General features: G+C 70.4%; 56 protein-coding genes (2 of these 56 running past the window's edge). 38 read left to right on the forward strand and 18 right to left on the reverse strand.

What is annotated here, in order from left to right; translation table 11 throughout:
• From L942_RS40525 to L942_RS40535, 3 genes are all read left to right on the forward strand, one after another.
• Positions 1-862: the 3' portion of a LysR family transcriptional regulator gene (locus L942_RS40525; RefSeq protein ID WP_037370650.1), read on the forward strand. It extends 53 nt beyond the left edge of the window; only the last 862 of its 915 coding nucleotides appear in the window; its start codon lies off the left edge, out of view; its stop codon occupies positions 860-862.
• 67 nt (positions 863-929) lie between these two features.
• Entirely contained in the window at positions 930-1,862 is a 933-nt protein-coding gene (locus L942_RS40530; protein WP_037370652.1) for a nucleoside hydrolase, read from the forward strand.
• An 11-nt stretch (positions 1,863-1,873) separates the two neighbouring features.
• Positions 1,874-2,137 carry a hypothetical protein gene (locus L942_RS40535; protein ID WP_037370654.1) on the forward strand — a complete coding sequence of 88 codons (264 nt, stop codon included), beginning with the start codon at positions 1,874-1,876 and terminating at the stop codon, positions 2,135-2,137.
• 5 nt (positions 2,138-2,142) lie between these two features.
• Here L942_RS40535 and L942_RS40540 read toward each other — a convergent pair whose 3' ends face one another.
• Positions 2,143-3,045, reverse strand: coding sequence for a LysR family transcriptional regulator (locus L942_RS40540; protein ID WP_037370890.1), 903 nt, complete (start codon positions 3,043-3,045; stop codon positions 2,143-2,145).
• A 114-nt stretch (positions 3,046-3,159) separates the two neighbouring features.
• Between L942_RS40540 and L942_RS40545 the strand changes: the two genes are divergently transcribed.
• The 3 genes from L942_RS40545 to L942_RS40555 are packed head-to-tail and all read left to right on the forward strand — an operon-like array spanning position 3,160 to position 6,807.
• On the forward strand, positions 3,160-3,927 hold the full coding sequence (locus L942_RS40545) for an enoyl-CoA hydratase/isomerase family protein (protein WP_037370655.1): 768 nt from the start codon (positions 3,160-3,162) through the stop codon (positions 3,925-3,927).
• A gap of 10 nt (positions 3,928-3,937) precedes the next feature.
• On the forward strand, positions 3,938-5,491 hold the full coding sequence (locus L942_RS40550; protein ID WP_037370656.1) for an acyl-CoA synthetase: 1,554 nt from the start codon (positions 3,938-3,940) through the stop codon (positions 5,489-5,491).
• A gap of 14 nt (positions 5,492-5,505) precedes the next feature.
• On the forward strand, positions 5,506-6,807 hold the full coding sequence (locus L942_RS40555) for an MFS transporter (RefSeq protein WP_051166578.1): 1,302 nt from the start codon (positions 5,506-5,508) through the stop codon (positions 6,805-6,807).
• Positions 6,808-6,901: 94 nt separating this feature from the next.
• On the opposite strand, the gene L942_RS40560 is transcribed toward L942_RS40555, so the two are convergent.
• Both L942_RS40560 and L942_RS40565 read right to left on the reverse strand, forming a co-directional pair.
• Positions 6,902-9,199, reverse strand: coding sequence for a beta-glucosidase family protein (locus tag L942_RS40560; RefSeq protein WP_037370657.1), 2,298 nt, complete (start codon positions 9,197-9,199; stop codon positions 6,902-6,904).
• Positions 9,196-10,239 carry a LacI family DNA-binding transcriptional regulator gene (locus L942_RS40565; protein ID WP_037370658.1) on the reverse strand — a complete coding sequence of 348 codons (1,044 nt, stop codon included), beginning with the start codon at positions 10,237-10,239 and terminating at the stop codon, positions 9,196-9,198. Before L942_RS40565 ends, L942_RS40560 begins: the two co-directional genes overlap by 4 nt.
• A 150-nt stretch (positions 10,240-10,389) precedes the next feature.
• Here L942_RS40565 and L942_RS40570 point away from each other — a divergent pair, with 150 nt between their 5' ends.
• The 3 genes from L942_RS40570 to L942_RS40580 are packed head-to-tail and all read left to right on the forward strand — an operon-like array spanning position 10,390 to position 13,444.
• Positions 10,390-11,691 carry an extracellular solute-binding protein gene (locus tag L942_RS40570; RefSeq protein WP_037370660.1) on the forward strand — a complete coding sequence of 434 codons (1,302 nt, stop codon included), beginning with the start codon at positions 10,390-10,392 and terminating at the stop codon, positions 11,689-11,691.
• Positions 11,688-12,623, forward strand: a complete 936-nt coding sequence (locus L942_RS40575; RefSeq protein WP_440201369.1) for a carbohydrate ABC transporter permease — start codon at positions 11,688-11,690, stop codon at positions 12,621-12,623. The genes L942_RS40570 and L942_RS40575 overlap by 4 nt, the downstream gene beginning before the upstream one ends.
• Positions 12,623-13,444 carry a carbohydrate ABC transporter permease gene (locus L942_RS40580; RefSeq protein WP_037370661.1) on the forward strand — a complete coding sequence of 274 codons (822 nt, stop codon included), beginning with the start codon at positions 12,623-12,625 and terminating at the stop codon, positions 13,442-13,444. Before L942_RS40575 ends, L942_RS40580 begins: the two co-directional genes overlap by 1 nt.
• 1 nt (position 13,445) lies before the next feature.
• Here the strand turns inward: L942_RS40580 and L942_RS40585 are convergent, their stop codons facing one another.
• The 3 genes from L942_RS40585 to nac form a co-directional block, all read right to left on the reverse strand.
• On the reverse strand, positions 13,446-14,216 hold the full coding sequence (locus L942_RS40585; protein WP_037370662.1) for an SDR family oxidoreductase: 771 nt from the start codon (positions 14,214-14,216) through the stop codon (positions 13,446-13,448).
• The gene (locus L942_RS40590) at positions 14,213-15,193 is read right to left on the reverse strand and encodes a 2-hydroxyacid dehydrogenase (protein WP_037370663.1); all 981 of its coding nucleotides are present in this window, start codon (positions 15,191-15,193) and stop codon (positions 14,213-14,215) included. The genes L942_RS40585 and L942_RS40590 overlap by 4 nt, the downstream gene beginning before the upstream one ends.
• A 107-nt stretch (positions 15,194-15,300) precedes the next feature.
• Positions 15,301-16,206: a nitrogen assimilation transcriptional regulator NAC gene (gene nac / locus L942_RS40595; RefSeq protein ID WP_037370664.1), complete on the reverse strand. Its 906-nt coding sequence runs from the start codon at positions 16,204-16,206 to the stop codon at positions 15,301-15,303.
• Positions 16,207-16,427: 221 nt separating this feature from the next.
• Between nac and L942_RS40600 the strand changes: the two genes are divergently transcribed.
• The 10 genes from L942_RS40600 (at position 16,428) to L942_RS40645 (ending at position 26,178) form a co-directional block, all read left to right on the forward strand.
• Positions 16,428-17,204: a LamB/YcsF family protein gene (locus tag L942_RS40600; protein WP_037370666.1), complete on the forward strand. Its 777-nt coding sequence runs from the start codon at positions 16,428-16,430 to the stop codon at positions 17,202-17,204.
• Positions 17,201-17,914: a 5-oxoprolinase subunit B family protein gene (locus tag L942_RS40605; RefSeq protein WP_037370667.1), complete on the forward strand. Its 714-nt coding sequence runs from the start codon at positions 17,201-17,203 to the stop codon at positions 17,912-17,914. The genes L942_RS40600 and L942_RS40605 overlap by 4 nt, the downstream gene beginning before the upstream one ends.
• A complete protein-coding gene (locus L942_RS40610) occupies positions 17,907-18,908 on the forward strand; it encodes a biotin-dependent carboxyltransferase family protein (protein WP_037370669.1) in 1,002 nt (333 codons plus the stop codon). Before L942_RS40605 ends, L942_RS40610 begins: the two co-directional genes overlap by 8 nt.
• Positions 18,905-20,212, forward strand: coding sequence for an MFS transporter (locus tag L942_RS40615; protein WP_037370670.1), 1,308 nt, complete (start codon positions 18,905-18,907; stop codon positions 20,210-20,212). The genes L942_RS40610 and L942_RS40615 overlap by 4 nt, the downstream gene beginning before the upstream one ends.
• Positions 20,213-20,271: 59 nt before the next feature.
• Positions 20,272-21,015, forward strand: coding sequence for an SDR family oxidoreductase (locus L942_RS40620; protein WP_037370672.1), 744 nt, complete (start codon positions 20,272-20,274; stop codon positions 21,013-21,015).
• Between the two features lies 1 nt (position 21,016).
• Positions 21,017-22,231, forward strand: coding sequence for an aspartate transaminase (locus L942_RS40625; protein WP_037370673.1), 1,215 nt, complete (start codon positions 21,017-21,019; stop codon positions 22,229-22,231).
• Positions 22,228-23,268: a zinc-binding dehydrogenase gene (locus L942_RS40630; RefSeq protein WP_037370674.1), complete on the forward strand. Its 1,041-nt coding sequence runs from the start codon at positions 22,228-22,230 to the stop codon at positions 23,266-23,268. The genes L942_RS40625 and L942_RS40630 overlap by 4 nt, the downstream gene beginning before the upstream one ends.
• A gap of 22 nt (positions 23,269-23,290) precedes the next feature.
• Positions 23,291-23,971 carry a 4-carboxy-4-hydroxy-2-oxoadipate aldolase/oxaloacetate decarboxylase gene (locus L942_RS40635; protein WP_235079671.1) on the forward strand — a complete coding sequence of 227 codons (681 nt, stop codon included), beginning with the start codon at positions 23,291-23,293 and terminating at the stop codon, positions 23,969-23,971.
• Positions 23,972-24,103: 132 nt separating this feature from the next.
• Positions 24,104-24,796, forward strand: a complete 693-nt coding sequence (locus L942_RS40640; RefSeq protein ID WP_037370677.1) for a helix-turn-helix transcriptional regulator — start codon at positions 24,104-24,106, stop codon at positions 24,794-24,796.
• A 68-nt stretch (positions 24,797-24,864) separates the two neighbouring features.
• The gene (locus L942_RS40645) at positions 24,865-26,178 is read left to right on the forward strand and encodes an amidase family protein (protein WP_051166579.1); all 1,314 of its coding nucleotides are present in this window, start codon (positions 24,865-24,867) and stop codon (positions 26,176-26,178) included.
• Here L942_RS40645 and L942_RS40650 read toward each other — a convergent pair.
• Complete coding sequence (locus L942_RS40650; RefSeq protein ID WP_037370678.1) at positions 26,175-27,173, reverse strand: serine hydrolase domain-containing protein; 999 nt, start codon at positions 27,171-27,173, stop codon at positions 26,175-26,177. The two genes, L942_RS40645 and L942_RS40650, sit on opposite strands and share 4 nt — an antisense overlap.
• Complete coding sequence (locus L942_RS40655; protein WP_037370680.1) at positions 27,163-27,972, reverse strand: IclR family transcriptional regulator; 810 nt, start codon at positions 27,970-27,972, stop codon at positions 27,163-27,165. The genes L942_RS40650 and L942_RS40655 overlap by 11 nt, the downstream gene beginning before the upstream one ends.
• A 70-nt stretch (positions 27,973-28,042) precedes the next feature.
• Here L942_RS40655 and L942_RS40660 point away from each other — a divergent pair, with 70 nt between their 5' ends.
• Genes L942_RS40660 through L942_RS40680 form a run of 5 tightly spaced genes read left to right on the forward strand, consistent with a single transcriptional unit; the run spans position 28,043 to position 33,024 of the window.
• Positions 28,043-29,587: an ABC transporter substrate-binding protein gene (locus L942_RS40660; RefSeq protein ID WP_106965213.1), complete on the forward strand. Its 1,545-nt coding sequence runs from the start codon at positions 28,043-28,045 to the stop codon at positions 29,585-29,587.
• Positions 29,584-30,555, forward strand: a complete 972-nt coding sequence (locus L942_RS40665) for an ABC transporter permease (protein WP_037370681.1) — start codon at positions 29,584-29,586, stop codon at positions 30,553-30,555. Before L942_RS40660 ends, L942_RS40665 begins: the two co-directional genes overlap by 4 nt.
• Positions 30,552-31,436, forward strand: coding sequence for an ABC transporter permease (locus L942_RS40670; protein ID WP_051166580.1), 885 nt, complete (start codon positions 30,552-30,554; stop codon positions 31,434-31,436). Before L942_RS40665 ends, L942_RS40670 begins: the two co-directional genes overlap by 4 nt.
• Entirely contained in the window at positions 31,433-32,230 is a 798-nt protein-coding gene (locus L942_RS40675) for an ATP-binding cassette domain-containing protein (protein WP_037370896.1), read from the forward strand. The genes L942_RS40670 and L942_RS40675 overlap by 4 nt, the downstream gene beginning before the upstream one ends.
• A complete protein-coding gene (locus L942_RS40680; protein ID WP_037370682.1) occupies positions 32,227-33,024 on the forward strand; it encodes an ATP-binding cassette domain-containing protein in 798 nt (265 codons plus the stop codon). Before L942_RS40675 ends, L942_RS40680 begins: the two co-directional genes overlap by 4 nt.
• A gap of 2 nt (positions 33,025-33,026) precedes the next feature.
• Here the strand turns inward: L942_RS40680 and L942_RS40685 are convergent, their stop codons facing one another.
• Complete coding sequence (locus L942_RS40685) at positions 33,027-33,956, reverse strand: ROK family protein (RefSeq protein WP_051166581.1); 930 nt, start codon at positions 33,954-33,956, stop codon at positions 33,027-33,029.
• Between the two features lie 41 nt (positions 33,957-33,997).
• Between L942_RS40685 and L942_RS40690 the strand changes: the two genes are divergently transcribed.
• From L942_RS40690 to L942_RS44740, 3 genes are read left to right on the forward strand one after another with little or no spacing between them, the layout of a single operon-like run.
• Entirely contained in the window at positions 33,998-34,750 is a 753-nt protein-coding gene (locus L942_RS40690; protein WP_037370684.1) for a creatininase family protein, read from the forward strand.
• Positions 34,747-35,874, forward strand: coding sequence for a mandelate racemase/muconate lactonizing enzyme family protein (locus tag L942_RS40695; protein ID WP_037370686.1), 1,128 nt, complete (start codon positions 34,747-34,749; stop codon positions 35,872-35,874). Before L942_RS40690 ends, L942_RS40695 begins: the two co-directional genes overlap by 4 nt.
• Before the next feature lie 55 nt (positions 35,875-35,929).
• Positions 35,930-36,070 (forward strand): hypothetical protein, encoded by a 141-nt coding sequence (locus L942_RS44740; protein ID WP_158684611.1) that lies wholly within the window; start codon positions 35,930-35,932, stop codon positions 36,068-36,070.
• Positions 36,071-36,237: 167 nt separating this feature from the next.
• On the opposite strand, the gene L942_RS40700 is transcribed toward L942_RS44740, so the two are convergent.
• The 3 genes from L942_RS40700 to L942_RS44745 all read right to left on the reverse strand — a co-directional run bounded on the left by L942_RS40700 (position 36,238) and on the right by L942_RS44745 (position 37,633).
• Positions 36,238-36,525 (reverse strand): colicin immunity domain-containing protein, encoded by a 288-nt coding sequence (locus L942_RS40700; RefSeq protein ID WP_158684612.1) that lies wholly within the window; start codon positions 36,523-36,525, stop codon positions 36,238-36,240.
• Positions 36,526-36,909: 384 nt separating this feature from the next.
• Positions 36,910-37,383, reverse strand: coding sequence for a SitI3 family protein (locus L942_RS40705; protein WP_037370691.1), 474 nt, complete (start codon positions 37,381-37,383; stop codon positions 36,910-36,912).
• Between the two features lie 16 nt (positions 37,384-37,399).
• Positions 37,400-37,633 carry a hypothetical protein gene (locus L942_RS44745; RefSeq protein ID WP_158684613.1) on the reverse strand — a complete coding sequence of 78 codons (234 nt, stop codon included), beginning with the start codon at positions 37,631-37,633 and terminating at the stop codon, positions 37,400-37,402.
• A 232-nt stretch (positions 37,634-37,865) separates the two neighbouring features.
• Here L942_RS44745 and L942_RS40710 point away from each other — a divergent pair, with 232 nt between their 5' ends.
• The 4 genes from L942_RS40710 to L942_RS40725 all read left to right on the forward strand — a co-directional run bounded on the left by L942_RS40710 (position 37,866) and on the right by L942_RS40725 (position 41,021).
• The gene (locus L942_RS40710; protein ID WP_037370692.1) at positions 37,866-38,417 is read left to right on the forward strand and encodes a TetR/AcrR family transcriptional regulator; all 552 of its coding nucleotides are present in this window, start codon (positions 37,866-37,868) and stop codon (positions 38,415-38,417) included.
• 112 nt (positions 38,418-38,529) lie between these two features.
• Positions 38,530-39,264, forward strand: a complete 735-nt coding sequence (locus tag L942_RS40715; RefSeq protein WP_037370693.1) for an SDR family NAD(P)-dependent oxidoreductase — start codon at positions 38,530-38,532, stop codon at positions 39,262-39,264.
• Positions 39,265-39,396: 132 nt separating this feature from the next.
• Positions 39,397-39,705 (forward strand): hypothetical protein, encoded by a 309-nt coding sequence (locus L942_RS40720; protein ID WP_037370694.1) that lies wholly within the window; start codon positions 39,397-39,399, stop codon positions 39,703-39,705.
• Entirely contained in the window at positions 39,702-41,021 is a 1,320-nt protein-coding gene (locus L942_RS40725) for a DUF4474 domain-containing protein (RefSeq protein WP_037370697.1), read from the forward strand. The genes L942_RS40720 and L942_RS40725 overlap by 4 nt, the downstream gene beginning before the upstream one ends.
• 7 nt (positions 41,022-41,028) lie before the next feature.
• On the opposite strand, the gene L942_RS40730 is transcribed toward L942_RS40725, so the two are convergent.
• Entirely contained in the window at positions 41,029-41,268 is a 240-nt protein-coding gene (locus L942_RS40730; RefSeq protein ID WP_037370698.1) for a hypothetical protein, read from the reverse strand.
• A gap of 247 nt (positions 41,269-41,515) precedes the next feature.
• Positions 41,516-42,466, reverse strand: coding sequence for an aldo/keto reductase (locus tag L942_RS40735; RefSeq protein WP_037370899.1), 951 nt, complete (start codon positions 42,464-42,466; stop codon positions 41,516-41,518).
• Between the two features lie 102 nt (positions 42,467-42,568).
• On the opposite strand from L942_RS40735, the gene L942_RS40740 reads away from it, so the two are divergent.
• From L942_RS40740 to L942_RS40755, 4 genes are all read left to right on the forward strand, one after another.
• Complete coding sequence (locus tag L942_RS40740; protein ID WP_037370700.1) at positions 42,569-43,480, forward strand: helix-turn-helix transcriptional regulator; 912 nt, start codon at positions 42,569-42,571, stop codon at positions 43,478-43,480.
• A 475-nt stretch (positions 43,481-43,955) separates the two neighbouring features.
• Positions 43,956-44,261, forward strand: a complete 306-nt coding sequence (locus L942_RS40745; RefSeq protein ID WP_200863081.1) for a hypothetical protein — start codon at positions 43,956-43,958, stop codon at positions 44,259-44,261.
• A complete protein-coding gene (locus L942_RS40750) occupies positions 44,258-45,259 on the forward strand; it encodes a CobW family GTP-binding protein (protein WP_037370702.1) in 1,002 nt (333 codons plus the stop codon). Before L942_RS40745 ends, L942_RS40750 begins: the two co-directional genes overlap by 4 nt.
• Entirely contained in the window at positions 45,256-46,299 is a 1,044-nt protein-coding gene (locus L942_RS40755) for a WD40 repeat domain-containing protein (RefSeq protein ID WP_051166582.1), read from the forward strand. The genes L942_RS40750 and L942_RS40755 overlap by 4 nt, the downstream gene beginning before the upstream one ends.
• A 267-nt stretch (positions 46,300-46,566) precedes the next feature.
• Here L942_RS40755 and L942_RS40760 read toward each other — a convergent pair whose 3' ends face one another.
• From L942_RS40760 to L942_RS40775, 4 genes are read right to left on the reverse strand one after another with little or no spacing between them, the layout of a single operon-like run.
• Positions 46,567-47,808 carry a hypothetical protein gene (locus L942_RS40760; protein WP_037370704.1) on the reverse strand — a complete coding sequence of 414 codons (1,242 nt, stop codon included), beginning with the start codon at positions 47,806-47,808 and terminating at the stop codon, positions 46,567-46,569.
• On the reverse strand, positions 47,805-48,050 hold the full coding sequence (locus tag L942_RS40765) for a hypothetical protein (RefSeq protein ID WP_037370706.1): 246 nt from the start codon (positions 48,048-48,050) through the stop codon (positions 47,805-47,807). The genes L942_RS40760 and L942_RS40765 overlap by 4 nt, the downstream gene beginning before the upstream one ends.
• Complete coding sequence (locus tag L942_RS40770; protein ID WP_037370707.1) at positions 48,047-48,691, reverse strand: VOC family protein; 645 nt, start codon at positions 48,689-48,691, stop codon at positions 48,047-48,049. The genes L942_RS40765 and L942_RS40770 overlap by 4 nt, the downstream gene beginning before the upstream one ends.
• A 23-nt stretch (positions 48,692-48,714) precedes the next feature.
• Entirely contained in the window at positions 48,715-49,461 is a 747-nt protein-coding gene (locus L942_RS40775; RefSeq protein ID WP_037370708.1) for a maleate cis-trans isomerase family protein, read from the reverse strand.
• A gap of 194 nt (positions 49,462-49,655) precedes the next feature.
• Here L942_RS40775 and L942_RS40780 point away from each other — a divergent pair, with 194 nt between their 5' ends.
• The 3 genes in view from L942_RS40780 to L942_RS40790 are tightly spaced (at most 20 nt apart) and all read left to right on the forward strand, a layout consistent with a single transcriptional unit that may run on beyond the window.
• Positions 49,656-51,764, forward strand: a complete 2,109-nt coding sequence (locus L942_RS40780; protein ID WP_037370709.1) for a hydantoinase/oxoprolinase family protein — start codon at positions 49,656-49,658, stop codon at positions 51,762-51,764.
• Between the two features lie 20 nt (positions 51,765-51,784).
• On the forward strand, positions 51,785-54,106 hold the full coding sequence (locus tag L942_RS40785; RefSeq protein ID WP_037370710.1) for a hydantoinase B/oxoprolinase family protein: 2,322 nt from the start codon (positions 51,785-51,787) through the stop codon (positions 54,104-54,106).
• Positions 54,107-54,116: 10 nt separating this feature from the next.
• A protein-coding gene (locus tag L942_RS40790) for a (2,3-dihydroxybenzoyl)adenylate synthase (protein WP_037370711.1) crosses the window boundary here: on the forward strand, positions 54,117-55,444 show its 5' portion. The gene runs 355 nt beyond the window's last position; only the first 1,328 of its 1,683 coding nucleotides appear in the window; its start codon is at positions 54,117-54,119; its stop codon lies beyond the right edge, outside the window.

Consider the following 55,444-nt stretch of genomic DNA (forward strand, 5'->3'; position numbering starts at 1 on the left):
CTCGCTGACCGCGGCGGCGGAGAACCTCAGCTACACGGTTTCCGCGGTCTCCCAGCAGATCGGCCAGCTGGAGGACGAGGCAGGCCAGCCGCTGATCGAGCGCCGGCCGCGCGGCGTGACGCTCACCGAGGCCGGCCGCGCCGTGGTGCGCCACGCCGAAAAGATCGAGCGGATCGTGTCCGCGGCGCACGAGGAACTGCGCGATCTCGCCGGCCTCAACACCGGAACGCTGCGGCTCGGCACGGTGCCGACGGTGACGGAGTCGTTCCTGCCGACGGCGATTTCCGCGTTCCGCGGGCAGCATCCGGGTGTCGACTTGCGGATCCACAGCGCCCAGCTGTCCGGTCTCGAACATCTCCTCGAATCGCGCGAGATCGAACTGGCCATCACCTGGGACCGCGAGCGGCCCGAAGACAGTCCGGAGAAAAGCCTTGCCAGCGAACTGATCTTCCGCGATCCGAGCGTGCTGCTGGTGCCCTCCAGCCACCATCTGGCCGCGCGGTCGTCGGTCCGCATGGAGGAGCTGCGGCACGAACCGTGGATCATCCGCACTTCGCCCAACGTCCTGGCGCTGCTCAACGCCGCCTGCGAAGCGGCGGGCTTCGAACCGATCGTCACCTTCGAAGCGCGCAGCTACCAGGAAGCGCAAGCGATGGTCGCCGTCGGCATGGGCATCGCCCTGGTGCCGAAGCTGTCGCTGTACAGCCTCCGCGACGACATCCGCGTTCTGTCCTCGGTGTCGCCCCGCCCGCCGAGCCGCCGCATCGTGCTCGCCCACCGTCGCGGGGAGCGGCTTTCCCCCGCCGGGGCGGCAATGCGGAAACTGCTGATCGAGACGGGGCGCAAGTGGGCGCCCGCGTAGGCGTCGACGCCGAGGATGATGCCGTTACTGCGTTCGTGCGGAAGCGATGCGGAATCAGGAGGCACCGATGCCCGTCCCGGTCATCATCGACTGCGACCCCGGCCACGACGACGTCTTCGCCCTCTGGCTCGCCGCCGGGAACCCGGCGATCGATCTCCTCGGCGTCACGACGGTCGGCGGGAACGGCCGGCTGGAGCACACGACGCACAACGCCCGCGTCGCGCTCACCGTCGCCGGCGTCGAAGGAGTGCCGGTCGCCGCCGGGGCGGACAAGCCGCTGCGGCGGGAACTCACGCCAGCGACCTGGATCCACGGCGAAAACGCCCTTGGCGGTCCGGTGCTGCCCGCGCCGACCGTTCCGCTGGACTCGCGAAGCCCGCTCGAGCTGATCACCGACCTGCTCGAAGAAGCGGCGGAGCCGGTCACGCTGATCCCGACCGGACCGCTCACCAATATCGCGATGCTGCTGGAACAGCGGCCCGCCCTCCGGGAAAAGATCAAGGAAATCATCTGGATGGGAGGCTCGACCGGCCGCGGGAATGTCGGCGCCTATGCGGAATTCAACGCCTGGTCCGACCCGGAAGCGGCCGCCCTCGTCGTGAAAGCGGGCCTGCCGTTCACGATGGTGGGGCTGAACATTTCGCACCAGGCACTGGTCACCGAAGAAGTGCTCGGATCGATCGAAGCGATCGGAAACGAGACGAGCGCGTTCGGGGTCGAATTGCTCCGGTTTTTCTGCAGCACCTACGCCGCGGCCGAAGGCATGCCGGAAGCGCCGCTGCACGATCCCATCACGGTGGCGATCGCGATCGACCGGAGCGTCGCGACCGTCCAGCACAGCCGCCTCGACGTCGAAACGAAGGGCGAATTCACGTCCGGCGCCACTGCGGTGGATCTGCACGGCATGCTCGGCAAGGAACCGAACGCGGATATCGCGATCACGTTGGACGTACCTAAGTTCTGGCACCTGATCCGCGATGCTGTCGCGAACCTGAAGTAGTGCCAGGTCCGGTGTATGAGGAGAGCGCGCTCCTCCGGCAGGGATTTTTCAGCGCCCTGCTGATCAGTACGGCCTTGACCGCGCTCGCGGTGCTGGGGCTGTTCGCCCGGCCGCATTGGTTGTGGGCAGCGCCGATCGTCTGCTCGGTGCTCAGCTTGATTTTCGCGCTGCGGCTCCGGCGCGCCAGGACCCGCGGCGCGGTCGCCATCCTGAGCGGGACCATTCTGGCCCTCGTCGTCGCAGCCGGGTGCCTCGCCGCGCGGGCCGCGATGTAGCCCGATCAGTCCACAATAGACAGAGAGTGCCCAGCGGCCAGCAGCGCTTCCTCGGCCACCGCGGCGAATCCGGCGATGACCTCGTTCGCTCGCGTCGGCACCCATACGACCGAGCTGGACCAGCGCAGCCGGTCCTCGTCGAGGGGGCGCCAGGCCAGCCCGGCGGGCAGCGCATGTTCTTCGTTGAAGTGGACGCCCATCCCGGCGAGCACGAGGCCGTGGGTGAAGTTCGGGTTGCGCGCGTGCCGGATCGCGCCGGGAAGGAAGCCGTTGTCGCGGCAGATCGCGAGAATGTGATCGTAGAGCCGCGGCGCCATTTCGCGCCGGAAGATGACGAGCGGGACGCCGTGAAGATCGCGCAACCGCACCACGTCCGAGCCGGCGAGCCGGTGTCCGGCCGGCAGCACCACTCCGAGCCGCCGCGACAGCACGGGGCCTGATTCCAGCCCGACGGTGTCGGACGGATGCCGCACGATCCCGACGTCGAGCGTGCCCTCCCGCAGGTGCGCGATCTGCTCGTCGGTACTGACTTCGTGCAGTTCCAGCAGCACGTCCGGAGCCTGTTCGGCGAAGCGGGCGGCGATCGCGCGCAGGACCTCCGGCGCGGTGTCCGGCGGGATTCCCGCGCGCAGCGTGCCCGCGGTGCCGGGGAGGATCCGGCGCATCGCCTCGCGCGCCCGGTCGACGCCGTCGAGCACCGGGCGCGTGTGTTCGAGCAGCAGCGCGCCCGCTTCGGTGAGCCGCACTCCGCCGCGCCCGCGGTGGAACAGTTCGACGCCCAGCTCCCGCTCCAGATCGCGGATGCGTTGGGACAGCGGCGGTTGCGCCATGTGCAGCCTGGCGGCGGCCCGGCCGAAGTGGAGTTCCTCGCTCAGGACGACGAAGTACCGCAGATGCCGCAGCTCCATCCGCGGCACCATATCAACCCGATATCACGGGAGGTCGTACTTGGTGTTGGCCAGCGCGGTCCGCGGCCTGGTCTTCTTGTCCGCGACGGGGCGACGAACGGAGGCACGCCGGACATGACCGAAACCGTATTGCTCGAGCGCAGGGACGAGATCGCGGTCCTGACGCTGAACCGGCCGGAGAAACTCAACGCGTGGACCCACGCGATGCGGGAGCGGCTCATCGAGCTGCTGCGCGAGGCGGACCGGGACCCGGACTGCCGCGGGGTGGTGCTGACCGGGGCCGGACGGGCGTTCTGCGCGGGGCAGGACCTGGAGGAGACCGCCGCGATCGACCCCGGCGACCACGCCGCCGCGGAGGCCTGGATCGACGACTTCGACCGGTTGTTCCGCACTGTGCGGGAGCTGCGGAAGCCGACCGTCGCCGCGGTCAACGGGGTCGTGGCCGGGTCCGGGTTCCAGTACGCGCTGCTCGCCGACCTGCGCATCGGGCACCCCGGGGTCACCATGGGGCAGCCCGAGGTCGCGTCCGGGATCCCCAGCATCACCGGGATCTGGGCGATGTGGGGGATCCTGGGCCGGGCGAAGACGACTGAACTCGTTCTGACCGCCCGGCTCGTCGACGCGGAAGAGGCGCAGCGCCTCGGCCTGCTGACCCGGCTGGTCCCCGAGGACCAGGTCCTCGACGCGGCGGTCGCCCAGGCGCGCGCGATCGCCGAGCTGCCGCCGGGCGCGGTCGCTCTGACGAAGGCGCGGCTTCGCGAGCTGGACGACGACGCGCTGGCGGAGGCGGTGGTCGCGGCGAAGAAGATCCACGCGGACGCCTACGCGACGGGGGAGCCGCAGCGCGAGATGGCGCGGTTCCTGTCCGGCAAGCGACGCTGAAGGAGGCGGGATGAGCTACGAGGAGCTGCTCGACGGGCACCGCTGGGAAGTCCCAGACCGCTACAACATGGCCGCGGACGTGGCCGACCGGCACGATCGCGGCTCCGTGGCGCTGATTTTCGAAGACCACGCCGGCACGCACCGCGAGGTGGCGTGGGGCGAGGTGCAGGACCGTTCGCGCCGGATCGCCGCGCACCTGCGGAATCTCGGAGTCCGCCCCGGCGACCGGGTCGCGGTCCTGCTCCCGCAGCGTCCGGACACCCCGGCCGCCTACCTGGGCGTGCTGCGCACCGGCGCGATCCTGGTGACCATGTCCCTGCTGTGGGCGGACGAGCCGATCCGCTACCGGCTGGCCGATTCGGGCTCGGCCGTGCTGATCGCCGAGCGCTCCGCGCTGAGCCGGGCGGGCGAGTTCGCCGGGCAGGTCGTGGACGTCGACGATCCGGCGATCGACGCGCTGCCGCCGGTCTTCGCCACGGCGGACACGGCGGCCGACGACCCGGCGCTGATCTTCTACACCTCGGGCACCACCGGACAGGCCAAGGGGATCGTGCACGCGCACCGGACCTTGCTGGGGCACAACGAGTTCCGGTACTGCCACGACCTGCGTGCCGGCGACGTCTTCTACGGGGCGGGCGATTGGGCGTGGTCGATGGCGAAACTGCTCGGCCCGCTGCGGGCGGGGGCGACGCATCTGGTCTACCGTCCGGCGAGCGGGTTCGACGCCGCCGGCCTGCTGGACGCCATGTCCCGCAACGGGGTCACGACGGCGCTGGTGAATCCCACGCTGCTGCGCAAGATGGCCGCCGACGTGCCGGACGCGGGCCTGCGCTACCCGCAGAAGCTGCGGGTGGTGTGCTCGTCGAACGAACCGCTGACGGCGGATCTCCTCGCGTGGTTCGCCGAGCAGTTCGGCGTTCCGCTGCTGGACTACTACGGCTCGACCGAGTCGTATCCGCTGGTGGGCAATTTCCCCGGGGTGGCGGTGAAACCGGGTTCGATGGGCCGTCCGCTGCCGGGCTGGGACGTCGCCGTGCTCGACGCGGACGAACAGCCGGTGCCCGCGGGCGAGGCCGGCGAGATCTGCCTGCGCGCGCGGTCGAACCCGCAGTATCCGCTGGGGTACTGGAACCGGCCGGAGGACTCCGCGGCGGTGTTCGGCGGCCGCTGGTACCACACCAGCGACCAGGCGTTCGTCGACGAGGACGGCTATTTCTGGTTCCTCGGCCGCACCGACGACGTGATCAAGACGTCCGGCTACCGGGTCAGCCCGTTCGAGGTGGAGCACGCGTTGCGGGCGCATCCGGCGGTGGCCGACGCCGGGGTGGTCGGCGTGCCGGACCCGGTGCGCGGCCAGGCCGTCAAGGCGTGGGTGCAGACCGCGCCCGGGCACGAGCCCGGCGACGCGCTCGCCGACGAACTCCGCGCCTTCGCCAAGGAACGCTATTCGCGGTTCGCCTACCCTCGCCACATCGAGTTCGTGGACGCGCTGCCCCGCTCCGCCACCGGCAAGATCCGCCGGGCCGACCTCCGGGGGCGCGACCGCGCTCCCGGCGCGCACTGAGTAAGGAGACGGCCATGACCGTCCGGACGGAACTGCCCGCGGCCGCTCGCGCCGGCAGGCGGAAGATCGTGCTCGCGTCGGCCATCGGCAATTTCACTGAATGGTTCGATTCCGCGGCCTACGCGACGATGTCGTCGACCATCGCCGCGGAGTTCTTCCCCCGGCACGACCAGACCGCGGCACTGCTGGCGACGTGGGCGATCTTCGCGGGCGGATTCGTGGCGCGCCCGCTCGGCGCGGCGTTTTTCGGGCACTACGGGGACCGGATCGGCCGCAATCGGATGCTCGCGCTGAGCGTGCTGGTGATGAGCGGTGCCACGTTCCTGATGGGCGTGCTGCCGACGTACTCCGCGATCGGGGTGGCCGCGCCGATTCTGCTGTTCGCGTTGCGGACGGCGCAGGGATTCTCCACCGGCGGCGAGTACACCGGCGCGTCGGCGTTCATCATGGAGCACGCTCCGGACGGCCGGCGCGCCCGGTTCGCCAGCGCGGTGCCCGCGACCGTCGGCCTGGCCAGCGTCGCCGGATCGGCCGTCGGCGTGCTGCTGACCTCGACGCTTTCGGCGGGCGCACTGCACACGTGGGGCTGGCGAGTGCCGTTTCTGCTGGCCGGCCCGCTCGGCTTGATCGGGCTGTACCTGCGACGGAGAGTCGAGGACAGCCCCGTGTTCCGGGCGCTGGTGCGGGAGGAATCCGTGCCGCGCAAGCCCGTGCGCGACGCGGTCCGGTCGCACAAGCGGCAGATCTGTACGCTCTTCGGTTACAGCATCACGAACGCGATCGCGTACTACCTGATGAGCAGCTACCTGATCAGCTACATGGCCGACGAATTGCGCTACTCGCGCACTCAGGCGCTGATCGCCAGCGTGGTGTCGATGCTGTGCTACAGCCTCGCCTGCCCGCTCATGGCGTCGGCGAGCGACCGGTTCGGACGCAAACGGATGCTGCTGGCGGCGTGCGTCGGGTTCGTGGTCTGCACCCTTCCCGCGTTCGTGCTGATGCGCACCGGATTCGCCGGAGCACTCGCGGGAACGGTGGTGCTGGCGGTGCTGGTCGCGGTGATCGGCACGTCGAACGTGCCGGCGATGGTGGAGATGTTCCCGGGCCCGGTCCGCGCGAGCGGCTCGACGATCGGCTACACGGCGGCGTACGTGCTCTTCGGCGGGACAGCCCCGTTCGCGGCCACCTGGCTGGTCTCGCTCACCGGCAGCTCGCTGGCACCGGGCTGCTATCTGATGGCGATCGCGGTGGTTTCCGCGCTGGTGGTCAGGTTCTCGTTCCAGGAGACGAAAAACCTGGACCTGGCGAGGAAGTAGGGCGGCATCGGCCACGGGCGGCCTGCGGTTGACGGCGGAGCATTGAACGGCCCGGCAGCCATCGTCCCCGCTGTTCCCCGGTGCGGCTTGCGGCTCACTCGAGCGGAACGATCGACACCGGAGTGTCCAGCACCCGGTCGTGGCCGGCTTCGCGGATCGGGCCGGTCAGCTCGAACGACCCCGTGCAGGGCAGGTCGGACGCGGACGGTCCAATGAGGACCTCGATCGTTCCGGGTTCGACGATCCGGCGCAGGTCGAGTCCGGTGAAGCTGGTGCGGTCGGCGTGCAGCGCGAACGTGATCCGGGCGGCGCGGCCGGGTTCGAGCGGCACTCGGGCGAAGCCGGCCAGCTGCTGGACCGGGCGGGTGACCTGGGCTTGCACGTCGTTCAGGTACAGCTGCACGATTTCGTCCGCCGCGCGTTCGCCGGTGTTGCGGACGGTGACCGAAATGGACAGTGCGCCGTCGGTGGGGATCTCGGGCGCGCTCAGCCGCAGGTCCGAGTACGCGAACGTGGTGTAGGAAAGGCCGTGGCCGAACGGGAACAGCGGGGTCGGGTCGAGGTTGCTGATGCCTTCGCTGTCGCGGCCAAGCGGCGGGGCCAGGTAGGTCCCGGGCGAGCCGCCGGGTGTGCGCGGGATCTGCACTGGCAGTTTTCCGGACGGGACGGTCCGGCCGGACAGGATCCCGGCGATGGCGCAGCCCCCTTCCTCGCCCGGCAGGAAGGCCTGGACCAGAGCGGCGGCGCGGCCGGCGTGGCGGCCGAGAGCGTACGGACGGCCCGACACCACCACGACCACGACCGGGATGCCGGTCGCCAGGAGGGCGTCGAGGAGTTCGTCTTGGACGCCGGGGAGACTCAGGTCGGGCGCGTCGCAGCCTTCGCCGGAGGTCCCGCTGCCGAACATGCCCGCGCGGTCGCCGACGACGGCGACGCACACGTCGGCGGCTTCCGCGGCGGCCGCGGCGGAAGCGATGCCGGACCGGTCCTCGTCGAGGATCGGACAGCCTTCGTGCAGCGAGATCTCGGCTGTCGGCAGTTCCAGCCGCAGTGCCTCGGTCAGGGACGGAACGCTTACGCCGAGGCCGAATTCGGGGTGGCGCGGCAGGACGTGGTTGGGATAGGAGTAGCAGCCGAGGAAGACCCGCGGATCGTCGGCGCAGGGCCCGACGACGGCGATTTTGCCGGCGGACAGCGGAAGCGTGCCGTCGTTGGCGAGCAGCACGACGGACTTCTCGGCGATTTCCCGGGCGAGGGCCCGGTTGCCCGGCGAATCCAGGTCGACCGGCGCGGCCCGCGGCGCCCAGTCCGCGTCGAGCAGGCCCAGTTCGGCCTTCTGCCGCAGGAGGCGGCGTGCGGACCGGTCGACGAGCTCCTCGGGGACCTCCCCGGAACGAACCAGTTCGGTCAGTTCCTTGCTGTAGCACAGGGTGTCCGGCAGTTCGACGTCGATCCCGGCGGCCAGCGCGAGCGCGCCCGCCTCGCCCGCGCTGGCGGCCACGCGGTGCATGCTCTTGAGGAACGAGACGGCCCAGTAGTCGGAGACCACGACTCCGTCGAAATCCCATTCGTCGCGCAGAATCCCGGTGAGCAGTGCCTTGCTGGCGGCGGCGGGCACCCCGTCTAGATCGGTGTAGGAGTTCATCACTGACCGGGCCCCGCCGTCGCGCACCGCCATCTCGAACGGCGGCAGGATGACGTCGCGCAACTCGCGCGGCCCGATCGAGACCGGCGCGTGGTTGCGGGCCGCCCGGGACGCGGAATAGCCGGCGAAATGCTTCAGGGTCGCGATGATCCCGGTCTTCTCCAGACCGCGGACGTACGCGGTGCCTAGCATGCCGACGAGGTACGGATCCTCGCCGAGGGTTTCTTCGGTGCGGCCCCAGCGGTAATCGCGGACGACGTCGAGCACGGGCGAAAGCCCTTGGTGCACGCCGACCGTGCGCAGGTCTTCCCCGATGACGGCGGCCATTCGCTCGACCAGATCGGGATCGAAGGTCGCCGCCCAGGCCAGCGCGGTCGGGTAGACCGTGGCGCCGAGGGTGGTGAAGCCGGTGAGGCACTCCTCGTGCACGATCGCCGGGATGCCGAGCCGGGTTTCGGAGACGATGTCGCTTTGCAGCGCGGTGACCTGGGCGACGCCCTCGGCCGCGCTCACCGGAGCGGTGCCGAACGGGCGGGTGAGGTGCCCGATCCCGTTCGCGCGGGCCTGGTCGAACGGGACCTCGCCGCGGGCGAAAACGTCCTGCATGGGCGCGACGTTCCCGCTGATCTCGTGATTGCCGGGCCACGCGCTGCCCAGCTGGGCGACCTTCTCTTCGAGAGTCATCTCGGCCAGCAGCGCGTCCGCGCGTTCGGCGGGGGAGAGGCTCCGGTCGTGCCAGCGGGTCATCGTGCTCCTCGGTCGGCGGCGGGGGCGGTCGACTCGCGCACGACGAGGTGGGTCGCGAGTTCGACGTGGTGGGAATCGAGCGTCTGCCCGGAAATCAGCTTGAGCAGGGTGCGCAGCGCGACGCGGCCCATGTCGTGCAGCGGCTGCCGGATCACGGTCAGCGGCGGGGTGGCGAGGCCGGCGAGCATGGTGTCGTCGAAACCGACGACGCTCAGCTCCTGCGGCACCCGCAATCCCCGCTGCCGGGCGGCTTCCAGCACGCCGAGCGCGGTGGCGTCGCTGGCGGCGAACACCGCGGTCGGCGGATTTTCCATGGCCAGCAAGCGGTTTCCGATCTCCAGCCCGGCCGGATGGCCGAAGTCGCCGTGGTGCACCAGTTCCGGGTCGAACGCGACGCCCGCGTTCTCGAGCGCGGCGCGGTACCCGTGCAGCCGGGCCTGGCTGCACGAGGCCCCGACCGGCCCGCCGGCGAAGGCGATGCGCCGGTGCCCGAGGCCGAGCAGGTGCTCGGCGGCGGCGATCCCGCCGGACCAGTTCGTCGCGCCGACGCTGGCGACCTCGGCCCTCGGCAGGTTGATCGGATCGATGACCACCAGCGGCAGCCCGGCGCGTTCGAAGCTTTCGACCTGGGCGAGCGAGAGTTCGGACGTCACGACGATCAGCCCGGCCCGGCCGTCGCTCTTGAGCCGGTGCGTCCACTGGTCTTCGGGGCTGAGCGGGCCGCCGGAGGCCGCTTCGGGCATCCGGCTCACCACGACGTCGGTGCCGAGTTCGGCGCCGGCGGTGGTGACGCCGCGCAGCACCTCGAGCGCATACGGGCTGACCAGGTCGTCGAACACGACGTCGACGATCCGGGTGGCGGGCGCGTTCCGGTTCCCGGTCCGCGGCACGTACCCGGCGTCCCGCAGCGCCTGTTCCACTCGGGTGCGGGTGCGCGCGGCCACGTCGGACCGCCCGTTGAGCACCTTCGAGACAGTCGGCAGCGAGACGCCGGCGGCTTCGGCGACCGCCGCGAGCGTCGCGCCGTTGCGGGGCGGCATCGGCTCTCCTTTGCGAAATGTTTCGAACAGCAGTTTTCCGGTGTTTGCAGGCAATTTAGCACTTGACTGGCCGGAACCACTACCCTAGATTTCGGCCAGCCCCCGAGAAGTTTTCGAAACTTTTCGAACCTTCGGAGCGGAAGGTGCATCATGAAACTGGGTACTCGCCGGACCATCCGTACGACGCTCGTGGCGCCCGGGCTCGCGGCTCTCCTGGCCTTCGCCGCGGCGTGCGGCACGAGCGGACCTTCGGCCGCCGGCGGCGGAAAAGCGACGGCGTGGGCGCTGACCGGCGGCGACGAGCAGGTGTTCCGCACCTCGTTCTCCAGCGGCGGCGTCGAGGGGCAGTTCTTCGGCAACGACGCGTACAAGCAGAAGATCCGCTCGGCCGTCGGCGCCGACCAGGCGCCCACCCTGGTGTTCAGCTGGGGCAACGGCGGCATGCTGAAATCCTGGGTCGCCGCGGGCAAGATCATGGACCTGACCCCGGAAGTGCGGAAGGACCCGGCGCTGACCGGCCGGTTCCTGCCCTCGGTGGCGAGGACCGGCGTGCTGGACGGGAAGACCTACGCCGTGCCGAACAACAGCATGCAGCCGGTTTTCCTGTTCTACAACAAGGATCTCTTCGCTCGGGTGGGCGCCGAGCCGCCGAAGACGTGGGACGAGCTGATGGCGCTGGTCCCGAAGTTCACCGCGGCCGGGATCGCTCCGTTCTCCCTCGGCGGGCAGAGCAAATGGCCGCAGCTGATGTGGGAGGAGTACCTCGTCGACCGGATCGGCGGGCCGGGCGTGTTCGCCGCGCTCGCCGCGAACAAACCGGGCGCCTGGTCCGATCCGGCGATCCTGGACGCGAACCGCAAGATCCAGCAGCTGGTGGACGCGGGCGGGTTCGTCAAGGGGTTCACTTCGATCAGCACCGACAGCAACGCCGACCTCGCCCTGCTCTACACCGGCAAGGCGGCGATGTACCTGATGGGCTCGTGGGCGTTCCCCACGGTCAAGGAGGCCGACCCCGGGTTCGCCGCGGGCAAGCTCGGCTACGTCGCCTTCCCGGCCGTGGCGGGAGGGAAAGGCGATCCGGCCGACATCGTCGGCAATCCGGCGAACTTCTGGTCGGTGTCCGCGCACGCTTCCGACGCGCAGAAGCAGGCCGCGGTGAAATACCTGCGCGAGGGCGTCATGAACGACACCTACGTCGACGGGCTGCTCGCCGGGGGCGCCGTGCCGCCGGTCAACGGGATCGAGGCCAAACTGGCCAAGGCCCCGGACTCGGCGTATCTGTCCTATGTGTACGGACTGGCGCGGAACGCGCCGAATTTCCAGTTGTCCTGGGACCAGGCCGTTTCGCCCGGCCAGGCGGACGCGTTGCTGAACAACCTGGACCAGCTGTTCCTCAAGCAGATCACGCCCGAGCAGTTCTCGGCGAACATGAACGCGACGATCGGAAAGTGACCGTGTCCGCTACCGTCCTCCCCGGGGCGCGGGCCGGGAAGCGGGCGCGCCCGGCCGCGACGCCCGGCCGCGCCGGACCGCATCCGCTGATGGCCGCCCCCGCACTGGCGTTCTTCTCGGTTTTCGCGTTGCTCCCGCTCGGCGGGGTCGCGGTGCTCAGCCTGATGAAATGGGACGGGATCGCCGATCCCGCCTGGACCGGGCTGGGCAACTGGGCGGCGGCGCTGGGCGATCCGGCCACCTATCACGCGCTGTGGCTCAGCGTGCAGGTGATGGCGGCGAGCTGGTTGTTCCAGACGCCGGTCTCGCTTCTGCTCGGCGTGCTCACGGCGGGGCGCGGCCGGTACCGGGCGGTGCTCGGGGTGCTGTATTTCCTCCCGCTGCTGCTGTCGTCGGCCGCCATCGCCATCGCGTTCAAAGCGCTGCTCGACCCGAACTTCGGGATGAGCCGCGCGTTCGGCGCCTCCTGGCTCGCCCAGGATTGGCTGGGCGATCCGACGCTGGCGCTGTACGTGGTGATCTTCGTGATCGGCTGGCAGTTCATGCCGTTCCACACGCTGCTGTACCAGGCGGGCGTGCGGCAGATCCCGGCGCAGCTGTACGAAGCCGCGCAGATCGACGGCGCGGGCCCGGTGCGGCAGTTCTTCCACATCACGCTGCCGCAGCTGCGCTACACGATCGTCACCTCCTCGACGCTGATGCTGGTCGGCTCGCTGACCTATTTCGACCTGGTCTTCGTGCTCACCGGCGGCGGCCCGGGCAACGCGACCCGGTTCCTGCCGCTGGACATGTACCTCAACGGTTTCTCCAACAACGACATGGGCCGCGCGAGCACGCTGGCGGTGCTGCTCGTGGTCGCCGGACTGGCGCTGTCGCTCGGCCTGGCCCGGTTCGCCCGCTTCTCCCGCGGCAGCCAGCAGGACGGTGCGTGATGGCCAGGAGCAGACCCAACGTGCTCGGCGGGCTCGCCGGATTCGCCTGGCTGTTCGTCGTGCTCGTGCCCGTGTACTACATCGTCGTGACGAGCCTGCGCCGGCAAAGCGGGTTCTTCGCGGCCAACCCGCTGTCGCTGCCCAGCGATCCCACTTTCGAGAGCTACCGGCTCGTCCTGGACAACGGCTTCCTGCGGTACCTGGTCAACAGCGCGATCGTCACGGCAGGCACCGTGGTCATCACCGTCGCGGTGTCGCTTTTGGCGGCGTACTACGTCGTGCGCGGGCGCACCCGGTTCTCCGCGGCGACCTACAAGATCTTCCTGCTGGGCCTGGCGATCCCGCTGCAGGCGACGATCATCCCGATCTACTACCTGATCACGCGCGCGCACCTCTACGACACCTTGCTGGCGATCGTGCTGCCGTCGGTCGCCTTCGCGATCCCGCTCTCCGTGGTCATCCTGGCCAATTTCCTGCGCGACGTGCCCGGCGAACTGTTCGAATCGATGCGCGTGGACGGCGCCGGGCACGGACGGATGCTGCTCAGCCTGGTGCTGCCGATGGTGAAACCCGCGATGGTGACCGTCGCGGTGTACGACGGCCTCAACGTGTGGAACGGGTTCCTGTTCCCGCTCATCCTCACCCAGAGCTCCGACCAGCGCGTGCTCCCCATGGCGCTGTGGGCTTTCCAAGGCCAGTTCCGGGTCGACATCCCCGCGGTCCTCGCCGCGGTCGTCCTGTCCACGTTGCCGGTCCTCGCGCTGTACATCCTCGGCCGCCGCTACCTGGTCACCGGCCTCACCGCGGGCTTCGGCAAGTGACTCACAGGACCGAGGTCATCCCGCCGTCCACGTAGACGATCTGGCCGTTCACGAAGTCCGAGGCGGGGGAGCAGAGGAACAGCAGCGTCCCGACGAGGTCTTCGACCTTGCCCCAGCGTCCGGCCGGGGTGCGGGTGCGGATCCAGTCGCTGAACTGTTCGTCGGCGACCAGCGCGGCGTTGAGTTCGGTGTCGAAGTAGCCCGGCGCGAGGCCGTTGACCTGGATTCCGGAAGGGCCCAGGTCGGCGCACATGCCCTTGGTGAGCATTTTGAGCCCGCCCTTGGTCGCGGTGTAGGGCGTGATGCCGGGGCGCGCGAGTGCGCTTTGCACCGAGCAGATGTTCACGATTTTCCCGCGCCCGCGCTCGGCCATCCGGCGGGCGGTTTCCCGGCCGACCAGGAACGCGCTGCTGAGGTTGGTTTCCAGGAGCCGGTTCCAGTCCTCGGTGCGGAACTCGGTGAACGGCGCCCGGTGCTGCATGCCGGCGTTGTTGACGAGGATGTCGAGTGGTCCGGCTTGGTCTTCGATGCGGGCGATGCCGGCGGCGACCGCGTCGGGGTCGGTGACGTCGAACGCTTCGGCGAGCACGGTGGCACCGGTCCGGTCGGCGATCGCGCGGCGGGTTTCGTCCATTGTGGCCGGATCGCGTCCATTGAGGACGACGACGCAGCCGGCTTCGGCCAGGCCGTGCGCGAGCGCTTTCCCGATACCGCGGCTGGAACCGGTGACCAGCGCGATTTTGCCGCGGATGTCGAAGACGGGGTGGCTCATCGCGGCACCGCCGGAGTGCCGGGCAGCGGGGTGTGCGCGGGTTCGCCGGCGAGCACGGCGAGGAGGTTGTCGACGGCCAGGTCCACCATGGCGGCGCGGGTGGCTTCGGTCGCGGACCCGACGTGCGGCAGCGCTACGAGCCGGCTTTCGGCGACGAGGTCGGCGACGTCGGTGCCGCGGGGTTCGCGTTCGAAGACGTCCAATCCGGCGGAGTGGATCGTCCCGTCGCGGAGGGCGGCCAGGAGCGCTTTCTCGTCGACGACGCCGCCGCGCGAGGTGTTGACCAGCGTCGCGGTCGGTTTCATCGCGCGCAGCTCGGCTTCGCCGATGAGGTGGCGAGTCGCGTCGGTGAGCGGCACGTGCAGCGAAATGATGTCCGCCTCGGCGAGCAGCGTGGGGAAGTCGACCGGCTGGGCCAGGCCGTCGTCGGGCGCGGAGTACGGGTCGTGACAGAGCACGCGCACGCCGAACCCGGCTGCGCGGCGGGCGACCGCGCGGCCGATCTGGCCGTAGCCGACGAGACCGAGCGTCGCTCCGTGCACGTCCAGGCCCAGGTTGCCGTCCATGTGGAACGCGGTCCACTCGCCGGCGTGCAACTGGTCGCGGGCAGCCCCGAGCCGGCGGCGCGCGGAGAGGATCAAGGACCACGCCAAGTCCGCCGTGGTCTCCGCGAGCACGCCCGGCGTGTGCGTGACGACGATCCCGCGTTCGGCGGCCGCGGCCTGGTCGACCGCGTCGAATCCCATGCTGGCGAGGCTGACGACTCGCAGCTGCGGGCCGGCCGCGTCGAGCAGGGCCGCGTCCACCCGGTCGTTGCCGAGGCAGAGGATGCCGGACGCGCCGGCGGCGAGCGCTTCGAGGTCCGCCGCGGCGGGTTTCGCCGAGTCCGGGCCCCGTACCAGTTCCGCCCGCGAGGCCAGCCGCTCCAGGCCGGCGCCCGGAAGCCGTCCGCGCGTACTCAGCACGCGATGTCCCATGCTCTGCTCCTTGTGCCGCCGAAACTTTCTCGCCCGGGACGCTATCCAGAGCGCGGAAGCGGCGGCAAATAGCAAATCCGTGTGACGCGATCGGAATTCCGGATGGTTCATTCCCCGAACGCGTTGACGAGCTCGTGGAACACGCCGTGCACCGCGAGCGCGGCCTCGGACAGCGGTTCGTGTTCCGAGGTGCACAGCGACAGTTTCACCTCGATCGTCGGGCGGACGATCCGGCGCACGGCCAGCTGTTCGAGATCGAGGATCGCCCGCGCCGCCGACCAAGGCAGCACGGTGGCTCCGAGACCCGCCCGGACGGCGCTGACCAGCGTCAGCACCGATTCGATTTCCCCGGTGACCGCCGGGGAAAGCTCGGCGCGGGCGAACGCCGCGTCGACGACCCGGCGAATGGTGTGGATCCGGCTGGGCAGCAGGAGCGGCACGTCGGCGAGCGCGGCCACCGGCACCTCGTCGCCGTCCGGAAGCGCACCGGGCAGCCCGGCTCCTGCGATCAAGTACAGCTCTTCGGTGCGCATCGGCTCGAACCGGACACCGCGCAGGGGGCCCGCGTCGTAGATGAACGCCATGTCCATGCGTCCGGTCATGATCGCCTCGCTGATCACGCCGCCGAAGTTCTCGTTGATGTGGAGCACGATGTTCGGGAACCGCTCGCGCACGGCTTGCAGCAGCGGCAGGGCGAGGGCGGCGCCGGTGCTGTAGGGCGCGATCCCGACGGACACCGCGCCGGCCGGCGCCTGCCCGGAGACGGCGACGGCGGCCTGCGCCTGTTCGATCTGGCGCAGGATCAGCTGGGCGTGCCGGTAGAGCGCGCGCCCGGCTTCGGTGGGGGCCACGCCGCGCTTGCTGCGCACCAGCAGCTGGTGGCCGAAATCGCGTTCCAGCTGGGACACGTGCTGGCTCAGCGCCGGCTGCGCGATGCGCAGGATGTCGGCGGCGCGGGTGATGCTGCCCGCGTCGACGATCTTGACGAACGAGTGGAGGCGCCTGGTGTCCATCTCGCCTCCTCCGGTGCGCCGCGGGCCTCGATCCTAATCGGCGGACGCGGGCCCGCGCCGGTCGCGCAGCCATAAGGAAACGCGATCGCACCAGGTCGAAACGGTATTTGTCGCCTCTCCGGCGGCCGCTTACGGTCAGGTCCAGTACTCGCCGGTCCGCCCTCCGCACTCGCGATCCCGGACGCGGCGCAGCGGATTCCCGAGACATTCCGGAGGACCTCATGGGACGCGAAGTCGATCTCGTCGCCGATCTCGGCGAAGGCTTCGGCGCGTACCGGATGGGCGACGACGAGGCACTGCTGGACATCGTCACCTCCGCCAACATCGCGTGCGGATTCCACGCCGGCGACCCGCGGATCATGGATGCGACGGTCGCGTCCTGCGCGGCGCGCGGCGTGTCGGTCGGCGCCCACCCGAGCTTCCCCGATTTGCCCGGCTTCGGCCGCCGCGCGATGGACCTCACCGCGGAAGAAGTGCGGACCGACGTCCTGTACCAGGTCGGTGCGCTGCAGGCGTTCGCCGCCGCGCACGGCACGCGCGTCCGGCATGTCGCGCCGCACGGCCGCTTGGGCAATCTCGTCGCCACCCGCGCGGATTACGCCCAGGCGGTCGCCGACGCGGTGGCCTCGGTGGACCCGGCAATGATCGTTTTGGCCCAGGACGGCGAACTCGCGGACGCGGCCCGGGCTCGCGGCCTCGTGGTCGCGATCGTCGGCATCGCGGACCGCGCATACCGGGCGGACGGGACGCTGGTGCCGCGTACGGAACCCGGTGCGGTGCTGCACGATCCGGGCGAGATCGCCGAGCGGACGGTCCAGATGGTGCTGGAGGGGGTCCTCGATTCGGCCGACGGAACCGACGTGCCCGTCGAATGCGACACGGTGCTGTTGCACGGCGACAGCCCGGGCGCGATCGCGACGGCCCGCCGGGTGCGCGCCGAGCTGATCCGCGCGGGCGTCGCCCTTCGCGCGCTGAGCGCCGAGAAGGTACGCGCATGACACCGCAGACAGTCATCAGCGACTGCGGCGACGCCGCGGTCGTGGTCCGTGCTCTCCACGCCGACGCGGCGGACCGCTGGCGGATGGTCCACGTCCTGGCTGACCTGGTGGAACAGGCTGATCTCGACGGCCTGTACGGCGTGGTCCCGACGTACGACTCGCTGCTGGTGGAGTTCGACGCGGACCGCGCCGACCACGAGACGGTGCGCCGCGTCCTCGACCAGGCGCTCCGCGGAATCCGGCCGGGCGAAAGCCTGCTCGCGCGGCCGAGGTTGTTCGTCGTGCCGGTCGTCTACGGCGGGGAATACGGCCCGGATCTGGACCTTGTCGCGAGCCAGCTGGGCATCACCGCCCGGCAGGTGATCGAGCTGCACACCGCGGCGCCGCTGACCGTTCGCTGCCTCGGCGCGCCGGTCGGCGCCCCGATGATGGACGGCCCCGCGTTCCCAGCGCCGGTGCCGCGCTTGCCGTCTCCGCGCGTGAGCGTGCCGCCGGGTTCGGTGGCGGTGGCCGGGCGCCAGGCGGTGATCTGCCCGATGCGCTCGCCCGGCGGCTGGCCGCTGCTGGGCCGCACGCCGCTGCGCGTGCTGGACCCCGCGTCGGATCCGCTGACCCCGTATCGCCCGGGAGACCGGCTGCGGTTCGTCCCGATCGAACCGCAGCAGTGGGACGAACACGACGGGGCCCTGCTGGCGGCGACTGATGGCTGAGACGTTGACTGTGCACCGCAGCGGGCACGCGACCGTGCAGGACCTCGGCCGCCCGGGTCGCGCGCGCACCGGACTGCCCGCGAACGGAGCGCTGGACGAATATTCGGCCCGGATGGCGAATGTGTTGTGCGGCAACGCGGATTCGGCCCCGCTGGTCGAGATCACGATGCTCGACTTCGCCTGCGAACCCTCCGCCGACCTGCTCGTCGCCGTCACGGGCGCCCCGGCCGACGTGACCGTGGACGGCGTTCCGCACCCGCAATGGGAACCGCTCGTGGTGCGCGCCGGGCAGGTCTTGGCCGTCACAGGGATCCGGCAGGGCGCCCGGGCCTACCTCGCGGCCTACGGGGCGTTCGACGCGGATTTTCTGCTCGGCAGCTGCGCGCCCGACACCATTCTCGGCTTCGGCCGGACCGTGCGAGCCGGCGAGCACCTCGCCCTCGGCGGCCACTGGCCGTCGCTCGTGCATCCGGTGTTCCGGCATCCGTTCTTCCGACTGCGTCCGCCGCGCCCGCGCTTCGGTTCGCCGTGGACGATCGACGTCACCGACGGCCCGGACCTGGCCGAATTCGGCGAATCCCACGCTGTCCTCTTCGCCGCGGAGTACGTCGTCACCCCTCGCAGCAACCACGTGGGCCTTCGGCTGCGAGGCGAGGTACCGCGCCGCGCAGTGCGCGGCGAGGTGCTCTCGCGCGGCGTTCCGATCGGCGCGATCGAGGTGCCGGCCGGCGACGAACTGCTGGTGCTGCACCGCGGCCGCGGCGTCACGGCCGGCTACCCGGTGCTCGCGGTGGTGACGTCGGCGAGCCTGTCGTCGCTCGGGCAGGCACGGCCGGGCGACACCGTGCGGTTCCGGCGGCGAACGGTGGCCGACGCGGTCGCCGCTTACCGCGGCGGGCGCGCGGCCGTCCGGGAGGTCCGCCGCCGGGTCCGGACCGCATTCGACGCTTTGGACATCCCCTCACCGTCCTGCTGCCAAAGGAGACAGCCATGAACACGGTCGCACCGCCGCAGTCCGGGGTCGTGGACCCGCGGACTGCCCGCCGGATCACCCTCGCCGGGTGCGTCGGCATCTTCGCCGAGCTCTACGACAACGGGATCTTCGGATTCATGGCCGGCACCCTGGCCACGGTCTTCTTCCCGGACTCGAAGAACGCGGTGCTGCTGGTGTTCGTCGGGTACGCGATTTCGTTCTTCTTCCGGCCGCTGGGCGCGATCGTCTGCGGGCAGCTGGGCGACCGCATCGGCAGGCAGCGCATGCTGGTGTTCGTCATCCTGCTGATCAGCGCCGCGACCGCGGCGATCGGCGTGCTGCCGCCCTACACCGCGGTCGGCGTCGCGGCGCCGATCCTGCTGATCCTGCTGCGGGTGCTGCAGGGATTCTCCGTCGGCGGCGAGGCCGCGGGCGCGATGACCTTCCTCGCCGAGCACGCCCCGGCGGGCAAACGCGGCCTCTACACCAGCTACGCGCAGATCGCGTCGTTCGTCTCGCTGCTGACCGGGACGCTCATCGCCGCCTGGATGAACGCCGGGCTCGGCGCGGCGCGCATGGAGGCGTTCGGCTGGCGCATCCCGTTCCTGCTGGCCGTGCCGCTGGGCATCACCGGCATCTACATCCGCAGGCGGATCAGCGACACCCCGAACTTCTCCCGGCTCCGTGCGGAAGGCGGCCTTTCCCGCAATCCGCTGAAGGAGGCGTTCTCCTCGCCCCGGCACCGCCGCGCGATCCTGCTGGCCCTGTTCATCCCGCTGCTCAACGGCGCCGGCTACTACGTGCTTTTCACCTACATGCCCACGTTCATGAGCAAGGTTTTGCACTTCAGCAGCGTCCAGGGGCTGCTGGTGACGGCCGTGGCCCTGGTGTCGATCTCGATCGCGATCCCGTTCGCCGGCGCGCTGTCCGACCGGATCGGCCGCAAGAGGGTCATCGCGGGCTCCGCCGCGGCGATGGCGGTGCTGGGCGTCCCGTGCTACCTGCTCATCGCCACCGGCAACGTCGGGCTGGCCATCCTCGGCGCGAGCGTCCTGGCGGTCGTCTTCGCCGGCCACACCGCGATCATCCACATCCTGCTCGTGGAACTCTTCCCGACCCGGGTCCGCTACTCCGCCTACGGCCTCGGCTACAACGTGTCGTCCGCCGTTTTCGGCGGCACCGCGCCGCTGCTGATGACCTTCCTCATCGGACAGACCGGCAACACGACCATCCCGGCGTTCTACGTCGTCCTCACCGCGCTCGGGACGCTGATCGCGGTTTCCCGGGTGACCGACCGGGCGCACGAACCCCTGCGGGACTCCTGAGCCGTCCCGGAAAACCTCGGAAAACTCCGGAAAAACCCCGGAAAGAAAGGACCCCGGAAATGCCCTTTTCCGACTACCGCACCGCGCTGGTGACCGGCGCCTCGACCGGCATCGGAGCGGTCATCGTCGAACGGCTCGCGAAGCAGGGGCTCGAGGTGCACGCGGTCGCCCGCAACGGCGAGCGGCTGGCCGAGCTCGCCCGGACCACCGGCTGCGTGCCGCACACCGTCGACGTCACCTCCACCGAGGCGCTCGCCGACCTGGTCCGCGGCCTCGAAATCGACGTGCTGGTCAACAACGCCGGAGTGTCGCGGACCGGGAACATCCTGACCGCGGACGAATTCGCGATCGACGAGCAGGTCGCGGTGAACCTCCAGGCCGTGCTGCACCTGGTCCGGCTGGTCATGCCGGGCATGGTGGAACGCGACCTCGGGCACATCGTCAACATCAGCTCGATCGCCGGCGTCTACAACTTCGGCGGGAACACGATCTACCACGCCACCAAGGCCGCCGTGCACACACTGTCGCGGCAGTTGCGCGTCGACGGCTACGGCAAGCGGATCCGGGTCACCGAGATCTGCCCCGGCCGGGTCGAGACGGAAATCTTCGGCCGCCTGCTCGGCGACATGGACAAGGCGCAGCGCGAGTACTACGACGGCTACGAATCCCTCAAGCCCGAGGACATCGCCAGCGCGATCGAATTCGCCATCGAATCGCCGCGGCACATGAACGTGGGCCACATCGAGATCCTGCCGACGTTCCAGGTGCCCGGCGGGCTGAACTTCGAACGGCGAGCCGACTGAAATGCAGACCGCACAACGGGTTTCCCGCATCAAACCGTCCCCGAGCACCGCCGCGGCCCAGCGCGTGCGCGAACTGAAAGCGACCGGCGCGCGGATCCTGGACCTCACCGTCGGGGAGCCGGACTTCGACACGCCCGACCACGTCAAACTCGCCGCGATCGACGCCATCGTCCGCGGCGAAACGAAATACACCCCGGTCAACGGCACCCGGCAGCTGCGCGAAGCGATCGCCGCGAAACTCCGGCAGCGCCACGGGCTGGAGATCCCGCTCGACCGGATCACCGTCGGCGGCGGGGCGAAGCAGGTCATCTACCTGGCGCTCGCGGCCACTGTGGACACTGGAACGGAGGTGATCGTGCCGGCGCCGTACTGGGTGTCCTATCCGGACATGGCGCTGGCCAACGACGGAACGCCGGTGGTCGTCGAATGCGCGGCCGAGAACGGTTTCAAGCTCACTCCCGGGCAACTGCGCGCGGCGATCACGCCCGCGACCCGGTGGCTGATCCTGAACACGCCGAGCAACCCGGCCGGGGTCTCCTACACCGCGGCCGAACTGCGCGCGCTCGCCGACGTCCTGCTGGAACACCCGCACGTCGCGGTGCTCACCGACGAGATCTACGACGAGATCTCCTACGAGCCGGACCCGATGCCGACCCTCCTGGCCGTCGAACCCCGGCTCGCCGACCGGGTTCTGCTGACCAACGGCGTCTCGAAGACCTACGCGATGACCGGCTGGCGGATCGGATACGGCGCCGGGCCGGCGGACCTGGTGGCGGCCATCGACAAACTGCAGTCGCAGAGTTCGTCCTGTCCGTCGTCGGTCAGCCAGGCCGCCGCCGTCGCCGCGCTCACCGGGGACCAGACCTTCGTCCGGGAAAGCGTCGCGGCTTACCGGGGGCGGCGAGACCGCGTCGTGAAGCTCGTCAACGACACGCCCGGCCTGCGTTGCCAGGCACCGCACGGCGGGTTCTACGTGTTCGTCGACTGCCGGGAACTGCTGGGCGCGACCACGCCCGCGGGCGCCGTCGTGGCCACCGACGAGGATTTCCTGGCGTACCTGCTGGAGACCCAGCAGGTCGCGGCGATCCACGGCACCGCCTACGGCACCCCCGGGTACTTCCGGATCTCGTTCGCCACCTCGACCGACGTCCTGGAGGAGGCGTGCGACCGGATCCGGCGCGCGTGCGAGGCGCTGGCCTCGGGGGAGGGCCGATGAAAGCCGTAGTCGTCCACGGAGCCAAAGACCTGCGCGTCGACGAGGTGCCCGCCGCCGCACTCGATCCGGACGGCGTGCTCGTGCGAGTGGTCTACGGGGGCATCTGCGGTTCCGACCTGCACTACGCCGCGGACGGCCGCAACGGCGCATACCCCGTCGAAGAACCGTTGACGCTCGGGCACGAGGTGGTCGGCGTCGTCGCCGCCATCGGGCACCGCGCGTCCGGAGCGCCGCCGATCGGCACGCGGGTCGCGATCCACCCGGCCGTCCCGTGCGCCCCGGCCGGTGCCGCCGAACCGACCGGCCTCCACCTGACACCCGGCGGCACCTACCTGGGCAGCGCTTCGACCCGTCCGCACACCCAGGGCGGTTTCGCGGAATTGCTCCCGGTCGGCGTTCCCCAATTGCGAGTGCTCCCCGACGATCTCCCGCTGCGGCGCGCGGTTCTCGCCGAGCCGTTGGCGGTCGCCCTGCACGGCTTGGCCCGCCTGGGCGACCGCGTCCGCGGCGCGCGGGTGCTCGTCAGCGGCGCGGGACCGATCGGCTCGCTGGCCGTCGCCGGGCTGAACCATCTCGGGGCGCACACCGTCGTCGCCGCGGACTTGCAGGAGTATCCACTGCAGGTCGCGAAATCCGTCGGAGCCGCCGAAACCGTCCGCTTGTCCGAGGGGGAGACCTGCGAGCCGAGTTCGTTCGACGTGGTCGTCGAGGCGGCCGGAGCCGCGGCCTCGCTGGCGTCCGCACTGGCCGCGGTCCGTCCCGGCGGCGCGGTGCTGCAGCTGGGCATGCTGCCCGGAGGCGGCGTGCCAGTGCCGATGGCCTCGCTGATCGCCAAGGAAATCGCGCTGTTCGGTTCGCAGCGCTTCGACACCGAACTCGACGCGGCGCTCGCGCTGCTCGCCGCCGAACCCGCCCTGGACGCGGTGGTCAGCCACGAATTCGACCTCGGCTCGACCGCCGAAGCATTCGCCTGCGCCGCCGATCCGTCCCGGTCCGCCAAGACGATCCTGCGCCTGTCCGCGGATCCCGATTCCTGAGGAGCTGTCCCCGTTGATCCACGTGCGCACCAAGGTCGACCGCCCGGCCCCGGAGCTCGTCGCCGGACTGGGCGAGTACTCGGCGGCCACCATCCACGAGGCGCAGGGCCGCAAAGGCGCCCTCTCCCACCGCCTCAAGCCGGTGGACCCCGCGATGTCTTTCTGCGGCCCGGCTTTCACGGTCTCCGCACAGGCCGGCGACAACATCATGGTCCAGGTCGCCATCGCCTACGCCCGGCCCGGCGACGTCATCGTCGTGGCCGGCGGCGAATTCCCCCAGGCAGGTTCGTTCGGCGACGTATTGGCGACCGCGTGCCACAGCAAGGGTCTCGCCGCCTTCGTCACCGACTCGGGCGTCCGCGACAGCGCGGAACTGCGCAAGCTGGGGTTTCCGGTGTTCTCCGGCTCGGTGTGCATCGAAGGCACGGTCAAGGAAACCCTGGGCCCGATCAACCAGCCGATCTCCGTCGGCGGCCAGATCGTGCGCCCGGGCGACATCCTGCGCGGCGACGCGGACGGCATCGTCGTCGTCGACCCGTCCGAAGCGAAGACGGTCGTCGAGGCCTGCCGGGAGCGCGAGGAACACGAAGCCTGGCTGCGGGCGCAGCACCGCCGGGGCGCGGCGACCTTGATCGAACTCCACGGGCTGGCGGAGAAACTCAAGGCCAAGGGGCTGGTGGTGGAAGAGGGCGCGGCGAGCTGAGGAGGCGCGGACCGTCCGACGTCGCGGCGAGGCGCGGCCGGCGAGGACAGCGGCTGCGACGGGCTGCCCCTTAGACTCTCGAGCGAGCAAGGGGGAGCCGACGAAGCTGAGCCAGCGTCGAAGCGAGGCGGTATGGGCCAGGAGTACGCACTGACGTGCGAAGCGATCGATATCGTCCTCTCGGACTCGCCGCCGAAGACGAAGCGCCTTCTGCTCGGCGATGTCCTCCGCCGGATGCTGAACGCGGACATCTTCGCCTCCTTTGTCTGCGATGCGTCCGGTCCCTACGCCGATCCGGTTCAGCTCGACCTCGGCGACGACGCGCTTCGTGCCTACCACCGGCATTTCCGGCACGTCGACGACCTGACCCCGCGGCTGTTCGCGCGGGGGAGCGCTTCGCGGGTCACTCCGGCGGCCGGGGTCTCCGCCGAGTTCGTCCAGGACTTCCTGCATCGCGGCGGCATGTACCACGGCATGAACTACTTCCCGGCCGGTGCCGGTCCCGGTTCGGTGGATCTGCGGCTCTGGCGCGGACGCGACGGTCGCGCGTTCACCGAGGCGGACGCACGGGTTTTCCGGTCTTTCGGGGACCTCGTCGCGCGGACCTGGCCCCGCGAGGCCCCGACCGGGCAGAAGGCGCTGTCCCGGCGCGAAGCGCAGGTGGCGGAGCTGGTCGCGGACGGGGACAGCGACAAGCAGATCGCCGCAGCCCTCGGCATCGCGCCGCCGACGTTGCGGACCCACCTGAGCAACGCGTTCGCCAAGACTGGCGCGCCCAACCGCGCTGCCTTGGCGGCGTATCACCTCCGCCATCGTCAAAACTGACGATGGCGCGAACCGGGCGGCATGCCGAGACTGCCGGATAAGCCTCATTCGCTGCAAAGGAGCCCCGGATGCCGCTTACCCCGGCGGATGCCACCGCCCACCCCGCTGTCCTGGACGCGGTCGAACGACCGGAACCCGGGGAGTGGACGCAACTCTGCACTGCTGACGAAATCGCGGCTCAAGTGCCGCTGGCGGGCGGGAAGCCGTATCCGCTCGCGGTGAAGGCGAACATCGCGGTGCGCGGACTGCGCCGATCCGCGGGCTGCGAGCTTCTGGACCTCGCGCCGGAGGAGGCCGACGCCCCGGTCGTCGCGCTGCTGCGCCGCTCCGGCGCGGTGGTCGTCGGCATGGCGAACATGCACGAACTCGCCTTCGGGATCACCTCGCAGAACACTTCCTATGGCGCGGTGCGCTTGCCCGGCCGCCCCGGTTATCTCGCCGGGGGTTCTTCGGGCGGCAGCGCCGCGGTCGTGGCACGCGGCCATGCCGAGGTCGCGCTGGGCACGGACACCGGGGGCTCGATCTCGATCCCGGCCAGTCTGTGCGGGGTCGCGGGCTTCCGTCCCAGCACCGGACGCTGGCCGACGGCGGGCATCGTCGGCCTGTCGTGGACGCGGGACGCCCCCGGGATCTTCGCACGATCGGTGCGGCGCCTCGCCGAGATCGACCTGACCATGCTCGGCGGGACCACGGCCGAGGACCTTCCGCGTCCCCGGGTCGGGCTGCCCGCCGAACTGTTCCACGAGTTGCACCCCAGTACGCAGGCAGCGGTCGATTCGGCTTTGGCCGTGCTCGCGGACATCGTCGAGCTGGTGCCGGTGCGGCTCGCGGAGGTGTGGGAGCTGACCCGTGCGGCGGCGATGCCGATTGTCTGCTGGGAAGCCCACCGGCTGCTCGGCGACGTCGCTGCTCGTGCCTTGGGCGTGAACGCGGAGCAGGGCTTCGCCCGGCTGGTCGCGGAGGTGCGCAGTCCGGACGTCCGGCAGATCCTGGAAGCGGAGGCGTCGTCCCCGGTGTCGCCCGACGCGTACGCGCTCGCCCAGCAGCAGACCGAGCAAGCGAGAGCGTGCTACGCGGACCTGCTGCGCCGGCATGCCCTCGACGCGCTCGCGTTCCCCGCCACGCCCGCACCGGCACCGCCCGCCGACTGCACCGGGACGGTGGAGCATCTGGGCCGCCGCGTCGACGCTTTCGAGCTCTACACTCAGAACACGACGCCAGGCGCGATGCTCGGGGCGCCCATGGTCACCTTCCCGCTGGCCACCCCGGCGGCAGGTCTTCCGGTCGGGCTGACCGTCCAAGGCGGACGGTTCGACGACCGCCGGGTCTTGCGCCTCGCCGAACGGATGGCGGACGCGCTGTCGAACGGGGTTCCGGCCTAAAGCCGCACCGCCGCGGAGTGGAAATCCCGGCGCACCGCTTCGATTCCGGTCGTCGCGCGGGTGGGGTGGACGCGGTTGGTGAGCAGGACGTAGTACCGGCCGCGGCCGGGTTCGAACCACACACTGGTCCCGGTGAATCCCGTGTGCCCGTACGAATCCGGTGCCAGCTCGGTGCCCACCGGGGAGCCGGGCACGTCCAGGCACTGCCAGGCGAGGCCCCGGCGCAGGTTCAGCCCGGAGGTCTGACAGGCGATCATCTCCGCGTGCGTGCCGGGCTTGAGCAGGGGAGCGGCGCCCCCGGCGAGAAGCTGTGCCCAGCGTTCCAGATCGGACAGGGTGGCAAACAGCCCGGCGTGGCCGCAGATTCCGCCCAGCACCACGGCGTTCTCGTCGTGCACCTCGCCGCGGACGACGTGCCCGCGCCACGGGCAGTCCTCGGTGGCGACGGCGTCCGGGACCGGCCCGAAGCCGGTCGCGGCGAGGCCGGCGGGCGTGCTGACCAGGTCGGTGACGAGCTGGTCCAGCGGGGCGCTTCCGGCCGCTTCGGCGACCAGGCCGAGCAGGATGAAGCCCTGCGACGAGTATTCGACCTGTCCGTCCGTGCGGCGCGGTCCGAGGCGGATGGCTTCGAGCAGGTCCACGCGGGTGGAATGGGTGCGCCACAACGGAGTTCCGCCCGGAAGGCCGGACGTGTGCGTCAGCAGCTGCCGGAGCGTGATCTCGGCGGGGTACGACGGCAGGTACCGGGAAACGGGGTCGTCGAAGGCCAGCGCGCCGCGGTCGGCGAGCGCGCCGACGACCATCCCGACGACCGGTTTGGTCACCGAAGCCAGATCCCACCGGCTGTTCTCGGCGACCGCGGGGCCGTCCCACCAGAGCGTGCCGAGCAGGCCCCGGTCGAGCACGCCGTCCGCGGTGCCGACCGACCACGCGGCGGCGGAATAGACGCGATTCTCCCGGCCGCGCGCCAGGATCTGCGCCGGCTCAGTCCTCATCGGGCACCAACCGGACCGGCGCACTGCTCAGCGCCGCCGAAATCCGGTTCGCCGCCTCGGCGACGAGCGGACCGAGCGTCGGGAAACTGTCGGGCGGCAAGGCGAACGTCAACCCGGCCACGCTGACCGCGCCCGCCACCTGCCCGTCCGCGGCCAGCACCGGAGCAGCGACACAACGGACGTGCTGCTCGTGCTGCTCGTCGTCGACGACGTACCCGAGAGTGTCCACAGTGGTCAGGGACGCCCGGATTTCCGCCGGGTCCGTGACTGTCTTCGGCGTGCGGGCGCGCAGCGGCGCGGCGTCGAGCACGGCCGCGACTTCCGGTGGTGACAGCCGGGAAAGGATCGCGCGGCCGACCCCGGTGCAGTAAAGCGGGACCTCGCCGCCGGGACGGGTGTTGAGCCGGTACGCCTGGTCCGGTTCGAGCTTGTCCACGTAGACCGCGCGGTCCGCGTGCCGCACCGCGTAGTGGACCGTGTGCCCGGTCCGCCGCCGCAGATCGGCGAGGATCGGCCGGATCGCCGGACGCGCCGCGAGCACCGCCGCCGACATCCCCAGCAGCCGCGGTCCGACGGTGTACCGGCCGCTGCCGAGCCCGACCGCGAACCCGGCCTCGGAGAACGTCTGCAGCATCCGGTGCGTGGTCGGTTTCGGCAGGTCGCAGGCCTCGGCGAGGTCGGCGAGCCGGTGCGGCCCGCCCGGTCGCGACAGTGCGGCGAGGACCTCGAGAGCCTTGTCGACGGCACCGCGGGGCTCGGCCCGTCCGGTGCCGGACGAACCGTTGACAGCGTTCTTCACGCCGCCTACCTTAGCGCAATCCCGTTCCATCTGACGGAATGAGATGTCACCCCACGGAAAGGAAGACCCCGTGGCCCCACCTCCCCGCCTGTCCCGCCGCACGGCGCTCCGGCTGGCCGGGCTGACGCTGCCGGCCCTCGCCCTGCCCGCCGCGCTCACCGCGTGCGGCACCGCGACGGGCAGCCCCGGCCGCGTGCTGCGCGTCGCCCAGACCGCCGACCCGAAGACCCTGGACCCGCAGAAACAGGGCGATCTGACCTCGATGAACGTCCTGATCAACCTGTTCGACACGCTCACCACGCGCGGGCCGGACAACCAGCTCGCCCCCGGCCTCGCGCTGTCCTGGTCCTCGCTCGACCGGCTGACCTGGCGGTTCCGGCTGCGGCCCGGCGTGCGCTTCCACAACGGGGAGCCCTGCGACGCGCACGCGGTCGCCTTCAGCGTGCAGCGGCTGCTGGACCCGGCGACGAAATCGCCGATCGTGGAGCTGCGCTACGTCAAGAAAGCGACGGTCGTCGACGAGCTGACCGTCGACCTGCACCTCAGCGAACCGGACCCGATCCTGCCGGCGAAGGTCTCGCTGTTCGGCGGGGTCGTGGTGCCCCCGGGCTACCTCCGGCAGGTCGGCAACGCCGGCTTCGCGAAGCATCCGGTCGGCACCGGGCCGTTCACGTTCGTCGAGTTCCAGCGCGACCACCAGACGCGGATGCGCGCGAACCCCGCGTACTGGGGCGGGAAACCGGCGTTCGACGAGCTGGTGTTCCTGCCGATGCCGGACCCGTCGTCGGCGCTGGCGTCGCTGCAGAGCGACCAGGTCGACATCGTCGCGAACCTGACCCCGGACGCCGCCCTGCAGATCCAGGGGTACCGCGGCGTCGAGATCCGGCACTACCCGGGCATCCGCACGTCGTACCTGTCGCTCGACACCACCGCGGGCCCGTTGCGCGACGTGCGCGTGCGCCGGGCGCTCAACCACGCCGTCGACGTGCCGCTGCTGATCAGAGCGGTGCTCGACGGTAAGGCCCGCGAGGTGCCGACGATGTTCCCGCGCGAAGCGTTCGGCTTCGACCCGTCGATCCGGCCGTACTCCCGCGACGTCGGCCTCGCGAAACGGCTCCTCGCCGAGGCCGGTTTCCCGAACGGCTTCGACACCACGCTCACCGCGCAGACCGCCGACGCCAACACCGCCGAGGCGATCTCCGGCCTGCTCGCCCGCGCCGGGGTGCGCGCCCGGGTGGAACTGGTCGACCCCGGCACCTACAGCAGCCGGCTGACCTCGAACAACCGCGGCGCGCTCGGCCCGATCTACCTCGCCGCCAGCACCGGCTGGACGCTCGACGCGGAAAGCCTCGTGCAGTCCAACGTCCGCCACGACCGCAGGCAGAGCCGGTGGCGCAACCCCGAAGCCGACCGGCTCGTGGACGTCGAGGAGCAGTCGCTCGTGCCCGCCGACCGGCAGCGCGCGTTCACCGACCTCCAGCATCTTCTGAACCAGGAGGCGCCGTTCGTGTTCCTCTACCAGATCGACAGCATCTACGCGGTCAACACGCGACCGCGCTGGCAGCCGGGCGTTGTCGGCCTGCTCGCCATGGCCCGGGCGCAGGTGGCGTCGTGACCGCCCCGGCCGTCCCCGTCTCCCGTCCGGCCGCGGCCGGGACCGGAGTGCTGCGCGCGGTGGCGACCAAGGTGGCGACCGCCGTCGTCGTGCTGTTTTTCGTGGCCACCGCGGCGTTTTTCCTCGTGCGGCTCTCCGGCGACCCGGTGAAGCTGATCCTGCCGCCGGACGCGACCGCGCACCAGGAGGCGACCCTGCGGGCGAGCCTCGGCCTGGACCGGCCGCTGCTCGCGCAGTACCTCGACTACCTCGGCGGGCTGCCGCGCCTGCGGCTGGGCACGTCGCTGGTCTACGACCAGCCGGTCTCGGAGGTGCTGTTCTCCCGCGTGCCGGCGACGCTCGAACTCGCCGGGGCCGCGCTGCTGGTCGCGCTGGCGATCGCCGTTCCGGCGGGCACCTACGCGGCGACGCGGCGGGGCCGCGCGGGTGATTCCGGCGTGCTGACGGGCGTCCTGATCGGACAGTCGACGCCCGCGTTCTGGGTCGGCATCCTGCTGATCCTGGTGTTCGCCGTGCAGTGGCAGGTGCTGCCCGCGTCCGGGTACGGCGGGCTGGAGCACCTGATCCTGCCCGCGGTCACGCTCGCGGTGTACTCGGTCGCGGTGATCGCCCGGCTGCTGCGGTCGTCGCTGATCGACGTGCTCGGTTCGGACTTCATCCGCACCGCCCGGGCGAAAGGCCTCGGCACCGCCGGAGTCGTGCTCTCGCACGGCCTGCGCAACGCCGCGCTGCCGGTGGTCACCGTGGTCGGGCTCGAGGTCGGCACCCTGCTCGGCGGCGCGATCCTCACCGAGCAGGTGTTCTCCTGGCCGGGGCTGGGCCGGTTGACCGTCGAGGCGATCCAGAACCGCGATTTCCCGCTCGTGCAAGCGGCCGTGCTGTTCTTCGCGGCCACGTTCGTCGTCGTGAACCTGCTCGTCGACCTGTCCTACACGCTGCTCGATCCGAGGGTGCGGGTGACCTCATGACCGCCGTGACCGTTGCCGTCCCGACCGCCCGGCCCAGCGTGGTGCGCGCGGTGCTGCGCAACAAGCTGGGAGTCGTCGCGATCACCGTCCTGGCGCTGATGGTGCTGGTCGCGGTCTTCGCGCCGCTGATCGCCCCGTACGACCCGGGCGCGCAAGACCTTCTGGTGCGGCTCCGTCCGCCGGCGTGGGCCCAGGGCGGCACCTCCGCGCATCTGCTCGGCACCGACCAGCTCGGCCGCGACATCCTGTCCCGGCTCTGCTACGGCGCCCGCGTATCGCTTCTGGTGGGCGCGTGCGCGGCGCTGCTGGCCGGGCTCGTCGGCGCGGCGATCGGGCTGGTCGCTGGGTATCTCGGCGGCTGGTTCGACCGGATCCTGATGCGGATCGCCGACATCCAGCTCGCGTTCCCGTCGATTCTGCTCGCGCTCGCCGTCGTCGGATTCCTCGGCTCCGGGTTGTGGCACGTCGTGCTCGTGCTCGGCTTCACCGGCTGGGTGTCCTACGCCCGGGTCATCCGGTCCGAGGTGCTTTCCTTGCGCACCAGGGAGTTCGTCACCGAGGCGCGGGCGATCGGCGTGCGCGGCGGGACGATCATGCTCCGGCACCTGCTGCCGAACGTGCTGGCTCCGCTCGCCACGATCGGCACGCTGCACGTCGCGGCGGCGATCGTGGCCGAGGCGTCGCTGAGCTACCTCGGCCTCGGCGTGCCGAAGCAGACCGTGACCTGGGGCGGGATGCTCAGCGACGGGCAGCTGTACCTCGGCACGTCGTGGTGGGTCGCGGTGTTCCCCGGGCTGGCGCTGATGCTCACCGCGCTCTCGGTCAACCTGACCGGCGACGTCCTGCGCGACGTCGCGGACCCGAAGGCGTACCGCTCATGAGCGCTCTGCTGGAGATCGAGGACCTGCGGATCGAATTCCGCCTCGCGACCGGGACCGTGGCGGCCGTCGACGGCGTGAGTTTCGCCGTGGAGGCCGGGGAAATCCTCGCGGTGGTGGGGGAATCGGGAAGCGGCAAGACCGCGACGGCGCTGTCGGTGCTGCGGCTCAACCCGGAACCGCCGTGCGTGTACGCCGGGGGAGAGGTGCGCCTCGACGGACGGGACGTGCTTCGCCTGCCGGAAAAGGAACTCCGGCGGATCCGCGGCAACGACGTGGCGATGGTGTTCCAGGACCCGATGACCAGCCTGAACCCGGTCAAGCGGGTCGGCGCGCAGGTGGCCGAGGTGCTGCGCCGGCATCAGGGCGCGACGCGGGCGCGAGCGCGCGCGGCGGCGGTGGAAGCGTTGCGGGAGGCCGGGATTCCCGACCCCGAGCGACGCGCCGGCCAGTACCCGCACCAGCTGTCGGGCGGGCTCCGGCAGCGCGTGATGATCGCGATGGCGCTCGTCGGACGGCCGCGGGTGCTGATCGCGGACGAACCGACGACGGCGCTGGACGTGACCGTCCAGGCGCGGGTTCTCGACCTGCTGGTGGACCTGCGGCGCAAGCACGGCATGGCGATCGTGCTCATCACGCACGATCTCGGCGTCGTCGCTGAGGTCGCCGACCGGGTCGTGGTGCTGCGGTCGGGACAGGTGGTGGAAACCGGCGACGTGGTCCCGGTTTTCGAGCAGCCGCGGGAGGACTACACGCGCGACTTGCTGCGCGCGACGCCGAAACTGGAGCGGGCATGACGAATCTCGTGGAGATGCGCGGGCTGCGCAAGCACTACGGCGCGCTGGCCGCGGTGGACGGCGTCGACCTCGACATGCGTGCCGGGGAAACCCTTGCCGTGGTGGGGGAATCGGGCTCCGGGAAGACGACGCTGACCCGGCTGCTGCTGCGGCTGGAGGAACCGAGCGCCGGTTCGGTGCGCTTCGCCGGCGCGGACCTGTTCGCGATGCCCGCCGCGCGGCTGCGGAAGGTGCGCCGGGAGATGCAGGTGGTGCTGCAGGATCCCTACTCCAGCATGAATCCGCGGTGGCGGATCACCGACGTGGTGGCCGAACCGCTGGTGACGCACGAACGCGGGATGCGCGGCCGGCGCGGCCGGGCGAAGCTGCGGGAGCGCGTCGGCGAACTGCTCGCCGCGGTCGGGCTTTCGCCGCAGATGCAGGACCGCTATCCGCACGAGTTCTCCGGCGGGCAGCGTCAGCGGATCTCGGTCGCGCGGGCGCTGGCGGTGCGGCCGCGGCTGGTGGTGCTGGACGAGCCGACGAGCGCGCTGGACGTCTCGGTGCAGGCGCAGGTTCTCGAACTGCTCGCGGACCTGCAGAGCCGGTTCGGGCTGACGTATCTGTTCGTGTCGCACAACCTGGCCGTGGTGCAGCAGATCGCGGACCGGGTGGCGGTGATGCGCGCCGGGCAGGTGGTCGAGCTGGCTCCGGCGGACCGGTTGTTCCGAGCACCGGAGCACGAGTACACGCGGACCCTGCTGGACGCGGTGCCGAACCCGGACCCGCGAGCCCGCCGGCGGGTGGCTTCGTGAACTCAGAGCTTCGACAGGACCAGACCGGCACCGCCGAGCAGGGCGACGTCGTCGGCCGGGCTCTCGTTGACGACCACTCGCGGCGGTTCGGCGCCGGTGGCCCACGACGAGTCCTCGCGCAGCCGCTGCTCGATGCGGGCGCGGAAAGGGTCGCCGCCCTCGGCCGCTTCGCCGTGCAGGACGAACAGACCCGGGGCGAAAAGCTGCTGGATGTTCACCAGTCCGAGCGCGATGTTGCCCGCGTACTCGTCCAGGAGCGGGTCGCCGGCGAGTTCGCGCACGCTCTGGGCGGCGAGGCCCCGCCGGTGAGCTTCGCCGCGCAGCCACGGCGTCGTCGCGACGGTTTTCCAGCAGCCGCGCGCCCCGCAGGTGCATTCGAGGCCGCTCGCGGCGACGGTCATGTGCGCGCCGCTGCGGCCGCCGGGCGGGGCGAGGACCTCGCCGTCGAACAGCAGGCCGACGCCGAGCACTTCGCCGGTCGAGACCGACGCGAACGTGCTGCGGCCCTGGCCCGGGCCGAACCAGCGATCGCCGAGAACCTGCAGGCGGGCGCGGTGCTCGACGTGGACCGGGACGCCGGTCAGGCCGCCGAGCACCTCGGCGATCGGGTAGCCGTGCAGCGCCGGCACCTCGTGCACCTCGATGATCGTCCCCGCCGCGGCGTCGACCAGTCCGGCGGAGGCGACGCCGATCGCGGCTGGCGCGGTGGGGAATCGAGCCACTTCGGCGAGCGCGGCCGCGATGCCCGCCGGGGCGGCGGTGCGCGCGTAGGTCGCTTCGGCCCGCCACCGCACCGCGCCGGCCAGATCCAGCAGCGCGGCGCGGATGCGGCCGGGGAGCAGTTCGACGGCGCCGAGCACCGGCCCGGCCGCGGACGGCGCCGCGACCGGCGCGGGAACCAGCCGCAGGGCCGGGCGTTCGCCGGAATTCATGCGGTCACGATGCCACGCGCCGCGCCGGGAAGGGAGGCCACATGTCCGAACTGACGCGAATGACCTGGCGGGAGGCGCGCGCCGCCGGGCGGTCCGCGATCGCGTTGCTGCCGATCGGCTCGCAGGAACAGCACGCCGGGCACCTGCCGATGGGCACCGACACGATGCTCGCCGAAGCGGTCGCCGACGCCGCGCTGGCCCGGCTCGGCGGCGACCCGGAGGTGGTGCGGCTGCCCGCGCTGCCGTTCGGCCACAGCCCGCACCACCTGTTCGCGGCCGCGGTGTCGCTGCGCGCGTCGACGCTGCAGGCGGTGCTGGACGACGTGCTCGACTCGCTCGCCACCAGCGGATACCGGCGCGTGCTGATCGTCAACGGCCACGGCGGCAACGACGAGATCATGCGGCTGGCGGTCAAGCAGTACGCGCTGCGCGCGGACGTCGCGCTCGCCGCGTGCTCGTACTTTTCGGTCGGCGACGGCCAGGTGCCGGGCCACGCGGGGATGTTCGAGACCTCGCTGATGCTCGCGGCGCACCCGGACCTGGTGCGCGCGCCGGAGCCGAGGCCGGTCGTGGACCCGCCGCCGCTGTTCTACGACTCGCCGTATCCCGGGCTGACCGTCGAGCGGCACGGCGAATGGGCCCGCGCCGGCGGGACCACCGACGACGCCGCCGCGGCCACCGCCGCGCACGGCGCGGAACTGCTCGCCGGGCGCAGCGCCGCGCTCGCCGAGGCGATCCGGGCGTTCGACCGCAGCACCCGCGACAGCCACGCATCCACCGAAGGGGCGCAATGAAGATCACCGACGTCGACGTGCGGGTCGTCAACCTGCCGCTGACCAACCCGTTCACCAGCTCGTTCGAGACGAAGACCGGCGAGACCCGCACCGTGGTGCGGCTGCGCACCGACACCGGCGCCGAGGGCTGGGGCGAGACGATGTGGGGCCGCCCGGTCGCCGAGCTGACGCGGAAACTGGGCGCGGAGATGATCGGGACCAGCCCGTTCGCGCTCGAAGCCTTCCACCGCCGGCACCACATGGTCCCGTTCTTCCACGGCTACCTCGGCTATGCCGCACTCGCCGCGCTGGACGTGGCCTGCTGGGACCTCATCGGCCGCGCGACCGGCCAGTCGGTGACCGACCTTCTCGGCGGCCCGGTGCGCACCGAGGTGCCCATCACCGCGCTGATCACCCGCGCCGACGCACCCGGCGCGAAAGGCGCGGAACTGGCGCAGGGCCTGGCCGAGCACACGGCGAAAGTGGTGGCCGAAGGCGGTTTCCCGGCGGTGAAGCTGAAAGGCACCCGAGACGTGCGCGGGGACGTCGAGATCCTGCGTGCCCTGCGCAGCGCACTCCCGGACGTCGAGCTTCGCGTCGACCCCAACGCCGCGTGGTCAGTACCCGACTCGATCCGCGCCGGGCTCGCACTGGAGGAACTGGACCTGGAATACCTCGAAGACCCGTGCGTCGGCATCGAAGGAATGAGCCAGGTCCGCGCGAAGGTGCGGATTCCGTTGTGCACCAACATGTGCGTAGTCCGCTTCGAAGAGTTCGCCCCGGCGGTTCGCCTCGGCGCGGTGGACGTGATCCACGGCGACGTCTACAAATGGGGCGGCATCGCGGCCACCAAAGCGCTCGCCGCGCACTGCGAAACGTTCGGCCTGGGCATGAACCTCCACAGCGGCGGCGAACTCGGCATCGCGACCGCCGCACACCTGGCGGTAGTCGCGAGCACTCCGGTGCTTTCCCGCGCGATCGACAGCATGTACTACCTGCACGCGGACGACATCGTGGCCCCGCTGCACCTGTCGAACGGCCGGCTGAGGGTCCCGTCCGGGCCGGGGCTGGGGGTGGAGGTGGACGAGGAGAAACTGGCCTTCTACGCGGGGAAGAACGAGAGGGAAGGGGACTTGACTGGCTGAGCGGCGCCGGGACCCGGTGTCGCGGTCCCGCTCGAGCTGCCGTGACCGCGCGGCTATGGAGTTCTTTGCGGGGGAGGCCGACGAAGGTGCGCTGCGCTACTTCGCCTGCAACGCTTTTGATGTGGTGCTGGATGGTGGTGCGTCTGTCAGCCACTTCGGGCAGGCTGGTCGCCGACGAAAACAGCCGTCGATCTGACGGCCTCTCGGCGGGCGAACAATTTGCCTGTCCAAGACTGATCCACAGCAGCCACACGACTGCACCTGGCCACGTGAACGACGTAGTTTCCCGCAGAAGTCAGTCCGTCGCTTTGGCTGTGGCTTACCGTCGGCGGAAAGGGACTCCACGGCCGCAGCGTGCATTGGTCATCCGAGTGTCCCGAGCCGCTGCAGGCTCGCCAGCGCGTCGGCAGCGCGCTGGCGCAAGGCTTCGGCCCGGTCTCGGCGCTCGGCCGGTGAAGCTTCCGGTGACACGAAGTACTCGTCGACTTCGGAAAACAGCTTGTCAAGGACGGCGAAGACGTCGTCGGGGTGCGGAGTTTCGTCCTTCTTCATCAGGTCGAGATATTGCTGCTCGAACTGGGCAGCGTCGATGGTGCGGTCGGCAAACCGCCGGATCAGCGTGGCGTAGTCGGCTGCGTCGCGGTTGTTCACTTCGGAAGCGCTCATTTTCACCCTCCACCCAAGGGATCCTCGTTGGCCGACGCCCACTTGATCGAGCTGGCGGGCTGAACCGTGGACCTGTCTGCCGTTGACGACGGCCAGGACCTGCGCGCCGACCAGTCGCTTCTGTGCGGAACTGCACGATGCCGCATTACCTGATCTGCTTGCCCCGGAATTCGGCCCCTTCGAGTCCCGGGTCCGCACGATGTGATTCGATGTTCTGTTCGCGGCTCTTTCTTCCGGCTTTGGCTTCGTCGCGGCGGTTCAGGACCTTCCCCTCACGTTGTATTGCGCTCGATCAAAACGGGGCACGGTCTCCCGAACGCGGTGCGCCCGGCGGCATCGACGTACCACGTGTGCGTCGCCCCGTCGCGTTCATTCGTATCGGTGGCTGTGGCGCGTGTAGGGCCGGGGGAGCAGGGCGATGCGTTCGGGGGTCCAGAAGTCGTTGTCTTCGTGGATGTCGAGCGTGCCGTTCTTGCGGACGAGCCAGACCACGTCGAGGTTGCTGAAGACGGCGTCGCCGCGGATGCGTTGCAGCAGTGCGGCGGTGAGGAGGATCAGGTCGTTCTGTTGTTCGGCGATTTGGTCGTTTTTGTTCAGTTCAAACAGTAGTTGGACGGTGGGGGTGATGGCGCCCAGTTCGGATATCGGCGGGTGCCACGGTTGCGGGCGGGCTGGGCTGACCTGCAGCCAGGTTTGGCGGGTCGTTGTGCTCCACGCGAGCAGCTGTTGAGCGGTGACGGATTCTTCGAGGATCCCCAGCGGCCGTCCGGTCTTGACTATCTCTTCGGCGACCTCTTCCGGGGCCAGGCCGGTCGTCAGGTCCAGGCTGTAGTCGAGTGACATGCGACCTCGTTCGTGGTCAAGGGAACAGGCGGACAACGGTACCGGCGATTGCTTCTTTGAGGCCTTGAATGGGCCAAGTTTTCAGTTGTTCGCTCAATCCCCCGGTGGTGACCGCGCTGTCGCGCGGGTTGACCACGATGTGGTCGACTTGTCTTCCGGCCTTCTTTTCGATGCGTGTTCGCAATACCGCGCGGGGCGTCCGCTGAGGGCGTAGTGCCTCGGCGGCACGCGTGACGAAAGCGGTGTCCATAGTGGACTTCGATCGGACAGTCGCCGCCCGTCGGTCAGTCGGTATCGATCGCCGCGGGGATGCTGCTGGTGGTGCTGGCCCCGGTCCCGCGGCGTCGCACCCGTCGCTGGTTCCCGAGTCGACCGGCTGTCCGGCCGCCCTGGAACGGGCACTCCCACCATGCTGGACCGACCGGTCCACTACAGGTAACATCGCCCCCGTGCCGCGGCCCCGACAGTTTGATGAAGAGCGTGTGCTTTCGGCTGTGCAGGCCGCGTTCTGGGAGAACGGTTACGCGGGCACCTCGCTCGAAGACCTCCTGGCGGCCAGCGGGCTCGGCAAAGGGAGCCTGTACGGAGCGTTCGGCGACAAAAAGAGCTTGTTCTTGCGCGTGCTGCGCAGGTACGACGAGGCCAATGAGCACATGCTGCGCGGCCAGCTCGAGCAAGCCGAGCGCGGCATCGACGTGATCCGGGGTTTCGTGACCGGGTTCGTGCGCGATCCCGGCGGCGTGCAGGCTCGCCGGGGCTGTCTGCTTGCCAAGGCTGCGATGGAGCTGAGCGCCGACGAGGTGTCCGAAGAGGCGCGGCGCAGTTACGGCTCGACCGCTGCGGTGCTGGCCGACGCGGTGCGGCGAGCGCAGAGCGAGGGCGACGTCGCGCGCCGTCTCGACCCGGATGCTACCGCTCGCGCGGTGCTGGCCGGTCAGCTCGGGCTGATCGTGTTCGGGCGGATCGGGCAGGATCCGGCCGTGGTGCTGGCGACGGCGGAGGCCCTTCTCGACAGCCTGCTGCCCGCGTCCTGAGCATCCGTTGCCGCAGTGGGGTGCGGCACAATGCCGGCCCGGTTATTGACCGCCCGGTCCATATGCGGAAGGTTATGGACTGAATGGTCAATAATCGGGGCAAGGAGCTGCCATGACGGTGCTGGAGGGCAAGGTCGCGGTCGTGACCGGGGCGAACGCGGGGATCGGGCTGGCGATCGCGCGGGCCTATCGCGACGAGGGGGCGCGGGTTTTCGCCGCCGGCCGTCGCCAGGAGCGGCTCGACGAGGTCGAGGCTGAACTCGGACCGCGGGTCACCGGGATCCGGTGCGACGTCGGCCGGCTCGACGACCTCGACGGGCTCTACGCGGCCGTCGCCGAGCAGGCGGGCCGGATCGACGTCCTGGTCGCCAACGCGGGGATCGGGATCGCCGCCCCGCTGGGCGAAATCACCGAGGAACAGTTCGACGCCATGTTCACCACCAACGTCAAAGGCACGCTGTTCACCGTGCAGAAGGCGCTGCCGCTGCTTGCGCCCGGGGCGTCGATCATCCTCACCGGGTCGACGGCGGTTTCGCGCCCCCAGCCCTACCTTCCCGTGTACGGCGCGACCAAGGCCGCGATCCGCAACCTGGTCCGCGGGTTCGCCCACGACGCCGCGGCCCGGCAGTACCGGATCAACCTGCTCTCGCCCGGCGGCACCCGCACGCAAGGCCTGCGAGACCTGCTGTCGCCCAGCGAATTCGCCGCCGCCGGAGCGTCGGTTCCGCTCGGACGGCTGGCCGAACCCGAGGAAATCGCCGCGGCGGCTGTCTTCCTCGCCTCCGATGCGTCCAGCTATGTCAACGGATCCGAACTGGCGGTGGACGGCGGCTTCGCCCAAATCTGAGGCAAGCAGGACGTGCTGAATCCCGGCCTCCCCGCGTGCAGGATGCCCCGGAATGAGCGAATCGGACGGCAATGCACGAGTTGAGTGTTACATTGCGCTTGCCGAGTGTCACTTGACCGGGGGAGGCGCGCAGTGGGGTTCGAGGCCGATGTCGCGGACATCAAGAACGCGGCGGGCAAGCTCGCCGCCGGGAAACAGCCCACGCTCGCCCCCGGAGGCGCGCCGAATGTCGGGGCGACCCACCGGGCCGGCGGTTTCGCGGGGGATTACGACGTCTGGCTGCTGACCCGGCAGGAGGACCTGGAGGCGGCGCGGCAGCAGGTCGCGAGCCTGGTCGAAACCATCCAAGCCGCGGCAAGGGCCTACGACAGCACGGATTCCGCGGCGCGCGCGACCTTCCTGAAGGCGCTGGACGCCGGCCTCGGGGGGATCGACCGATGAGTTCGGTGTTCGAGAAGATCCGCGACGTCGCCGGACAGGTGGAAAAAGGCAGCACGGCCGACCTGGACTCCCGGGCCCAGGCTTGCCGGACCGCGAAGGAAGCCGTCCTGGACGCCAAAGCGCTGGTCGAGGCCGTCCGGGTTCAGCTGGCCGAAGCTTGGCACGGCGGCGCGGGGGAGTCGGCCCTCGCGTCGCTGTCGGACTTCGCGAAGAACCGGGACGACCAAGCGCAGGATCTCGAGGATTCCGCGAAGTCGTTCGAGGTCGTCCGCGACGCGTTGGCGAAGGCGCAACGCGAGGCCGGCAGCCGGCGCGCGGACGGCGAGGCACTGGAGAAGAAACTCAACGGCGTCTGGGACGACCTCTCCCGCGGCAAGGGCAATCTCGTCTTCGCCTGGGCGGAGGACAAGGCCGTCAAGGCGCGGGCGCTCGTCGTGCTCGCCGACCTGGAACGGATCGTCCTCGGCTACGACGCGGTCCTGCTCGCCGAAGGTCTCAAGCTCCGGAACAAGACGGGCCGGGTGTGGGAGCTCGCGGGCTCGGAAAAGCGGAATCCCGCCGAGATCGCCGCGATCATGCTGCGCGAGATCCCCGGTTTCGCCGAACTGGTGGCGAAAGACCCGCGGCTCAAGGCCGCGCTGCTGAGCGGCGACTGGGAACTGCTGCTGCGGAACCGCGAGATCGCGCAGAAGATCTACGACTACCTCGGCTTCAAGTACGTCGCGGACGGCGACTACTACACGACCGGCGAGCACTCGATGCAGAGCTTCCTGGGCTGGCACGACCTCTACGACAAGCTGGGGCCGGTGATCGGCACGCACCTCGACGAGACCGGCGCGGACGGCGACAACATGGAGTTCACCGATCCCAAGACCGGCAAGCAGTACCGGCTCGAACTGTGGAAGGGCAGCTACGGGTTCGGCGGCGCGTACGGCGGCGAGGTCGGGTTCTACACCCGCGAACCGGGTTCCTCGGACCCGTCCGGCTATTTCGAGACCGCCCGGGGCGACGACCAGATCAAGGTGACGCAGACGATCTACAACAAGACGACCGGCGAGACCTACTTCACCAACGACGGCCAGGGCGCCGACGGCACCGACAAGAAGCACTTCTGGAACCTGGCGATCCGCACCGACTCGCACGTCGACCCGAGCCAGCTGGGCCAGCGCGCCACGATCGAGGTGCGCGACACCGGCATGCGCGACCAGCTCTACCACGAGATGACCAGGTGGGCCGCCGCGCATCCGGACCAGCACCTGACCGTCACGAAGACGACCGACACCCCGCCGGCCCTGAGCTACACCTGGGAGAAATGAGGCGCGCTCAGCGCGAGCCCATCGGCTTGAGCTCCCACGGCTCGTCGTCGCCGCCGCTTCGCCGCGCGCGCTCGGGTTCGCGCAGCCCCGCGAACACTCCGTCGACGTCGACCAAGCCGACCACCTGGTCGGCGACGTGCTGGCCGTGGCGCTCTTCGATCTCCTCGAGTCCCTTGCGCAAGGCGGCGGTCGCGGCGTTCCGTGCCGCGGACCGCAGTCCGCGGGCCAGCTCCTCCGGGTCGCTCATGGGCCCACTCTAAAAGGTTTGCCGGCCGGGAGCACCAGGATCCTTGCGCGGTACCGCCATCCGCGCAGCACCACTGAGCGATCGATTAGACGGGTGTCGGGGCCGGTCGTCGCGCGGCTGCACTCGTCGCAAACGCCCAGTCCGTCGGCGGTGGAGAGGAACCGCAACGGACAGGTGCTGATCGGCCTCCGGACGCGGCGGCAAAGTCTCCCTCCCTTTCCCGAGCGGTCTTTCGTTCCGACGGCCGCTACATTTCGTGCTCCCAGCTGCCGCGCGTGTCGACGTCCGCGGCGCTCGCCAGCGCCTCCAGTTCCGCGATTTCCTCGTCGGCGAGCTCGAGGTCGCGAGCGCGGACCAGCCCGTCGACGTGCTCGGGCTTCGTGACTCCGATGATCGGCGTGGTTCCCTTGGCCAGCGCCCATGCGGTGGCGACCTCGGCCGCGGACGCGTCCCGCCCCGCGCCGATCGCTCCCATCCTGTCCGTCAGCGCCTGCAGCTGGGGAAGGATGCCGTTGTACCCGGCCGCCCGGCTGCTGCCCTCCGGCAGCGGGTGGGCCGGGCTGTACTTGCCGGTCAGGGCTCCTTGTTCGAGGACCAGGTAGGAGAAGAACGTCACGTCGTGCTCGCGGCAGTGGTCGAGGATGCCCGCGCGCTCGGAGCTCCGGTACAGGAGGCTGTAGTGGTTCTGGACCGCCTCCACGCGGTAGCCGGCCTCGCCGAGAATCTCGTCGGCGAGGGCGATCTCCTCCAGGTTGTGGTTCGAGACGCCGACGTGCTTGATCCTGCCGTCCCGCAGCAGCGGGATCAGCAGCGGCGTCCAGCGGGCCAGGTCGGCGGGGTTGTGGATCCAGTACAGGTCCACGTAGTCGGTGCCCAATCGGTCGAGGCTCTGCTGCAGCAGGTCCGCGACCGGATCGGCGCCGTCGCCCGCGATCTGCGGGGTGAACTTCGTCGACAGCTGATACTCGCTGCGGTCGTAGCCTTTCAGCGCCTGGGCGAGGACCGTCTCCGAGCGGCCCATGCCGTACACCGCCGCGGTGTCCCACAGAGTCAACCCGTTCGCGTGCGCTTTGCCGACGACCTCGCGCAGACCGGACTCGGTCAGCTCGCTGCCGAAGTAGCCGTCGCCCGCCTCGCCGCTGTCTCCCCAGGCCCACGTGCCCAACGCCGCCGGCGCGGTGAATGTCTTGCTCGTCATGTCCTCCAGCAGACCGCGAGGGCCGCCACCGGAGAAGGTCGCGTTCATCGGGGGTATGACCTCAACCCCCCTTCTGCGGCGGCCAGCGGCTACCGTGGAAGCATGGATCGTCAGCCGGGCAATCGCGGCGAAATCCGGGACTTCCTCGCCAGCCGGCGCGCCCGGATCACCCCCGCGCAGGCCGGGCTGCCGGCCAGCACCCGGCGCCGGGTCCCCGGGCTGCGGCGCGAAGAGGTCGCCGTCCTCGCCGGGGTCAGCACGGACTGGTACACGCGGCTGGAGAAGGGGCACATCGGCGGCGTGTCCGAGGACGTCCTCGACGCGGTCGCGCGCGCCCTGCGGCTGGACGACGACGAACGCACCTACCTGTTCGACCTGGCCCGCGCGTCGAAGCCCGCGAATCGCACGCCGTCGCGCCGCAAGGACGTCGAGGTCCCGCCCCGCGTGCAATGGCTGCTCGACTCCATGACGCTGTCCGCGGCGTTCGTCCGCAACGGCCGCACCGATGTCGTCGCCAGCAACCCCATGGCCCGAGGCTTGTTCGCGCCGATGTTCGAGAGCGCCACCGTCGACCGGCGCGGCCGCCCCAACCTCGCCTGCTACATCTTCCTCGACCTCGGAGCGCGTGACTTCTTCGTCGACTGGGACGCCGCCGGCGCCGCCACCGCCGCCCTGCTGCGGTCCGAGGTCGGACGCGAGCCCCGCGACCGGGCACTGCGCGAACTCGTCGGCGAACTGTCCACCCTCAGCCCCGAGTTCCGCAGCCACTGGGCCGCCCACGACGTCCTGCTGCGCCACGACGGCATCAAACTGCTCGAGCACCCCGACGTCGGGCGGCTGGAACTGACCTTCCAGTCCCTCGACCTCCACGTGTCCGGCCGAGCCGTGCACGACCTGGTCAGCTACACCGCCGAACCCGGCACCGCATCCGAGGACCGGCTGAAACTCCTGGCCAGCTGGGCAGCCACGCACTCCGCGACGGCGCGGGACTCTTCTCGGCCCGGGCCGCGCTGACCCGACCAGGTCTGCTCGACCGGGACGCCGGGCACTCGACCGACGGCGTGAAGCCGTAACTCGGGAAGGCGCTGGCGAAGTGCGGGACACGTTCGAGGCGGCAGGTCCGGAGCCGCTCCGGACGGGCTATCCGTTCAAAATCCCTTCGCCCCAGCCAATCTGGAACGGGCTCTCGTTGGCGCGGTCGCGCAAGTGCCGACCGCGATGCTGTCGTTCGACACCCCGCGCGACTGATTTAGACCAGTATCGCGATCACGTCCGCGTCCACGCGACCGCTCCGGGCGTCCGGGCGGTATCGGTGGCAGCGGGACGGGCGTCGTCCGGCGCGGCGTTTTCGGCGCGGTGTCATGCTTTTCGCGCAGCCGCGCAGCTCGCAACCTCGCAGCAAAGAGGAGGTGGCCTGCCCCGGAGCAGTACATGATAATGAATGTCGTTATCATCTACTGTGACAGCACGACGAGGACTGCGGGGAGCGATGGACGAAGCACTGGACCGGCTGCTGGGCCGGTCGAACAAACCCGACGCGGCGCGCTCGGACCGGGCCGGCGAGATCGCCGCCGTGGTGCGCGAGGTTCTCGCGCTCGGTTCCAGTGCGGCGGTGACGGTGCAGCAGCTGGCCTGTGCCGAACCGGGCTGCCCGCCGGTCGAAACCAAGATCGCGGTCCTCGGCGGAGGCGGCGGCCGCCGCTGGACGCTGCACGCGCCGCTGTCCGAGCTCGACGACGACGCGGTCCGCCGGCTGCTCGCCGCCCGTCCCGAAGGAGAGAACGCAGCGCGATGAACGACACCGATTCCCGGATCCCGGTCACCGTCCTCACCGGTTTTCTCGGCTCCGGCAAGACCACCTTGCTCAACCGGATCCTGACCGAGCGGCACGGCAAACGAATCGCCGTGATCGAGAACGAGTTCGGCGAGGTGGGCGTCGACGACGGGCTGGTGCTCGACGCTGAAGAAGAAGTGTTCGAGATGAACAACGGATGCATCTGCTGCACGGTGCGCGGCGACCTGATCCGGATTCTCGGAGCGCTGCTCAAGCGCAAGGACCGCTTCGACGCGATCCTCATCGAAACCACCGGCCTGGCCGATCCCGCTCCGGTCGCCCAGACGTTCTTCGTCGACGACACCCTGGGCTCGCAGCTGCGCCTGGACGCGATCGTGACCGTGGTCGACGCGAAGCACATCGTCCAGCACCTGGACGACGAGAAACCGGACGGCGCGGAGAACGAGGCCGTCGAGCAGATCGCGTTCGCCGACCGGGTGGTGCTGAACAAGACCGATCTCGTCGGGCCGGGCGACCTCGAGGCCGTGACCCGGCGCATCCGGGCGATCAACGCCGGGGTCCGCGTCCTGCCCGCACGGCACGGGGACGTCGACCTCGACGAGATCCTGGACGTGGGCGCGTTCGACCTCGACAAGGTGCTGGCCGAGGAGCCGGAGTTCCTGCGGGACGCCGAGCACCAGCACGATCTCACGGTGACCAGCGTGGGCATCGAATGCGAGGGCGTGGTCAACGTCGAACGGCTCAACGAATGGCTGGGCGTGCTGCTCGGCCAGCGCGGGACGGATCTGTTCCGCAGCAAGGGAATCCTGCACCTGGCCGGCACCGACCGGCGCTATGTCTTCCAGGGCGTGCACATGCTTCACGACGGGGACCTCGGCGCGCCGTGGCGGGAGGGCGAGCCGCGGCGCAACCGGATGGTCTTCATCGGCCGCAATCTCGACCGCGCTCAGCTCGAACGGGAATTCCGGGCGTGCCTGGAAGCCGAGGTTCCCGCGTGAGGGCGGCCGCCGACCGCATCGCGTTCCGCCCCCGATGGCAGGCCGACCTGGGCGAACCCGCGGTGGCGCTCGACGTGGTTGGTCGCGGTGAGGACGCTGCGGTCGCAGTCGGCGGCTCCGAGGGCGCCGTCCGGCTGCTCGGGACAGGCGGTGCACGGCAGTGGGAAAGCTTTCTCGACGATGCGCTGCTCGCGGTTGCGGCCAGCCCCGACGGAACCCGGATCGCCGCGCTCGGCATGACGCGCCGCAGGATGTGGAGCGCGGACGGCGAACAGCTCGCCAGTTCCGCTGCCGGATGGTCGGCCGCCGCGGCGTGGGACGCCCGCTCGGTCCGCCTCGCCGTCGCCGACGGCAGGCAGGTTCGCGTGCTGGACCGGAACGGCGAGATCTGCTGGTCCTCCGGCCCGCTCGCCAGCACCGTGACCGGAGTGCGGTGGCCGCGCGGCGCGCTCCGGGTGGCCGCCTCGGCTTATCAGGCCGTGACGATCTTCGAGCCGGAAACCGATCGGATCACCCGCGCCCTGCCCGCTCCCGGGGCGATCTCCGGGCTCGCGGCGGCGCCCAACGGCCGGTGGGTGGTCGGCGGCAGCCAGGACGCCACCCTGCACGGCTGGAAGGTCGACGACGGTTCGGACTTCCGGATGTCCGGCTTTCCCGGCACGGTGTCGCAACTGTCCTTTGAGGACACCGGCCGGTGGATGGCGTGCGCCTCCGGCGACGTCCTCACCTGCTGGGACTTCTCTGGCGCCGGGCCCGCCGGCCGCAGCGCCGTCGCCTTGACCGGGCACACCGCTCCGGTCACCGCCTCCGCCTGGCTCCCGGGCGACCGGCGCACCCTGGTCAGCGGCGACCAGGACGGCACCGTGCTGCTCTGGCGGCTCACCCCGGCCGCCCGGCCCGGCGACCAGATCCGCCCGGCCGGCGGACTGCGCGACGACGATCCGGTGACCGCGCTCGCCACGGCAGGAGCCCGTGCGGGCGGCGTCACCGTGTTCGTCGCCCGGCGATCGGGCCGCATCGACGCTCTGTCCGCCGGCTGACGCGGCTAGGTGCTCGCCTTTCTGGCGTGCGGGTGAGCGCGGCCGACGACGGGCACGAGGACTGGTCCGGCAGCGATCGGCTTCACGGGGCTGAGGTGGTCCCGCCGTCGACGTAGGCTGACGGGCGGAGCTGGATCGGGTGGCGGCACGCACAACTGCGGACGGCGATTCCTCCGCCAGTGCAAAGTCGCGGGTCGTCTCGACGCTGGGTTTGCCTGCCTGAAGCGGTGACGGCGGCCGCGACCGTGGCGACCAGCCGGGTACGCGTCATCCTGGGAACCGGTCCGCGAGCCACGCGCCGATCTCGGCCGCGGCGAGGCTGGCTCCGGTCGGTTCGCCGGGCCGGAGGGGGCCGCCGAAGTGGGTGCCGGCGACGCGGCGGTGGTCGACGTCGTCGGCGCCGAGCGCGGCGACCATGGCTTTCGCGTCGTTCGGGAAGCAGGCGGCGTCGCCGGTGAGTTCGACGAACAGGGACGGGGTTCGCACGCCTGGGGCGCAGCGCAGGAAATCGGCGTTGGTCGTGTTCGCCGACCAGGTCGACAGCCAGGCTTCGGGGGTGACGAGACGGGCGAAGCCGACCAGCCCGTAGTCGGTGAGGTCGGGGCGTCGGCCGAACAGCGATCCGTAGGGCCGGTCGTTCGGGTCGAGGGACAGGTCGACGAAGCGGAGGTCGGCGTCCGTGCGGTAGATCGTGAGGACGCGGGGCGCCAGCGACGCCCGGCGGTCCGCGGGGTCCTGGGTGGCCTTGAACCGGGCCCGGGCCTCGTCGGCGAGCGCGACCCGGGCCCGGGCCTCGGCGTCGATCCTGGCGATCCGGTCGGCCTGCGCGGCACGGTACCGGGAGACGAATTCCGCGGAGTAGGCGGAGGACGTTGGGGGCGCGGCGAAACCGTTGGCCGCGGCGAACGGATCGAGGTCGTCGAGCACGGACAGCGGGTCTGCTTCGTCGGCGACCGACGGGTCGATGAGCCGCTGCAGCAACGCGCCCTGTCCGGGGTGCGGGGCGAGGAACACGGCGCCGTGCGGGATCGGCAGGTCGGCGGACGGAAGGTCGACCGGCCGTCCCGACGGGGCCGCGGCGATCCGCTGTTCCGGAGGCAGCCCCGCCTGCTGGTGGTAGAAGGCGAACAGGGTGCCGCCGCCGGAGTGGCCGAGGGTGATCCTGGCGGCGAAACCCTTGTCCCGCAGGAAAACCTGACCGGCGGCGACGTCGATCAGTGCTTGCTCGTGGATCAGGTTCAGGTCGTTGTTCGGCGATCGGGTGCCCTGCGTCCACACGGCGAAACCTCGCGACAGCAGCTCGGGCACGAGCACGTGGTGCGCGGTGTCCATTCGCGGGTGCATGATCGACACGACAGTGTCCGCGCCGGGGAGTGCCCGCAGCACGCCGGAGACCTTCGCGCCGTCAGCGGTGGCCAGTTCGTGCACGGAGGTGACGGTTCCGGGCGGGATCTCGGCCGCCTCGATGTACCGCCCGGCGCCGAGGCGCGCCCTCGTCGCGGAGGTCATCGTTCCTCCAGCCGCAGCGCGTCCTTGTCCCACTGGGTGATTTTCGTGTGCAGCAAGCCCGCGACGCTGCTGTACCACACGGCGTGCCGGCAGCCGGTGGCGCGGCGGTCGATGACGATCGGTCCCGGTGCGCTGACCTTGAAATAGGGGCCGACACGGTCGACGGTGACGGCGGCGGCCTCGGCGGCGACCGCCACGATCGGCCGGTTTTCGGGAACGTCGAGCAAGAGGACGGCGGTCATCGCGCGGGCACCTCCGCGGGCTGGTCGCGCTGCCATTGCTCGGCGCGCTCGACGATCAGCTCCGCTTTCCGGACCAGCAGCGCGTCCATCGAGGGAGCGGGCCCGGAGACGACGTCGACCAGCGCGTCGATGGTGATGTTCGCGTCGAGGTCCTCCTGCGGGGTGACCGGCCGCAAGGCGCGGGTGATCTCGACCAGGTAGCCGTTGGGGTCGTGGGTGTAGATCGACTCGATGGTCTCGTGCTGGATCTGCATCTCGACCGGCCACTCGCTCCCGTCGAGGCGGCGGCGGTACTCCAGGAGGTGTTCCTCGCTGTCCACGTGGATCGCGAGGTGACGCGAGCGGATGAAGAAGACGGGCACGTCTTCGGAGAACTTCGCGTAGACGTCGCCCCGCGGGCCGCCTTCGAACTGCTCGAGCCCGAAGTAGTAGAAGAACGCGAGCCGGTCGTCGTTGCCGATGTCGAAGAAGAAGTGGATGAAGTCCGGGTGCTGCTCCGGGCCCCAGCCGGCGGCGCAGATCGAGTGCACCACGGGGAACCCGAGGGTGTCTCGGTAGAAGCGGACCGTTCCGGCCGGGTCGAACGTGGGGAAGGCGACGTGGTCGACGCCCTTCGCCAGATGCTGCGGCGATTCGGACATGCCGGTTCTCCTTTCGGGTGAGTTCAGGCGGTGGCGCCGGCGCGCAGGAGACTGCCCGCGCCGTCGATCGAAACGTCGAGGCCGAGGCTGCGCAGGATGCTGTACGCCCCGGCGGTCGCGGCGGACAGGACGGGAATCCCGAACTCCTGCTCGGCGGGCTCGATCAGCGCGAGCGACGGCATCTGCACGCAGCAGCTCAGCACCAGAGCGTCCACATCGGACAGATCCAGCGACCGTGCGGCTGCCATTACTTGCTCGCCGGGGATGCAGCCGACCTCGTTGTTGTCGGACACTTCGAGCGCGCGCCAGTCGGCGATCTCGAAGCCCTCGGCTTCGAGATACTCCACCACCTGCTGGGCGAGCGGTTTCAGATACGGCGTCACCAACGCGACCCGCCGCGCGCCGAGCGCGCGCAGACCCTCTGCCAGCGCACCCGCGCTGGACCGGACGAGGGCCTCGGACCCGCCGGCGGCGAGTTGTTCGGCGATTGCGGATTCGACGCGCTGGTGCTCGCCCGGGCCGCCGACCATGACGGCCACCAGACAGGCATACAGGATCGCCTCCGGAGAAGCGTCCGCGATCTCCATGACGCAGCGCTCGCGCTGTGCGTTCATCGCTGCCAGGCCTGCCGGCGAGACGGTGTGCATGCGCATCCGCGTCGAGTGGAACGAGAAGCCCGCGGACGGGTGCCTCTCGAGGATGGCCGGCAACTCGGTCTCGACGGTGACGTTGCTGCTCGGTACGACGAGCCCGATCCGGTGGGTGCTCATGGGGATCCCTTCAATGCCTTGCGCTCACGACGATTATTTGACTCATCTGTCAAACAGTCAAGTCATCCGTGCAGGCAGAGACGGCGCACATACCCTCTTGACTTTCTCTGCGCGCTCGTCAAATAATCGACACAACAGTCGAATCAGTGGTCTGGGTCACCTAGGATCGTTCAGCTCAAGGGAGAGCGGAGCTCATGGCATACGTAATCGGAGTGGACGTCGGCGGCACGTTCACGGACGCCGTCCTCGACGACGGCGAGGGCCTGGTGCTCGCGGGCAAGACCGCCTCGACGCCGCCGGACTACTCGAACGGCGTGATGGACGTGCTCGGCGTGCTCGCGGAGCAGCTCGGCGTCCCGATGGCGGAGATGCTGGCGAACACCCACCACATCGCGCACGGCACCACCTCGTCGCTCAACGCGCTGGTGATGAACCGGGTTCCGGACATCGGCTTCCTGACGACCAAGGGCCACCGCGACTCGATCTACATCATGAACGTGGAGGGCCGCTACCTCGGCCGCGCGCCAGAGGAACTCCAGAACCCGATCGGGCAGAGCAAATCGCACGGCCTGGTCCGCAAGCGCCACGCGCTGGAGGTCACCGAACGCATCGACCGCGACGGCCGCGTCGTCGTCCCGCTGAACGAGGACGAGGTCCGCGAGGCGGTGCGGACCCTCGTCGCCGACGGCATCTCCGCGATCGCGGTGTCCCTCCTGTGGTCCTTCCGCAACCCCGCGCACGAACTGCGGATCCGGGAGATCGCGCACGAGATCGATCCCGGGCTGTTCGTGGCGATCTCCAGCGAGGTGTCTCCGCGCATCCGCGAGTTCGCCCGCAACGCGACCACCATCATGAGCACGCAGGTCGGGCCGGGTCTGCGCGACTACCTCGGCGAGCTGGAAAGCAAACTCCGCAAGGAAAAACTCGCCGGCCCGCTGCTGGTGATGCAGAGCAACGGCGGGGCCGTCGCCGCCTCCGAGGCTCCGGGCAACGCGATCTCCACGGTCGGTTCGGTGCTGACCGGCGGCGTGGTCGGCGCGGTGTCGCTCGGCGAGCAACTGGGCCACCGCAACATCATCGCGACCGACGCGGGCGGAACCACCTTCCTGGCCGGGCTCGTCGTCGACGGCGAACCGGTGCGGTCGTCGACCACGATCATCAACCACCATCCGATCAACGTGCCCACGCTCGAAGTCCACGCGATCGGGTCCGGCGGCGGAGCGATCGCGTGGATCGACGCGGGCGGCAACCTCCAGATCGGCCCGCACAGCGCGCAGGCGGTCCCCGGGCCGGCCTGCTACGGCAACGGCGGCACGGAACCCACGAACACCGACGCGAATCTGGTGCTGGGCATCATCCCGGAACGCGGCCTGCTGGGCGGGCGGCGCGCGCTCGATGTCGGGCTCGCGCGCGACGCGATCCGCACGCGCATCGCGGAACCGCTCGGGCTGAGCGTCGAAGAGGCGGCCGCGGCGATCTACGAGGTGCAGAACGCGCAGACCGGCGACCTGCTGCGGAAAACCGTAGTCGAGGCGGGACACGATCCGCGCGACTTCGTCGTCTACGCCTTCGGCGGCTCCGGCCCCGCGCACTGCGGCCGGTACGCGCAGGAAATCGGCGTCACCAATGTTGTTGTCCCGCTCGGCCAAGTCGCGTCCGCGTTCTCCGCTTACGGGCTCGCGTCGTCGGACATCGTACTGGCGAAGGAACTTTCCGATCCGGCGGCGCTCCCGCTCGACCCGGTCCGGGTGCAGCGCAATTTCGAGGAACTCGAGGGCGCGGTCCGCGAGATGCTGCAGCGGCAGGGCATGCAGTTCTCGGCCGTCGAAATCGAGCGAGAGATCGACATGCGCTACACCATGCAGCTGGCCGAGGTGGCGACAGCGATCCCCAACGGCGAGCTGACCGCGGGTGACGTGGCCAAGGCCGCGGACCTGTTCGAGGCCCGGTACGCCGCGCTTTTCGGCAAGGACAGCGGATTCCGCGAGGCTGGCATCCAAGCCATCACCTATCGCGTCCGCGGCACCGGGGTCCTGCCGTTCTCGCCGACGCTGCCCGAACTCGAGAAAGCCGATTCCGAAGACGCGTCCCCGGCGCGCACCGGCACCCGGAAGGTGTGCCTCGGCGCGAGCCACGGCTATGTCGACACCGCCATCTACGACTACCCCAAGCTCCGGGCGGGCCACGTGCTTCGCGGCCCCGCGGTGATCGAGGTGCCCACTACCACCGTCGTGGTCCCGCACGGCACGACCGGAACCATCGACCGGCTCGGCAACCTGCACCTCGCCGTCGACCAGGCCTGACCTACCCGAGGAGAACTGGCATGACCGCACCGATCCCCGGCTCGGAAATCTTCTCCAGCCGCCCGCTCGACCCGGACGCGCTCAGCCGCGCGGTCGGCGGCATCGTCCCGCTGCACACCGTCGCCCAGGAGCAGATCGACGCCGTCGACCCGCTCACCTACGAGGTCATCCGGCACCGGCTGTGGTCGGTCACCGACGAGATGGGGGAAGCGCTCAAGCGCATGTCCGGATCCCCGATCGTCACCGATGCCAACGACTTCGACTTCGCCGTCAGCGACGAGGTGGGCCAAGAGGTCCAGGTGGGCCTCTACAACACGATGCTGGTCGGAGCCGTCGACCTCGCGATCTACTGGACCCTGCAGAACCGGTCCGCCAATCCCGGCATCGCCGACGGGGACATGTTCCTGTGCAACGACCCTTGGGTCGGCGGCGGCCTGCACCAGAGCGACGTCATCGTGTACCAGCCGATCTTCCACGAGGGCAAGCTGTTCGCGTGGACCAGCGCCATCTGCCACGAACCCGATCTCGGCGGCTCCGGCCTCGGCTCGTTCGACCCCGGCGCCACGGACGTCTTCTCCGAATCGGTGCCGACGCCGCCGATCAAAGTCGTCCGCGACCGCGTCCTGCAGCGCGACGTCGCCGACGCCTGGACCCGCCGCTCGCGCGTGCCGATGCTCGTCGGACTCGACCTGCGCGCCAAGATCGGGGCCAACACCGTGGGCCGCGACCGGCTCCTCGCGGTGATCGAGCAGTACGGAGCGGACACCGTCAAGGCCGTCATGAAGCGGATGATGAACGACTCCGAAGCGCGGCTTCGCGCCAAGCTGAGCGGGCTGCCCAACGGGACCTGGAAGGCCACCGGATACCAGGACCAGGCGTCGACCGGCGACCGCGGGCTGCACAAGATCACCGTCGCGATGACCAAATCCGACGATCGCCTGATCTTCGATTTCACCGGCACCGACCCGCAGACCGGGGTCATCAACTGCACCTACGCGGGCATGCGCGGCGGGGTGATGCTCGCCCTCCTTCCCGTGCTGGCCGGAGACATCCCGTGGGCTGCGGGCGGGCTCATGCGCTGCTTCGAGCTGGTCTCCGAAGAGGGCACCATCAACAACGCGACCTTCCCGGCAGCGGTCAGCCGAGGTCCGATCGGGCCCGCCTGGCTCACCGGGAACCTGATCGCCGAATGCCTCGCGCAGATGCTCGACCGCGACGTCGAGCTCGGCAAGAACGTCCAGGCCTCGTGCTGCGGCACCTGGGACACCGCCATCGTCGCCGGACTGGACCAGCGCGGCGAGCAGCCCGTGCCGTTCCTGAACATCCTGATGGAGCCCATGGCAGGCGGCTACGGCGCGCGGCCGGTAGCCGACGGCATGGACACCGGCGGCCTGTTCTGCATCCCGATGGGCCGGATCCCGGACACCGAGATGACCGAATTCCTCTACCCGTTGCTGACGCTCTGGCGCAGGGAAGAGCCCGACTCGGGCGGACCTGGCCGGATGCGCGGCGGCGTGAGCGCGTCGCTCGCGATCACCCCGTACGGCAGCAGGGTGCCGATGGGACTGGTGTTCGCTTCGGCGGGGAAAGCCGTCGCGCAGAACGGCGGCCTCGCCGGCGGCCTCCCCGGCAACACCGGCCTCGAGATCCTGGCGCGCGATTCCAGGGTGCGGGAACTGCTTTCGTCAGGTCAGTTGCCCGGCAGCCTCGACGAACTGAACGGCACGAAGGAAATCGGCGTTTGCTACGCGGAGAGCTATCTGGCTCCCGGCGAAGTGCTGTACATGCACTGGCAAGGCGGAGGAGGCTACGGCGACCCGCTGCGCCGCGAGCCGGACGCGGTGGCCTGGGACGTGGCGAACGGCAAGGTGACCGTCGAGGGCGCCCGCGCGAACTACGGCGTGGTGATCGCGAACGGCGAACTCGACGCGACCGGCACCGCGGACTTGCGGGCGAGCATGCTGGACGCGCGCCGCGACCGCGCCGCGGCTCCAGTCTCCCAAGAGGCGACAGTGGATCTGCGCGATGCCCGGCGGATCGACGACAACCTGGCGGAGGTCGCCATCGGCGAGGCCCGCGTGATCGCGTGCGCGCATTGCGGCCGCCTGCTGGGCGACACCAAGTCCGGCAAGCTGTCGCTGGCCCGCTACGAGGGACCCTCCAGCGACGCGGGGCCGCAGGTCCGCTCCGCGCCGGCGGAGTACGTGGACGCCGAGGTGGTGTTCCGCCAGCAGTGCTGCCCGGGTTGCTGGACCGCGGTGTACTCCGGCGTCGTCCCGGCCGACCACCCGGACCACGTGGGCGAACTGACCGCGCTGCTGCCCGCCGCGCCGATCGACTGAGGAGCATTCAGTGACCGCATTCGACTGGGACGGGCGAGTGGTCCCGCATCCCGCCGATCGCGCGGAGCGCTACCTGGCGAGCGGCGAATGGAGCGAGACGCCGATCAGCGCGCGGCTGCACGAATCCGCGTCGGCGCACGCTGATCGCCTCGCGTTGATCACCGCCGAGGGGACGCTCACGTATCGGGAGCTCGACGAGCGCACCGACCGGATCGCCGCGGCGTTGTGCCGCCTAGGTCTGCGGCGGCTCGACCCAGTGCTGTTCCAGGCGACCAACCGGTTGGCGATCGTGCTGGCCTGGTACGGCTGTCTCAAGGCGGGCCTGGTGCCCGTCGCGACGCTGGCCCAGCACCGGATGCACGAGATCGGCCACATCAGCCGCAAGGTGGGCGCGAAGGCGCACTTGGTCGAAGCCGGGCTCGGGTTCGACCTGGTCGAGTTCGCCCGCCGCGCCGCCGACGGACACCCGACGCTCCGCACTGTCGTCACTGTCGGCGCACCGGCTTCCGGTGCCCACCGGATCGAAGACCTCGGATCCGATATCGGCCCGGCCGAGGCGCGGGCGTTCGTGGAAAGCGTCGAAGCCGACACCGATCCGCAGGACGTCGCGGTCTTCCAATTGTCCGGCGGTACAACGGGAGTGCCGAAGGTGATCCCGCGGATCCACGCCGAATACTGGAACAACGCCCTCCTGTACGCGCGGGCGCTGGGATGGGACGCCGATACCCGGCTCGCGCACCTCATTCCCGTCATCCACAACGCCGGCATCTCGTGCGCGCTGCACGCCGCCCACTCGGTAGGCGCGACGTTGATCCTGGCTACCCCGGATCACGTCGCGGCGTTCGCGCTGATGGCCGAGCATCGCGTGACTGACGTGCTGATCGGGCACGGCCACTACCAAGCCCTGCGGTCAGCCGAATTCGAGCCAGTCCTGCGTACGCTCCGGCGCACGGTGCTGTCGGGAGCCAAGGTTCCGGCCGACCTGTTCAGCCGCGTCGACGACGGCGGCACGCACTGGGCGGGACAGATGTTCGGCATGTCCGAAGGCATGTTTCTCGTCACCCGGGCGGACGATCCGGAGCCCGTGCGGAGGACGACCGTCGGCACGCCGATCGCGCCGTCGGACGAAGTGCGGATCCTCGAACCGGGCACCGAGACCGAAGTCCCGGACGGTGCCGTCGGAGAACTCTGCTGCCGCGGTCCGTACACCATCCCGGGATATTTCGACGCGCCCGAGCACAACGCGGCGGCGTTCACCTCGGACGGTTTCTACCGCACCGGGGACCTCGCCGCGATGCACGTCGCCGGCGGCAAACGGCACGTCTCGATCGAGGGCCG

The organism is Amycolatopsis orientalis DSM 43388 (assembly GCF_000411975.1).
Taxonomy (GTDB): domain Bacteria; phylum Actinomycetota; class Actinomycetes; order Mycobacteriales; family Pseudonocardiaceae; genus Amycolatopsis; species Amycolatopsis orientalis_D.

What these genes read in the sequence shown, in the direction of transcription:
- L942_RS40785 (WP_037370710.1), top strand. Translation starts at nt 51,785, where the DNA reads ATGACCGCACCGATCCCCGGCTCGGAAATCTTCTCCAGCCGCCCGCTC.
- L942_RS40560 (WP_037370657.1), bottom strand. Translation starts at nt 9,199, where the DNA reads ATGACCCGCTGGCACGACCGGAGCCTCTCCCCCGCCGAACGCGCGGAC.
- L942_RS40690 (WP_037370684.1), top strand. Translation starts at nt 33,998, where the DNA reads ATGTCCGAACTGACGCGAATGACCTGGCGGGAGGCGCGCGCCGCCGGG.
- L942_RS40680 (WP_037370682.1), top strand. Translation starts at nt 32,227, where the DNA reads ATGACGAATCTCGTGGAGATGCGCGGGCTGCGCAAGCACTACGGCGCG.
- L942_RS40605 (WP_037370667.1), top strand. Translation starts at nt 17,201, where the DNA reads ATGACACCGCAGACAGTCATCAGCGACTGCGGCGACGCCGCGGTCGTG.
- L942_RS40555 (WP_051166578.1), top strand. Translation starts at nt 5,506, where the DNA reads ATGACCGTCCGGACGGAACTGCCCGCGGCCGCTCGCGCCGGCAGGCGG.
- L942_RS40765 (WP_037370706.1), bottom strand. Translation starts at nt 48,050, where the DNA reads ATGACCGCCGTCCTCTTGCTCGACGTTCCCGAAAACCGGCCGATCGTG.
- L942_RS40760 (WP_037370704.1), bottom strand. Translation starts at nt 47,808, where the DNA reads ATGACCTCCGCGACGAGGGCGCGCCTCGGCGCCGGGCGGTACATCGAG.
- L942_RS40745 (WP_200863081.1), top strand. Translation starts at nt 43,956, where the DNA reads ATGGACGAAGCACTGGACCGGCTGCTGGGCCGGTCGAACAAACCCGAC.
- L942_RS44745 (WP_158684613.1), bottom strand. Translation starts at nt 37,633, where the DNA reads ATGGACACCGCTTTCGTCACGCGTGCCGCCGAGGCACTACGCCCTCAG.
- L942_RS40730 (WP_037370698.1), bottom strand. Translation starts at nt 41,268, where the DNA reads ATGAGCGACCCGGAGGAGCTGGCCCGCGGACTGCGGTCCGCGGCACGG.
- L942_RS44740 (WP_158684611.1), top strand. Translation starts at nt 35,930, where the DNA reads ATGGAGTTCTTTGCGGGGGAGGCCGACGAAGGTGCGCTGCGCTACTTC.
- L942_RS40715 (WP_037370693.1), top strand. Translation starts at nt 38,530, where the DNA reads ATGACGGTGCTGGAGGGCAAGGTCGCGGTCGTGACCGGGGCGAACGCG.
- L942_RS40565 (WP_037370658.1), bottom strand. Translation starts at nt 10,239, where the DNA reads ATGCCGCCCCGCAACGGCGCGACGCTCGCGGCGGTCGCCGAAGCCGCC.
- L942_RS40615 (WP_037370670.1), top strand. Translation starts at nt 18,905, where the DNA reads ATGAACACGGTCGCACCGCCGCAGTCCGGGGTCGTGGACCCGCGGACT.
- L942_RS40580 (WP_037370661.1), top strand. Translation starts at nt 12,623, where the DNA reads ATGGCCAGGAGCAGACCCAACGTGCTCGGCGGGCTCGCCGGATTCGCC.
- L942_RS40780 (WP_037370709.1), top strand. Translation starts at nt 49,656, where the DNA reads ATGGCATACGTAATCGGAGTGGACGTCGGCGGCACGTTCACGGACGCC.
- L942_RS40750 (WP_037370702.1), top strand. Translation starts at nt 44,258, where the DNA reads ATGAACGACACCGATTCCCGGATCCCGGTCACCGTCCTCACCGGTTTT.
- L942_RS40705 (WP_037370691.1), bottom strand. Translation starts at nt 37,383, where the DNA reads ATGTCACTCGACTACAGCCTGGACCTGACGACCGGCCTGGCCCCGGAA.
- L942_RS40550 (WP_037370656.1), top strand. Translation starts at nt 3,938, where the DNA reads ATGAGCTACGAGGAGCTGCTCGACGGGCACCGCTGGGAAGTCCCAGAC.
- L942_RS40590 (WP_037370663.1), bottom strand. Translation starts at nt 15,193, where the DNA reads ATGGGACATCGCGTGCTGAGTACGCGCGGACGGCTTCCGGGCGCCGGC.
- L942_RS40545 (WP_037370655.1), top strand. Translation starts at nt 3,160, where the DNA reads ATGACCGAAACCGTATTGCTCGAGCGCAGGGACGAGATCGCGGTCCTG.
- L942_RS40610 (WP_037370669.1), top strand. Translation starts at nt 17,907, where the DNA reads ATGGCTGAGACGTTGACTGTGCACCGCAGCGGGCACGCGACCGTGCAG.
- L942_RS40675 (WP_037370896.1), top strand. Translation starts at nt 31,433, where the DNA reads ATGAGCGCTCTGCTGGAGATCGAGGACCTGCGGATCGAATTCCGCCTC.
- L942_RS40640 (WP_037370677.1), top strand. Translation starts at nt 24,104, where the DNA reads ATGGGCCAGGAGTACGCACTGACGTGCGAAGCGATCGATATCGTCCTC.
- L942_RS40775 (WP_037370708.1), bottom strand. Translation starts at nt 49,461, where the DNA reads ATGAGCACCCACCGGATCGGGCTCGTCGTACCGAGCAGCAACGTCACC.
- L942_RS40645 (WP_051166579.1), top strand. Translation starts at nt 24,865, where the DNA reads ATGCCGCTTACCCCGGCGGATGCCACCGCCCACCCCGCTGTCCTGGAC.
- L942_RS40670 (WP_051166580.1), top strand. Translation starts at nt 30,552, where the DNA reads ATGACCGCCGTGACCGTTGCCGTCCCGACCGCCCGGCCCAGCGTGGTG.
- L942_RS40620 (WP_037370672.1), top strand. Translation starts at nt 20,272, where the DNA reads ATGCCCTTTTCCGACTACCGCACCGCGCTGGTGACCGGCGCCTCGACC.
- L942_RS40740 (WP_037370700.1), top strand. Translation starts at nt 42,569, where the DNA reads ATGGATCGTCAGCCGGGCAATCGCGGCGAAATCCGGGACTTCCTCGCC.
- L942_RS40630 (WP_037370674.1), top strand. Translation starts at nt 22,228, where the DNA reads ATGAAAGCCGTAGTCGTCCACGGAGCCAAAGACCTGCGCGTCGACGAG.
- L942_RS40625 (WP_037370673.1), top strand. Translation starts at nt 21,017, where the DNA reads ATGCAGACCGCACAACGGGTTTCCCGCATCAAACCGTCCCCGAGCACC.
- L942_RS40725 (WP_037370697.1), top strand. Translation starts at nt 39,702, where the DNA reads ATGAGTTCGGTGTTCGAGAAGATCCGCGACGTCGCCGGACAGGTGGAA.
- L942_RS40570 (WP_037370660.1), top strand. Translation starts at nt 10,390, where the DNA reads ATGAAACTGGGTACTCGCCGGACCATCCGTACGACGCTCGTGGCGCCC.
- L942_RS40735 (WP_037370899.1), bottom strand. Translation starts at nt 42,466, where the DNA reads ATGACGAGCAAGACATTCACCGCGCCGGCGGCGTTGGGCACGTGGGCC.
- L942_RS40600 (WP_037370666.1), top strand. Translation starts at nt 16,428, where the DNA reads ATGGGACGCGAAGTCGATCTCGTCGCCGATCTCGGCGAAGGCTTCGGC.
- L942_RS40585 (WP_037370662.1), bottom strand. Translation starts at nt 14,216, where the DNA reads ATGAGCCACCCCGTCTTCGACATCCGCGGCAAAATCGCGCTGGTCACC.
- L942_RS40770 (WP_037370707.1), bottom strand. Translation starts at nt 48,691, where the DNA reads ATGTCCGAATCGCCGCAGCATCTGGCGAAGGGCGTCGACCACGTCGCC.
- L942_RS40530 (WP_037370652.1), top strand. Translation starts at nt 930, where the DNA reads ATGCCCGTCCCGGTCATCATCGACTGCGACCCCGGCCACGACGACGTC.
- L942_RS40650 (WP_037370678.1), bottom strand. Translation starts at nt 27,173, where the DNA reads ATGAGGACTGAGCCGGCGCAGATCCTGGCGCGCGGCCGGGAGAATCGC.
- L942_RS40685 (WP_051166581.1), bottom strand. Translation starts at nt 33,956, where the DNA reads ATGAATTCCGGCGAACGCCCGGCCCTGCGGCTGGTTCCCGCGCCGGTC.
- L942_RS40695 (WP_037370686.1), top strand. Translation starts at nt 34,747, where the DNA reads ATGAAGATCACCGACGTCGACGTGCGGGTCGTCAACCTGCCGCTGACC.
- L942_RS40540 (WP_037370890.1), bottom strand. Translation starts at nt 3,045, where the DNA reads ATGGAGCTGCGGCATCTGCGGTACTTCGTCGTCCTGAGCGAGGAACTC.
- nac (WP_037370664.1), bottom strand. Translation starts at nt 16,206, where the DNA reads ATGGACACCAGGCGCCTCCACTCGTTCGTCAAGATCGTCGACGCGGGC.